Source organism: Phenylobacterium sp., assembly GCF_030693625.1.
Taxonomy (GTDB): Bacteria; Pseudomonadota; Alphaproteobacteria; order Caulobacterales; family Caulobacteraceae; genus Phenylobacterium; species Phenylobacterium ferrooxidans.
The window spans coordinates 1-54,470 of sequence record NZ_JAUYAF010000076.1 but is presented as its reverse complement, the minus strand read 5'-3'; the positions used below and the strand labels follow the sequence as shown (position 1 = coordinate 54,470).

54 protein-coding genes are annotated in these 54,470 nt (G+C 68.7%); 28 read left to right on the top strand and 26 right to left on the bottom strand.

What is annotated here, in order from left to right:
* The first annotated feature begins 143 nt into the window (after positions 1 to 143).
* The 5 genes from Q8N10_RS18005 to Q8N10_RS17985 all read left to right on the top strand — a co-directional run bounded on the left by Q8N10_RS18005 (position 144) and on the right by Q8N10_RS17985 (position 3,982).
* Complete coding sequence (locus tag Q8N10_RS18005; RefSeq protein WP_304774609.1) at positions 144 to 1,076, top strand: RodZ domain-containing protein; 933 nt, start codon at positions 144 to 146, stop codon at positions 1,074 to 1,076.
* A 156-nt stretch (positions 1,077 to 1,232) separates the two neighbouring features.
* Positions 1,233 to 2,369 carry a flavodoxin-dependent (E)-4-hydroxy-3-methylbut-2-enyl-diphosphate synthase gene (gene ispG, locus Q8N10_RS18000; RefSeq protein WP_304774607.1) on the top strand — a complete coding sequence of 379 codons (1,137 nt, stop codon included), beginning with the start codon at positions 1,233 to 1,235 and terminating at the stop codon, positions 2,367 to 2,369.
* A gap of 83 nt (positions 2,370 to 2,452) precedes the next feature.
* Complete coding sequence (locus tag Q8N10_RS17995; RefSeq protein ID WP_304774606.1) at positions 2,453 to 2,917, top strand: hypothetical protein; 465 nt, start codon at positions 2,453 to 2,455, stop codon at positions 2,915 to 2,917.
* Positions 2,918 to 3,017: 100 nt separating this feature from the next.
* Complete coding sequence (locus tag Q8N10_RS17990; RefSeq protein ID WP_304774604.1) at positions 3,018 to 3,311, top strand: hypothetical protein; 294 nt, start codon at positions 3,018 to 3,020, stop codon at positions 3,309 to 3,311.
* A 158-nt stretch (positions 3,312 to 3,469) separates the two neighbouring features.
* Positions 3,470 to 3,982 (top strand): hypothetical protein, encoded by a 513-nt coding sequence (locus Q8N10_RS17985; protein ID WP_304774602.1) that lies wholly within the window; start codon positions 3,470 to 3,472, stop codon positions 3,980 to 3,982.
* Here the strand turns inward: Q8N10_RS17985 and Q8N10_RS17980 are convergent.
* Together Q8N10_RS17980 and Q8N10_RS17975 are read right to left on the bottom strand one after the other, a co-directional pair.
* Positions 3,979 to 4,305: a hypothetical protein gene (locus Q8N10_RS17980; RefSeq protein ID WP_304774600.1), complete on the bottom strand. Its 327-nt coding sequence runs from the start codon at positions 4,303 to 4,305 to the stop codon at positions 3,979 to 3,981. The two genes, Q8N10_RS17985 and Q8N10_RS17980, sit on opposite strands and share 4 nt — an antisense overlap.
* 142 nt (positions 4,306 to 4,447) lie before the next feature.
* Complete coding sequence (locus tag Q8N10_RS17975) at positions 4,448 to 5,062, bottom strand: hypothetical protein (RefSeq protein ID WP_304774598.1); 615 nt, start codon at positions 5,060 to 5,062, stop codon at positions 4,448 to 4,450.
* Between the two features lie 198 nt (positions 5,063 to 5,260).
* On the opposite strand from Q8N10_RS17975, the gene prfA reads away from it, so the two are divergent.
* Positions 5,261 to 6,337: a peptide chain release factor 1 gene (gene prfA / locus Q8N10_RS17970; RefSeq protein ID WP_304774596.1), complete on the top strand. Its 1,077-nt coding sequence runs from the start codon at positions 5,261 to 5,263 to the stop codon at positions 6,335 to 6,337.
* Here the strand turns inward: prfA and Q8N10_RS17965 are convergent.
* Entirely contained in the window at positions 6,295 to 7,545 is a 1,251-nt protein-coding gene (locus Q8N10_RS17965) for a YihY/virulence factor BrkB family protein (protein ID WP_304774594.1), read from the bottom strand. The genes prfA and Q8N10_RS17965 overlap by 43 nt on opposite strands.
* A gap of 161 nt (positions 7,546 to 7,706) precedes the next feature.
* On the opposite strand from Q8N10_RS17965, the gene Q8N10_RS17960 reads away from it, so the two are divergent.
* The 4 genes from Q8N10_RS17960 to Q8N10_RS17945 all read left to right on the top strand — a co-directional run bounded on the left by Q8N10_RS17960 (position 7,707) and on the right by Q8N10_RS17945 (position 11,265).
* Positions 7,707 to 8,483: an MOSC domain-containing protein gene (locus Q8N10_RS17960; protein WP_304774592.1), complete on the top strand. Its 777-nt coding sequence runs from the start codon at positions 7,707 to 7,709 to the stop codon at positions 8,481 to 8,483.
* Positions 8,480 to 9,349: a peptide chain release factor N(5)-glutamine methyltransferase gene (gene prmC, locus Q8N10_RS17955; protein WP_304774590.1), complete on the top strand. Its 870-nt coding sequence runs from the start codon at positions 8,480 to 8,482 to the stop codon at positions 9,347 to 9,349. The genes Q8N10_RS17960 and prmC overlap by 4 nt, the downstream gene beginning before the upstream one ends.
* Positions 9,350 to 9,620: 271 nt before the next feature.
* Positions 9,621 to 10,682 carry a DUF4167 domain-containing protein gene (locus Q8N10_RS17950; protein ID WP_370690157.1) on the top strand — a complete coding sequence of 354 codons (1,062 nt, stop codon included), beginning with the start codon at positions 9,621 to 9,623 and terminating at the stop codon, positions 10,680 to 10,682.
* Positions 10,683 to 10,788: 106 nt separating this feature from the next.
* Positions 10,789 to 11,265 carry a Fur family transcriptional regulator gene (locus Q8N10_RS17945; protein ID WP_304774586.1) on the top strand — a complete coding sequence of 159 codons (477 nt, stop codon included), beginning with the start codon at positions 10,789 to 10,791 and terminating at the stop codon, positions 11,263 to 11,265.
* A gap of 1 nt (position 11,266) precedes the next feature.
* On the opposite strand, the gene Q8N10_RS17940 is transcribed toward Q8N10_RS17945, so the two are convergent.
* Positions 11,267 to 11,758: a GNAT family N-acetyltransferase gene (locus tag Q8N10_RS17940; RefSeq protein WP_304774584.1), complete on the bottom strand. Its 492-nt coding sequence runs from the start codon at positions 11,756 to 11,758 to the stop codon at positions 11,267 to 11,269.
* 199 nt (positions 11,759 to 11,957) lie between these two features.
* Here Q8N10_RS17940 and arfB point away from each other — a divergent pair, with 199 nt between their 5' ends.
* Both arfB and Q8N10_RS17930 read left to right on the top strand, forming a co-directional pair.
* Positions 11,958 to 12,383 carry an alternative ribosome rescue aminoacyl-tRNA hydrolase ArfB gene (arfB, locus tag Q8N10_RS17935; protein ID WP_304774582.1) on the top strand — a complete coding sequence of 142 codons (426 nt, stop codon included), beginning with the start codon at positions 11,958 to 11,960 and terminating at the stop codon, positions 12,381 to 12,383.
* Positions 12,384 to 12,444: 61 nt separating this feature from the next.
* Positions 12,445 to 12,990 carry a hypothetical protein gene (locus Q8N10_RS17930; protein WP_304774580.1) on the top strand — a complete coding sequence of 182 codons (546 nt, stop codon included), beginning with the start codon at positions 12,445 to 12,447 and terminating at the stop codon, positions 12,988 to 12,990.
* A gap of 113 nt (positions 12,991 to 13,103) precedes the next feature.
* Here the strand turns inward: Q8N10_RS17930 and Q8N10_RS17925 are convergent, their stop codons facing one another.
* A complete protein-coding gene (locus tag Q8N10_RS17925) occupies positions 13,104 to 13,442 on the bottom strand; it encodes a hypothetical protein (RefSeq protein ID WP_304774578.1) in 339 nt (112 codons plus the stop codon).
* A gap of 167 nt (positions 13,443 to 13,609) precedes the next feature.
* Between Q8N10_RS17925 and Q8N10_RS17920 the strand changes: the two genes are divergently transcribed.
* A complete protein-coding gene (locus tag Q8N10_RS17920; protein ID WP_304774576.1) occupies positions 13,610 to 14,044 on the top strand; it encodes a BA14K family protein in 435 nt (144 codons plus the stop codon).
* A gap of 59 nt (positions 14,045 to 14,103) precedes the next feature.
* Here Q8N10_RS17920 and clpB read toward each other — a convergent pair whose 3' ends face one another.
* The 3 genes from clpB to Q8N10_RS17905 all read right to left on the bottom strand — a co-directional run bounded on the left by clpB (position 14,104) and on the right by Q8N10_RS17905 (position 18,454).
* Positions 14,104 to 16,686, bottom strand: a complete 2,583-nt coding sequence (gene clpB, locus Q8N10_RS17915) for an ATP-dependent chaperone ClpB (protein ID WP_304774574.1) — start codon at positions 16,684 to 16,686, stop codon at positions 14,104 to 14,106.
* A gap of 109 nt (positions 16,687 to 16,795) precedes the next feature.
* The gene (locus Q8N10_RS17910; RefSeq protein ID WP_304774572.1) at positions 16,796 to 17,419 is read right to left on the bottom strand and encodes a pyridoxamine 5'-phosphate oxidase family protein; all 624 of its coding nucleotides are present in this window, start codon (positions 17,417 to 17,419) and stop codon (positions 16,796 to 16,798) included.
* A 63-nt stretch (positions 17,420 to 17,482) separates the two neighbouring features.
* Entirely contained in the window at positions 17,483 to 18,454 is a 972-nt protein-coding gene (locus Q8N10_RS17905; protein ID WP_304774570.1) for a class I SAM-dependent methyltransferase, read from the bottom strand.
* Between the two features lie 153 nt (positions 18,455 to 18,607).
* On the opposite strand from Q8N10_RS17905, the gene Q8N10_RS17900 reads away from it, so the two are divergent.
* On the top strand, positions 18,608 to 19,132 hold the full coding sequence (locus Q8N10_RS17900; protein ID WP_304774568.1) for a TetR/AcrR family transcriptional regulator: 525 nt from the start codon (positions 18,608 to 18,610) through the stop codon (positions 19,130 to 19,132).
* A 2-nt stretch (positions 19,133 to 19,134) separates the two neighbouring features.
* Here Q8N10_RS17900 and Q8N10_RS17895 read toward each other — a convergent pair whose 3' ends face one another.
* A complete protein-coding gene (locus Q8N10_RS17895) occupies positions 19,135 to 21,366 on the bottom strand; it encodes an arylsulfatase (RefSeq protein ID WP_304774566.1) in 2,232 nt (743 codons plus the stop codon).
* 72 nt (positions 21,367 to 21,438) lie between these two features.
* Positions 21,439 to 22,848, bottom strand: coding sequence for a M20/M25/M40 family metallo-hydrolase (locus Q8N10_RS17890; protein ID WP_304774564.1), 1,410 nt, complete (start codon positions 22,846 to 22,848; stop codon positions 21,439 to 21,441).
* A 115-nt stretch (positions 22,849 to 22,963) separates the two neighbouring features.
* On the opposite strand from Q8N10_RS17890, the gene Q8N10_RS17885 reads away from it, so the two are divergent.
* Positions 22,964 to 23,320: a DUF5655 domain-containing protein gene (locus Q8N10_RS17885; RefSeq protein ID WP_304774562.1), complete on the top strand. Its 357-nt coding sequence runs from the start codon at positions 22,964 to 22,966 to the stop codon at positions 23,318 to 23,320.
* 1 nt (position 23,321) lies between these two features.
* Here the strand turns inward: Q8N10_RS17885 and Q8N10_RS17880 are convergent, their stop codons facing one another.
* From Q8N10_RS17880 to Q8N10_RS21090, 5 genes are read right to left on the bottom strand one after another with little or no spacing between them, the layout of a single operon-like run.
* Entirely contained in the window at positions 23,322 to 23,750 is a 429-nt protein-coding gene (locus tag Q8N10_RS17880; protein ID WP_304774561.1) for a DUF1178 family protein, read from the bottom strand.
* The gene (locus Q8N10_RS17875) at positions 23,747 to 24,580 is read right to left on the bottom strand and encodes a carbon-nitrogen hydrolase family protein (RefSeq protein WP_304774559.1); all 834 of its coding nucleotides are present in this window, start codon (positions 24,578 to 24,580) and stop codon (positions 23,747 to 23,749) included. Before Q8N10_RS17875 ends, Q8N10_RS17880 begins: the two co-directional genes overlap by 4 nt.
* Positions 24,581 to 24,619: 39 nt before the next feature.
* The gene (grxC, locus tag Q8N10_RS17870; protein ID WP_304774557.1) at positions 24,620 to 24,877 is read right to left on the bottom strand and encodes a glutaredoxin 3; all 258 of its coding nucleotides are present in this window, start codon (positions 24,875 to 24,877) and stop codon (positions 24,620 to 24,622) included.
* A gap of 33 nt (positions 24,878 to 24,910) precedes the next feature.
* Positions 24,911 to 25,273, bottom strand: coding sequence for a ComF family protein (locus tag Q8N10_RS21095; RefSeq protein WP_370690156.1), 363 nt, complete (start codon positions 25,271 to 25,273; stop codon positions 24,911 to 24,913).
* On the bottom strand, positions 25,233 to 25,697 hold the full coding sequence (locus tag Q8N10_RS21090; protein WP_370690155.1) for a hypothetical protein: 465 nt from the start codon (positions 25,695 to 25,697) through the stop codon (positions 25,233 to 25,235). Before Q8N10_RS21090 ends, Q8N10_RS21095 begins: the two co-directional genes overlap by 41 nt.
* On the opposite strand from Q8N10_RS21090, the gene Q8N10_RS17860 reads away from it, so the two are divergent.
* Positions 25,696 to 26,607 (top strand): methyltransferase domain-containing protein, encoded by a 912-nt coding sequence (locus tag Q8N10_RS17860; RefSeq protein WP_304774555.1) that lies wholly within the window; start codon positions 25,696 to 25,698, stop codon positions 26,605 to 26,607. The two genes, Q8N10_RS21090 and Q8N10_RS17860, sit on opposite strands and share 2 nt — an antisense overlap.
* 160 nt (positions 26,608 to 26,767) lie before the next feature.
* On the top strand, positions 26,768 to 27,505 hold the full coding sequence (locus Q8N10_RS17855; protein ID WP_304774553.1) for a YafY family protein: 738 nt from the start codon (positions 26,768 to 26,770) through the stop codon (positions 27,503 to 27,505).
* On the opposite strand, the gene Q8N10_RS17850 is transcribed toward Q8N10_RS17855, so the two are convergent.
* The 3 genes from Q8N10_RS17850 to mutT form a co-directional block, all read right to left on the bottom strand.
* Entirely contained in the window at positions 27,471 to 28,352 is an 882-nt protein-coding gene (locus tag Q8N10_RS17850; protein WP_304774551.1) for a kinase, read from the bottom strand. The two genes, Q8N10_RS17855 and Q8N10_RS17850, sit on opposite strands and share 35 nt — an antisense overlap.
* 154 nt (positions 28,353 to 28,506) lie before the next feature.
* Positions 28,507 to 28,752, bottom strand: a complete 246-nt coding sequence (locus tag Q8N10_RS17845) for a Flp family type IVb pilin (protein WP_304774550.1) — start codon at positions 28,750 to 28,752, stop codon at positions 28,507 to 28,509.
* On the bottom strand, positions 28,668 to 29,078 hold the full coding sequence (mutT, locus tag Q8N10_RS17840; RefSeq protein WP_304774548.1) for an 8-oxo-dGTP diphosphatase MutT: 411 nt from the start codon (positions 29,076 to 29,078) through the stop codon (positions 28,668 to 28,670). The genes Q8N10_RS17845 and mutT overlap by 85 nt, the downstream gene beginning before the upstream one ends.
* A 128-nt stretch (positions 29,079 to 29,206) precedes the next feature.
* On the opposite strand from mutT, the gene Q8N10_RS17835 reads away from it, so the two are divergent.
* From Q8N10_RS17835 to Q8N10_RS17815, 5 genes are all read left to right on the top strand, one after another.
* Positions 29,207 to 29,896, top strand: a complete 690-nt coding sequence (locus Q8N10_RS17835; protein ID WP_304774547.1) for a glutathione binding-like protein — start codon at positions 29,207 to 29,209, stop codon at positions 29,894 to 29,896.
* Positions 29,893 to 30,507, top strand: a complete 615-nt coding sequence (locus tag Q8N10_RS17830; RefSeq protein ID WP_304774545.1) for a 2-hydroxychromene-2-carboxylate isomerase — start codon at positions 29,893 to 29,895, stop codon at positions 30,505 to 30,507. Before Q8N10_RS17835 ends, Q8N10_RS17830 begins: the two co-directional genes overlap by 4 nt.
* Positions 30,504 to 31,544 carry an amidohydrolase gene (locus tag Q8N10_RS17825; RefSeq protein ID WP_304774543.1) on the top strand — a complete coding sequence of 347 codons (1,041 nt, stop codon included), beginning with the start codon at positions 30,504 to 30,506 and terminating at the stop codon, positions 31,542 to 31,544. The genes Q8N10_RS17830 and Q8N10_RS17825 overlap by 4 nt, the downstream gene beginning before the upstream one ends.
* A gap of 23 nt (positions 31,545 to 31,567) precedes the next feature.
* Positions 31,568 to 34,714, top strand: a complete 3,147-nt coding sequence (locus tag Q8N10_RS17820; protein WP_304774541.1) for a glycoside hydrolase family 2 TIM barrel-domain containing protein — start codon at positions 31,568 to 31,570, stop codon at positions 34,712 to 34,714.
* 277 nt (positions 34,715 to 34,991) lie between these two features.
* The gene (locus Q8N10_RS17815) at positions 34,992 to 36,452 is read left to right on the top strand and encodes a DEAD/DEAH box helicase (protein ID WP_304774539.1); all 1,461 of its coding nucleotides are present in this window, start codon (positions 34,992 to 34,994) and stop codon (positions 36,450 to 36,452) included.
* A gap of 102 nt (positions 36,453 to 36,554) precedes the next feature.
* On the opposite strand, the gene Q8N10_RS17810 is transcribed toward Q8N10_RS17815, so the two are convergent.
* Entirely contained in the window at positions 36,555 to 38,132 is a 1,578-nt protein-coding gene (locus tag Q8N10_RS17810; RefSeq protein ID WP_304774537.1) for a ShlB/FhaC/HecB family hemolysin secretion/activation protein, read from the bottom strand.
* Between the two features lie 190 nt (positions 38,133 to 38,322).
* On the opposite strand from Q8N10_RS17810, the gene Q8N10_RS17805 reads away from it, so the two are divergent.
* On the top strand, positions 38,323 to 39,546 hold the full coding sequence (locus Q8N10_RS17805) for a FecR domain-containing protein (protein ID WP_304774535.1): 1,224 nt from the start codon (positions 38,323 to 38,325) through the stop codon (positions 39,544 to 39,546).
* Entirely contained in the window at positions 39,543 to 41,933 is a 2,391-nt protein-coding gene (locus Q8N10_RS17800) for a bifunctional diguanylate cyclase/phosphodiesterase (RefSeq protein WP_304774533.1), read from the top strand. Before Q8N10_RS17805 ends, Q8N10_RS17800 begins: the two co-directional genes overlap by 4 nt.
* On the opposite strand, the gene argJ is transcribed toward Q8N10_RS17800, so the two are convergent.
* Positions 41,930 to 43,393 carry a bifunctional glutamate N-acetyltransferase/amino-acid acetyltransferase ArgJ gene (gene argJ, locus Q8N10_RS17795; protein WP_370690154.1) on the bottom strand — a complete coding sequence of 488 codons (1,464 nt, stop codon included), beginning with the start codon at positions 43,391 to 43,393 and terminating at the stop codon, positions 41,930 to 41,932. The genes Q8N10_RS17800 and argJ overlap by 4 nt on opposite strands.
* A complete protein-coding gene (locus Q8N10_RS17790; protein ID WP_304774532.1) occupies positions 43,390 to 44,415 on the bottom strand; it encodes a peptidylprolyl isomerase in 1,026 nt (341 codons plus the stop codon). Before Q8N10_RS17790 ends, argJ begins: the two co-directional genes overlap by 4 nt.
* 150 nt (positions 44,416 to 44,565) lie before the next feature.
* On the opposite strand from Q8N10_RS17790, the gene Q8N10_RS17785 reads away from it, so the two are divergent.
* Together Q8N10_RS17785 and secA are read left to right on the top strand one after the other, a co-directional pair.
* A complete protein-coding gene (locus Q8N10_RS17785; protein WP_304774530.1) occupies positions 44,566 to 45,741 on the top strand; it encodes an acetyl-CoA C-acyltransferase in 1,176 nt (391 codons plus the stop codon).
* Between the two features lie 231 nt (positions 45,742 to 45,972).
* Complete coding sequence (secA, locus tag Q8N10_RS17780; protein WP_304774528.1) at positions 45,973 to 48,735, top strand: preprotein translocase subunit SecA; 2,763 nt, start codon at positions 45,973 to 45,975, stop codon at positions 48,733 to 48,735.
* Between the two features lie 338 nt (positions 48,736 to 49,073).
* Here the strand turns inward: secA and Q8N10_RS17775 are convergent, their stop codons facing one another.
* From Q8N10_RS17775 to Q8N10_RS17755, 5 genes are all read right to left on the bottom strand, one after another.
* Positions 49,074 to 49,463, bottom strand: coding sequence for a nuclear transport factor 2 family protein (locus Q8N10_RS17775; RefSeq protein ID WP_304774526.1), 390 nt, complete (start codon positions 49,461 to 49,463; stop codon positions 49,074 to 49,076).
* Complete coding sequence (locus Q8N10_RS17770) at positions 49,460 to 50,440, bottom strand: NADPH:quinone reductase (protein WP_304774524.1); 981 nt, start codon at positions 50,438 to 50,440, stop codon at positions 49,460 to 49,462. The genes Q8N10_RS17775 and Q8N10_RS17770 overlap by 4 nt, the downstream gene beginning before the upstream one ends.
* A complete protein-coding gene (locus tag Q8N10_RS17765) occupies positions 50,437 to 50,871 on the bottom strand; it encodes a DoxX family protein (RefSeq protein ID WP_305663969.1) in 435 nt (144 codons plus the stop codon). The genes Q8N10_RS17770 and Q8N10_RS17765 overlap by 4 nt, the downstream gene beginning before the upstream one ends.
* Positions 50,872 to 51,019: 148 nt before the next feature.
* Positions 51,020 to 52,408, bottom strand: a complete 1,389-nt coding sequence (locus Q8N10_RS17760; RefSeq protein WP_304774520.1) for a carotenoid oxygenase family protein — start codon at positions 52,406 to 52,408, stop codon at positions 51,020 to 51,022.
* A 26-nt stretch (positions 52,409 to 52,434) separates the two neighbouring features.
* A complete protein-coding gene (locus Q8N10_RS17755; protein ID WP_304774518.1) occupies positions 52,435 to 53,484 on the bottom strand; it encodes a DUF2855 family protein in 1,050 nt (349 codons plus the stop codon).
* 87 nt (positions 53,485 to 53,571) lie between these two features.
* Between Q8N10_RS17755 and Q8N10_RS17750 the strand changes: the two genes are divergently transcribed.
* Both Q8N10_RS17750 and Q8N10_RS17745 read left to right on the top strand, forming a co-directional pair.
* On the top strand, positions 53,572 to 54,165 hold the full coding sequence (locus tag Q8N10_RS17750) for a TetR/AcrR family transcriptional regulator (protein WP_304774516.1): 594 nt from the start codon (positions 53,572 to 53,574) through the stop codon (positions 54,163 to 54,165).
* 59 nt (positions 54,166 to 54,224) lie between these two features.
* On the top strand, positions 54,225 to 54,470 hold a 246-nt coding region (locus Q8N10_RS17745), incomplete at its 3' end, for an epoxide hydrolase N-terminal domain-containing protein (protein WP_305663968.1).

Sequence of the window (54,470 nt, the reverse complement as noted above, 5' to 3'; positions counted from 1 at the left end):
AGGCGGAGCGGGGCGCAACCGCGAAGTTAAGCCGCGGTCAAACAGTGGGGTGTCAGGTAGCCATGCCTCTCGATACTGGCGGGGTTACAAATCTGAATTTGCGAGCGGACGGGGATCGCGATCCCGGTCTCGCGGACTCCTACATGCCCACCATGGACACCGGACCTGACATCGGCGCGGCATTGAAGTCGGCACGCGAGTTTCGCGGCCTGACGCTGCAGGACGTGGCCGACTCCACGCGTATCCGCCGCGCCTATCTGGCGGCGATCGAAGAGATGCGCCTGGACGAGCTGCCTTCGCGCCCCTTCACCATCGGCTATGTGCGGGCCTACGCCAACGCGCTGGGTATGGACGGCGAGGCCGCAGTCGAGCGCTTCAAGCTGGACGAGCCGGCCCCTGACGAACCCCTGCGCGCGCCGGTCGGCGTGCGGCGCGACGGTGACCCGCGGGTCATGGCGATCGTCATCGTCGGCCTGCTGATCGTCGGCGCCATCATCATGTGGAACATCGCCCAGCGGGCCATGAACGAGCAGGCGCCACCGGCGGCGAACGCGCCGGAAGCCTCCGCCGTCGGCCTGCCCGCTGCTGCGCCCCCCGGCGGTCCGGTGGCGCTCGGCGCGCCCCTGCCCGCGCCCGTGGAATCCACCACCCCCACGCCCTATGAAACCCCGGGCCTGGAAGCCGCCACCGCCGGCGATGGCTCCAGCAAGGCCGCCGACGACGCCGCCAAGCTGGCCAAGGCCAATCCCGAGACGGTGGTTCCCGCCGTTTCGGCGACGCCGCTCTCGGCCACCTTCGTTCCGGCGGGCCCGGTCTACGGCGCCCCGGCGGCGGGCTCTGTGGTCACCCTGCAGGTGCGCCGGCCCACCTCGGTGATCGTGCGTGGCGCCGACGGTTCGGTCTATTTCGCCCGCCAGCTCGCGGCCGGGGAAGCCTATCGCGCGCCCATGCTCAAGGGCCTGACCGTGGACGTCGCCGATCCGTCGGCGGTCCAGGTGTTCGTGGCCGGCCAAAGCAAGGGCCTGCTGCCCGCGCCCCAGACCCTGGTCTCCAAGCTGGCGGCCCCAGCGGAATAGTCCCTCAGGGGATCTCGACACGCTCCAGCAGGACGGCGCAGCCGGCGGCCAGCAGCGGTATTGTGGATCGTCGCCTCGCGGTCATGTCCGCATGATCGCCGAGGCGCCACGCAGGGCTTGGGATTTCGCGGCGAGGAGCCTATTTTCCCCGACATCATGACCGGTCACGATCACACCCACCTCCGTCCGTGGCGCGCCATCACGCGCCGGCCCTCTCGCAAGATCCGGGTGGGGAATGTGGAGGTCGGCGGCGACGCGCCGATCACCGTGCAGTCGATGACCAACACCCTGACGGCCGACGCCAACGCGACCATCGGCCAGATCCGCCAGCTGGAGGAGGCCGGGGCCGACATCGTGCGGGTCTCCTGCCCCGACGTGGAGTCCACGGCGGCGTTGTCCACCATCGTGAGGGCCTCGAAGGTCCCGATCGTGGCCGACATCCATTTCCACTACAAACGCGGCATCGAGGCGGCCAAGGCCGGCGCCGCCTGCCTGCGGATCAATCCCGGCAATATCGGCCGGCCCGACCGGGTGCGTGAAGTCATCCAGGCGGCCCGCGACCACGGCTGCTCCATGCGCATCGGCGTCAACGCCGGGAGCCTGGAGCCCCATCTGCTGGAAAAGTACGGCGAGCCCTGCCCCGAGGCGATGGTGGAGAGCGCGCTGGACCACGCCCGCATCCTGCAGGACCACGATTTCCACGAGTTCAAGATCAGCGTGAAGGCCTCGGACATCTTCATGACCGTGGCCGCCTACCAACTTCTCTCCGAACAGATCGACTGTCCGCTGCACGTCGGCGTCACCGAGGCGGGCGGCCTGCGTTCGGGCACCATCAAGTCCTCGATCGGCATGGGCAACCTGCTGTGGGCCGGGATCGGCGACACCATCCGGGTCAGCCTGGCCGCTGACCCGGTGGAGGAGATCAAGGTCGGCTTCGACATGCTGAAGTCGCTGGGCCTGCGCCACCGCGGCATCAACATCATCGCCTGCCCCTCCTGCGCGCGGCAGGGGTTCAACGTCATCAAGACGGTGGAGACCCTGGAGGCGCGGCTGGCGCACATCGCCACGCCCATGAGCCTGTCGATCATCGGCTGCGTGGTGAACGGCCCGGGCGAGGCCTTGATGACCGACATCGGCTTCACCGGCGGCGGCAAGGGCGCGGGCATGGTCTATGTGGCGGGCAAGCCCGACCACAAGATGGACAACGAGCAGATGGTCGAGCACATCGTCCAGCTCGTCGAGGCCAAGGCCGCCGAACTGGACGCCGCCAGTATCCTGAAGGCGGCCGAGTAAGGCTGGCGCCCTCAGCGCAATCGATGGCCGCCTTTCCCGCCCCGTGGTGAACCCCGGGCTCATTCGTTCATTGAACCTGTGGCATGATGACAGACGCTTCGCCCAGACGCGACAATCGCCGCGCGACGGCGCGGATCATGACCCACGAGGTGCTCAAAGGGCTGGCCGCCATGGCCCGCACCAGCGGCGGCGACATGATCCAGTTCCTGGTGTTCAGCGGCATCTGGAGCGCCAATACCCAGCACCTGATCGGCGGCAAGGGACGCTATGCCGAGCTGACCGACATCCCGCCCGACAGCCAGCGCCGGCCGATCTCGGAAGCGGTCCTGGCGGATATGCTGTGCATGCCGCAGGACATCGTCGCCCGCTATGTGGAGAAGCTGGTGGCCGAGGGCGCCGCCGAGCGGCTTGGCGACGGCCTGGTGATCCCATCGGCGGTGTTCACGCGGCCGGAGATGATGGACCGGAACAACGAGATCTATGCCCGCGTACTGAGCCTCGTAAGCGCCCTGCGCGGAGCCGGTTTCTCCTTCGGTGACGAAGACTAGCGAACAGGTTCGCGAATAATTCAAAGTTGACGCCGGGGTCACCACTTGCGCCCCGGCGATTGCCTTGGTTAGGTGCCGGCCACCATAAGGGAGGGACACCATGTCCGCTGACGGCAACTGGAAGATCACCATCAACTCGCCCATGGGCGCGCAGACGGTTACGGCCTCTATCAAGACGGACGGCGGCGCCTTCACCGGGACCACCCAAACCCCGGCCGGTGAGCAGGCCATCGAAGGCAAGGTCGACGGCGACAAGCTGACCTGGTCCACCTCCATCACCTCGCCCATGCCCATGACGCTGGAATTCGAAGCCACCGTTTCGGGCGACAGCATGTCGGGCAATGTGAAGCTCGGCGCCTTCGGCAATGCGCCGCTGACCGGCGTGCGCGCCTAAGGTCCAAATTCGCTCTCACGAGCGCTGCAATCGCGGAGGGCGGGTCGACCTGGGTCGGCCCGCCCTTTTCCGTGGCCGTTCCCATGGAATGTAAACCATTGTCAAAACCCCCCAATCTGGGGGTCGGGGCCATCGCGCTCCCGTCAAGCTTCACCATAATGGGGTTCGTCAGCGGCGCTCGCCGCCTGGAACGGGGCCTGATCGTGGACAGTGAACTGAGGGAACGCGTCGCGGTCCGCATGGCGATAGGGGCCATCCTCCGGGCCGTCGAGATGGTCAATCGCGAGTATGACGGCGACATCACCGCGGCCCTGGTCTTCGCCGCCGTTGTGGAGGCCAATGTCGGCCACCTGGCGACCAATCCCCAGTCCACGGCCCAGCTGGCGACCCTGGTGCGCCTGCCTCCGGACGAACTCCGGCGGCCGGTGACCGGCGTCGCCCTGGGCATTCCCAATGAGACGGTGCGGCGCAAGGTGAAGGGGCTGATCGAACAGGGCCTGTTGGTGCGCGTGGACGGCGGCCTGATCGTTCCCACCCAGGTCATGGCCAGCGAAAAGATGACCCGGCTGACCCGGGCGAGCTTCCTGAACCTGCGCCGGCTGTTCATCCAGCTCCGGCGAATCGGGGTCGATCTGAGCGACGGCGCGGACCTGGAGGCGGCGGTCGCCTAGAGGCTGGCCGAGGCCGCCACGTCACGGGCGGCGCCGCCGGCGCGCAGGAAGGCCTCGGCTTCGGCGGTCAGGGCCCAGCGGTGGGAGCCGGGACCGAAGGGCTTGCGGAACAGCGGGCGGACGCCCCGGCTGTCACGGTCGGAGCCCGAGTGGGCGTCAAAGGCCGCCACGGCGCGGGCCCGCAGGCTGAGCTGCACCTCGCCCTCCGACGCGCGATTCATGGCCAGGACTTCCAGCACGCGGTCGCGGTGGGCCGAGCCGCCGAGATGCAGCAGGGCCTCGGCGATCTCGCCGACCATGGGGTCCACGCCCTTACGGGACATGGTCCGGCGCGGCCTTCTTTTCTCGGGCTCTAGGATCGACGGCATGGGGTGACCATAGGCGCGGGCCCCGCGTCGGGAAACCCCGCAACCCTCAGTAGGCGAACCTTCGGCGGCCAGATTGGGTGTGAGGCGAACATCTCCCTCAATGGCCATCCTTTGCGACGGGGGCCACACGCAGGGGGGCTTCTCCGGTGCGACTCCAGCGGTCCTGTTCGAATCCCTGGTCGGCCACCTGCCAGATGAGATTCATGTAGTCCCGGGCCTGGGCCGGATCGCCCATGGGATAGAGGGCGTTGACCTCCGCGCCCGGCTCCAGTTGGGAAATCCGCCGGGCGAGATCGGCCACACCCTTCAGCAGGACGTGCCGAGCCACCAGCGAGTCGATCTTGGCCCTCATGCCGGCTTGGGGCGCGCCGCCGAACCAGCCGCGACTGGGCGCCGAAACCCCGGCGCGGCGTTCCAGTTCGGTGAGCAGGACGGCCAGCAGCATGCGACAGTCGGCGATCAGGCCCACCGGCGAGCGGCCCGCGGCGACCCCCGCCCAGATATCCTTGAACCCCTTGGTGAAGGCCTCGGGCACTTGGTCGCTGAAGGTCGGCGGCGGCGGCTTCTTGGGCGGCTCCGGCTTGGGTGGCGCGGGCGAATGAACCGGACAGGCGCAGATCACCATCGGCTGGGCGAAACCGCCAAGGCCGCAGCGGCAGATGGCCGGCTTCGGGTGCGCGCCAGCAGCGGGAGACGCGGGGTGATCACTCACCTTCGCCCTCCCCGCGCCCGCCAGCGCGACGCCTGAAACAACCTGAACGACATGCCCCCATGATCATGGTTAACGAACACCAAAGCGTCAGCTTGGCAAGGTCAGCTCGCGTCTCGCGCGAGCCGCCCGCCATCAGAAGTTTGGCAAGGCGGCGGCGGAGGGTTAGAGGAAACCTCCGTTTCTTCCGGTGATCCCTCCGTGCGCCTCCCCCAAGCCAGACTCGACCAGGTTCTCGACCGCTTCCGCGAGATCGAGGCCCGAATGGGCGCCGCCACTGACGGCCAGGAGATCGTGCGCCTGTCCAAGGAGCACGCCGAGCTCAAGCCCGTGGCCGACGCGGTCATGAAGCTCGCCCGCGTCCGCGCCGAGGGCCCCGAGCTGGAGGAAATGGCCGCGTCGGGCGATCCCGAGATGGCGGCCATGGCCCGGGACGAACTGCAGATCCTCAGCGACAAGCTGCCGGCCCTGGAGCACGAGGTGGCCCTGCTGCTGGCGCCCAAGGACAAGGATGAGAACGCTTCGGCGATTCTCGAGGTCCGGGCCGGCACCGGCGGGGATGAGGCGGCGCTGTTCGCCGGCGACCTGTTCCGCATGTACCAGCGCTACGCCACCCTGCACGGCTGGCGGGTGGAGATCGACAGCGTCTCGGAGGGCGAGGTCGGGGGCTACAAGGAAATCATCGCCTCGGTGACCGGCGACGGCGTGTTCGGCCGCATGAAGTTCGAGAGCGGCGTCCACCGCGTGCAACGGGTTCCCGACACCGAGGCCGGCGGCCGCATCCACACCTCGGCCGCCACCGTCGCCGTCCTGCCCGAGGTGGAGGACGTGGAGATCGACATCAACCCGTCCGACCTGCGGATCGACACCTACCGCTCGTCCGGGGCCGGCGGCCAGCACGTCAACAAGACCGACTCCGCGGTGCGCATCACCCACCTGCCCACCGGCATTGTGGTGACTTCGTCGGAGAAATCGCAGCACCAGAACCGCGCGCGGGCGATGAAGGTGCTGCAGGCCCGTCTCTACGATCAGCAGCGTGAGGCCCTCGACACCGCCCGCGCCGACGCCCGCAAGAGCCAGGTGGGGTCCGGCGACCGCTCCGAACGGATCCGCACCTATAATTTCCCGCAAGGCCGCGTCACCGACCACCGCATCAACCTGACGCTCTACAACCTGGCGCGGGTTATCAGCGGCGACGAGTTGGACGACGTGATCAATCCGCTGATCGCCGAGGATCAGGCCGCGCGGTTGTCGGCCTTGGAAGACGAGTTCGGCTGAGGCTTGCGCAGCCGGGCGGCGGTCAGCACCCGCTCGGCCTGATCAGTCCCGTCCACCCAGACCTTGGACAGCACCTTCCTGGCGTCAAAATGGAAGGCCAGGCCCACTGTGTCGGCCATGGCCGCGCCACGCACCCCCATGGGTTGGTCGGGGCCCGTGGTGGAGTCCAGCGCCGTCTGGTGCTCGATCTCGGCGTTCAGTTCTGCGCCGATCAGCACCACCATCACGGAGAACCAGATCCACAGCATGAAGCCGATGACGGCGCCCAGGGAGCCGTAGGTGACGTCGAAGTGGGCGATGTTATTGACGTACCAAGAGAAGCCCAGGGAGCCCACCAGCCACATGACGGCGGCGAACACGCCCCCCGTACTGACCCAACGCCAGCGCGCCCGGGCCCGGCAGGGACCATAGCGATAAACCATGGAGAAGGCGGTGGCGGCGAGGCCCAGGATCACCAGCCAGCGCAGCGGCAGCCAGATTACCGCGAACTCCGACAGGCCCGCGCCCTCAAGATACAGCGGCACGGCCACCAGAATGGCGCTGACCAGGGTGAGGAAGACCAGCAGACCCAGGGTGAAGACGTAGGTGAAGGCGGTCTTCACGACGTAGCTTCGCTTTTCGGCCTCGTCATAGGCGATGTTCAGGCCGTCGAAGAGGGCCTTCATCCCGGCGTTCGCGCTCCAGACCGAGAGCAGCAGGCTGATGAGGAAGGCCACGCTGAGGGAGGCGGTGGGACGGTTGGCCAGGCGCAACATCTGGTCGCCGACGATCTCGATGACCGAGCCCGGGAGCACGACCGCGAACTGGTTGAGTTGGGCCTGGACGGCGGTGACGTCGTTGAACAACCCGTAGAGCGAAACGAAGACGCCGATGGCCGGGAACAGGGCCAGGAGGGTGTAGAAGGTCACGCCGCCGGCCACGGCGGGCAGCCGGTCGCAGGTGATCTCGCGATAGGTGCGCCAGAGCACATCCTTCCAGCCGCGCAGGGGGATGTGGTGCGGGGCGGCGGCCAGACGGCCGCGGCCAGGCTCAGCGGCGTCGAAGGATTCGGGCTCGGCGTGAACCTGGACACTGAGCCCCGGCTTGGGGTCGCGGCGCCCACGCGGCCAGAAGGCGGCCAGGGCGGCGAGCGCCACCCAGGGCGCGGCCTGGAACGCCAAGGGCGCCAGCCGTTCCCTGGTCCACTTCTTCGAGAACGGCCTGCGCACGTCTCCCACCCTCCAGGCGCAAAGCCACCGCTTGAACACCTACCCGCGATAGCCGTTCCGTCCGGCGGAGGCTATCGGCCTGGCAGGCTGACCTCAAGCTGCGCCATGAATGTGGCGCGGCGGCGGTTGCGTGCGACGGAGGCTTGCGGCAACAGGGCGGGATGACCGGTCACGTCGCCGCCCTTTATCGCCACCCGATCAAGGGCTTCACCCCCGAGCGCCTGAACCAGGCGATGCTGAGCGTCGGCCAGCCCTTCCCCTGCGATCGCCTGTGGGCGGTGGAGAACGGGCCCTCGGGCTTCAATCCGCAGGCCCCGGCGTTCATTCCCAAGCAGAAATTCGCCGTCCTGATGGCCATCGCCCATGTCGCCAAGGCCCGCACGGCCTATGACGAGACGACCGGCGTCCTGCGGGCGGTTGCGCAGGGCCAGCCTGACTTCCAGGGCTCGATGGCCGATGAAGCCGGGCGCGCTGGCTTCGCCACCTGGCTCACCGCGCTGCTGGGGGACGAGGTGCGTGGGGAGCTGAGGGTGATCGAGGCGCCCGGCCACCGGTTCATGGACCACCCGCTGGGCCACGTCTCCATCATCAACCTGGCCAGCCTGCGCGACCTCGAACAGAAGATCGGCCGGCCGCTGGATCCCTTGAGGTTCCGCGCCAACCTCTACGTCGAGGGCTGGGAGCCCTGGGCGGAGATGGCGTGGGCGGGCCGCGAACTAATGCTGGGGTTCGCGCGCGCCAAGGTGTTCAAGCCGATCATTCGCTGCGCCGCCACCCACGTGGACCCGGAGACCGCCGAGCGCGACATGGATGTGGTGAAGGCCCTGTTCGACAACTACGGCCACATGTTCTGCGGCATCTACATGCACGTCACCGACGGCGGCCAGATCACCGTGGGCGACGCCTGCACCGCCCCCCAGATGGAGCCTGCCCGATGAGCCTGACCCTGTTGCAGGCCTGGCAGGGCGCCAAGCAGCGCCTGGAGGCCGCGGGCCTGGACGGCCCGGTGATCGAGGCCCGCCTGCTGGTGGAGGCCGCCGCCGACGCCACCCGCGCCGATATCGTCACCACCCCCTATCGCGAACTGACCCCCGAGCAGGAGGCGACGCTCGCCGACTACCTGCAGCGGCGCGAACGCCGCGAACCGGTGAGCCACATCCTGGGGCGCAAGGGGTTCTGGAAGATCATGCTGTCGGTGACGCCTGACGTGCTCACCCCGCGACCGGACACCGAGACCATCATGGACGCCGTCCTGCCGGCCTTCCCGGAGGAGATGGCCTTCTCGGTCCTGGACCTGGGGGTTGGGTCGGGCGCGATCATCCTGGCGATCCTCTCCGAGCGCCCGGCCGCCAAGGGACTGGGGATCGACGTCTCGGAAGAAGCCCTGGCGGTGGCGCGCGAGAACGCCGCCAACCTGGGCCTGGCCGACCGCCTGGCCCTGCTCCGGAGCGACTGGACCGCGGGGCTGGGGGACGCGAGCTTTGACCTCGTGGTCTCCAATCCACCCTATATCGCCACGCACGTGATCGAGACCTTGGAGCCGGAGGTCCGTGACCACGAACCCCGCCTCGCCCTGGACGGCGGAGCCGACGGCCTGGACCACTACCGCCTGCTGGCGCCGGAGATTCTGCGGGTGCTCAAGCCGGGCGGGATGTTCGCCGTGGAGATCGGCTACGACCAGAAACAGGCGGTCGAGGCGTTGTTCCGAGCGGCCGGCGCGCAGGGGGTGACGACCATCCCCGACCTGTCCACGCGCGATCGCGTTGTCATCGGCACGAAAAATCCCTTGGAAACTCGGGGCTGAATCGGTAGATCAGATACCTGTCTCCACCCAATTCGTCGGCGCCCGGGGTTCGGCCTCCTGAAAAGCAGGAATCGAGCACCACACCGACAGGCGCGGCTTTAAGTGGCGCTCGCCTCAAGTCAGGGCGGAAGACGGGGAAACACTTACGTCTTCAACACGAATTCTCGGGTCCTCAAGGACCTGAGCAAGACGAAAAGGCAAGCCCGCGCAATCCTGGCATGAGCTGGAGCGCCGGCGGAACGGTTAGCGAATAATGAGAGATTTCAAGGGTATGAAGCGTCAGCGCGGTCGCAATCGCGGCGGCGGTGGTGGCGGGGGCGGCGGCAAGCCCCAGCAGCAGAACGCCAACCGGGCGTTCGATTCCAACGGGCCGGAAGGCTCGAAGGTCCGCGGCAACGCCCAGCACGTCTTCGAAAAATACCAGCAGTTGGCGCGAGACGCCTCCACGGCCGGGGACCGGGTCCTCGCCGAGAACTACCTGCAGCACGCAGAACACTATTTCCGGGTCGTCCGCGCCATGCAGCCGACCCGTGCGGCCAGCGAGATTCTGGGCCGTGACCAGTTTTCCTCCGGCTTCGACATCGACTTCGAGGACGAGAGCGGCGCCCAGGCCGCGGCCCAGGCTGACGCCGACGCCGCCGAGAAGGCCGACAAGGAAGAGGCCAGCGGCGAGATCGGCGCCGAGCCGACCGAAGCCCGCAGCAACAACGGATGGCAGGACCGCCCCCAGAACGAGACTCGCAGCCGCGACGACCGGCCCCGGGACCAGGACCGCAATCGCGACGATCGCCCGCGCGGCGACCGCCAGGACCGCAACGACCGTCCGCGTGACGATCGCCCCCGGGACGACCGGCCCCGCGACGAGAACCGCAGCCGCGACGACCGTCCGCGCGACGACCGGCCCAGGGATGACCGCCCCCGGGACGACCGTCCCCGCGAGGATCGCCCTCAGGCCGAGAATCGCAATCGCGACGACCGGCCCCGTGACGACCGTCCGCGCCGCGACCGCTGGCGCGACCGTGATGACCGGCCGCCGCGCGAGGAGCGTCCGGAGCGCGACCCGCTGGCCGTGGTCGAACCCCAGGCCGCGCCGCTGGTGCCGCCCGAGACCCACAGCTCTCCGGTGCTGCGCGATGACGACGGCGGCGAGAGCCACGCCCCGGCCTTCCTGAAGGCCCCCACCACCCCGCGGGCGCCGCGCGCGCCCAAGGCGGAAACCCCGCCGGCCGCCGCGTCCACCGACGATGCGCCCGCCAAGCCCAAGCGTCGCCGCGCCCCGCGCAGCTTCGAGGGCGGCGAAGGCGGACCCCCGTCCGAGACTGAAGACGCATAGGACCAGGGCTTGGGCCGGGATCGATGATCCCGGCCTTCGCATTTGGGCCTCACCTCCCCATATTCCGCTGGTTGCGGGAAACCGCGCGGACGGGTAGCCAGAACGCATGGGAACCGAGTGCCACCACGAGGACGGCGCGCATCCGGGCATCAAGGGTGTGGACCTGCGCCATGCCCTGGTGGCGGCTGAGACCCGCTGCGCCGAGACCCAGGAGCGGCTGACCACCCCGCGACGCCGGGTCCTGGAGCTCCTGCTGGAAGCCAACGGCCCCCTGAAGGCCTATGATCTGATCGCCGCCTTCGGCGCGCATGGGGAACCGGCCAAGCCTCCCACCGTCTACCGCGCCCTGGAATTCCTCGAGCGCCTGGGCTTCGCCCACCGCATCGAGAGCCTGAACGCCTATGTCCCCTGCCGCCGCGACGACCAGGGACACCGGGCCGCCTTCCTGATCTGCGAATGCTGTGGGGCGGCCGAGGAGTTCGAACCTGACCTCGACGCCCAGATCGCCGCGGCCGCACCCGCGGGCTACGCCGTGCGGGTGGTGACGCTGGAGGCGCGCGGGCTTTGCCTGGCCTGCCAGTAGGTCACGGTCGCAACCGCGCCATCGCCACGGAGTCGGCATAGGCGCCGTCGCGCCAGGCGTAGTTCCGGAACACGCCTTCCCGCTCGAAGCCGAAGCGCTCGTAGAGCGCGATAGCGCGAGTGTTGTCGGACCAGACGTTCAGCTCCAGCCGCGCCAGGTTCAGCCAGTTATCGGCCTGGCCGACGATGGCCGCCATCATGGCCGAGCCCGCCCCGCGTCCGGCATAGGCGTCGTGCACGGCCATGCCGATGGACCCGGCGTGGACGCGCCGGTTCTCGAAGCGGTTGAGGCTGGCCGAGCCGATCGCCTTGCCGTCGATCACCGCCACCAGATGCAGGTCTCCAGGCGCACCTGAGGCGGCGCGCCTCTGGCGGGCGTCGAGGCTGACGAAGGGCATCTGCAGGGTGCCCCAGATGGCGCGGGGCTGGTTCAGCAGCTCGGTGATGTCGGCCATGTCCGCAGGCTCTCGAGCCCGGATCAGGATGTCGCTCATGTCTCTCTCCAAAAGGTCGGCGGAGAGGGCCATGAAAAAAGCCCCGTCCGTCGCCGGCGGGGCTGGTGATCTGCGGTGTGGTACGAAACCTAGCGCACAGCAGTTCTCGCCAGCCCGGACGGGGCGGTGCAAAGCTGCATATGGGCCGCTAGGTTGCGCATGGCCCAAGATTAGCGAGTCGCAGGCGCGGCTGGAACCCATGATCGAAGTCACCCCCGATATCACTCTGAACGACGACGAGGTCCAGGAGCGGTTCATCCGCGCCGCGGGTCCGGGCGGTCAGAACGTCAACAAGGTGTCGACGGCCGTGGAACTGCGCTTTGATGTGCGCGGCTCGCCGTCCCTGCCCAACGACGTGGCCATTCGCCTGATGAAGCTGGGGGGCCGCAAGGTGACCCTGGACGGGGTGCTAGTGCTGGTGGCCATGACCCACCGCACCCAGGAGCGGAACCGGGCCGACGCCCTGGCCCGCCTGCTGGACCTGATCCGCCAGGCGGCCGAACCACCGCCGCCGCCGCGCAAGAAGACCAAGGTCAGCAAGGCGGCCAAGGCGCGGCGCGTGGACTCCAAGGTCAAGCGCGGCGGGGTCAAGGCGACGCGGGGGAAGGTACGCGGCGACGACTAGGGTCATGGACCCACGAACCCCCTTGGCGCGGCCCCCTCCCCTTGCCTATGGTGCGCCGGTCATGACCCCCGCACGTCTTCTCCTGATCTCCGCCGCCCTCGTTGGGCTTTCGGCCTGCGCCACCACAGCTCCGCTGGGTCCGCCGCCGCCACCCCCGCCGGGGTCCGGCGGTCCGCCGTCGGCCGGCGTCTTCCGTCCGGGCGACTTCGCCTGGTCGGCGGTTCCGGGCCGAGGCCGGATCGATGGGCGCATGACCTTCCGCAGCGGCGTAGCGCGCTACACCTGCGCGGGCGCCGGCGTGGTGCTGACGCCGGAGACGCTGTGGACGCGCCGGCGGATGACCATTCTCTACAACTCGCCCGACCACTCGGCCTTGCCGGCCGAACAGGTGCGCGCGCGCACGCCGTCGGCCCCCAACGGCGACTATTCGGCCTTTGTCCGCCGCACCACCTGCGACGCGTCGGATCGCTTCAACTTCCAGGGCCTGGCGAACGGCGCCTGGTTCGTGATTACGGTCGCCAAGCCCGTCGGCGGCAGTGGTCCGGACATGGCGATCATGCGCCGCGTGGAGATCCGCGCGGGCCGGCCAGTGGCGATCGAACTGTAAAGACCCGCTCATCCCCGCGACCGATCTTCGGCGGCGCGAAGCAGCCAATGCGGGACCCAGGTCGTAGGTCACGACCTGGGCCAGCTATGCTGAAGATAAGCCGCAAGCGGCTTCTAGAAGCGCGCGGCGCCGCGCTTCTCGGGTTCGGCCATCTCGGAATCGAGCATGTCGGCCACGCGCAGCATGAATTCCTGACGACGCGCGGCGGCCGCGACCGGATCGGGCGTATTCTTCACCGCCTGGGAGGCGTCCTTGCGGGCTTCCGAGCGCAGGCGTTCGATGACCGCCGCCAAGTGGCCCTCGGCCTTACGGGCGTCCATCAGGGCGGCGTGCGAGCGGGTCTCCGTGATGCGCTTGTTCAGCTGGGCCTCGATGTCCGAGCCGGCCTCGACCCGCGACGCCATGGTGGCGAAATCGCGGACGTACATCTGGATGAATTGTTCCTCGGGCATAGCGCCGACTCCTTACTGGTCTGGGAAAACGCGCGAACGTTCGCAGACGCGAACAGCAGGGGCGCGATCAGTCATAAGCCCCTTTAGCACAGATTGGCGGCTTTTGCCGAACTAACCCATTACCGGGGCGTTAACTCCAGCGGGACGGTTACCCCAAGGGAGACTTGATGCGCAAACTCATCACTATCGGCCTGGCGGCCATATCCTTGGCCGCCGCCGCCGGCGTTAGCACGGCTTCGGCCCAACCCCGACCTTACGGCGACCTCGACCGCGACGGCGTTCCGAACCGGTACGACCGCGACCGCGACGGAGACGGCATCCGCAACCGCAATGACCGGGACCGCGACAACGACGGTATTCACAATCGCTACGACCGGGACCGCGACAACGACGGCATTCGCAATCGTAATGACCGCTATGACAACCGCTATGGCCGCTGGGACCACCGGTGGGGCCGCCAGCCGGCTCCGCCACCGCGCCACTGGCGTCATTCCAACAGCTGGTACGGGCATGTCCGCGCCTGCCAGATTCGCTACCGCAGCTACAACCCGGCCCGGGACATGTACTTCACGGGTCGCGTCTGGACCCGCTGCAGGCTCTAGGCTGGTCTGACCCGCAGTAAAATCAGGTCCCGCTCAGCAATGAGCGGGACCCTTTTACGTTAGTGCACTTTCGCCTTGCCGATCTGCAGGCCTTCGTCCGTGGCGCCGACCTCGATCACCGAGCCGTCCTGGAAGTCCCCGGCCAGGAGCTTCTTGGCGATGGGGTCGATCAGCTCCTTCTGGATCACCCGCTTGAGCGGCCGAGCCCCATAGACCGGGTCGTAGCCGCGATCGGCGATCCAGTGATTGGCCGCAGTGTCCAGGGTGATGGACATCCGGCGGGCGGCCAGCAGCTTCTCCACCCGCTGCATCTGGATACCAACGATGTTGTCCATCTCCGACCGGCCCAGCCGCTTGAAGAGGATGATCTCGTCAATCCGGTTCAGGAACTCAGGCCGGAAGTGGCGGCGCACGACGTCCATGACCATGGGCCGGACCTCCTCGACATCCTCGCCCTCCGACTGGCCGGCCAGGAATTCCGAGCCAAGGTTGGAGGTCATGATCAGGATGGTGTTGCGGAAGTCGACCGTGCGGCCCTGGCCGTCGGTCAAACGGCCGTCGTCCAGCACCTGCAGCAGGATATTGAAGACGTCGGGGTGGGCCTTCTCCACCTCGTCGAACAGCACGACCTGATAGGGCCTGCGGCGCACCGCCTCGGTGAGCGCCCCGCCCTCGTCGTAGCCAACATAGCCGGGGGGCGCGCCGATCATGCGGCTGACCGAGTGCTTCTCCATGTACTCGCTCATGTCCATCCGGGTGATGGCGGCCTCGTCGTCGAACATGAATTCGGCCAGAGCCTTGGTGAGCTCGGTCTTGCCCACGCCGGTCGGGCCGAGGAACAGGAACGAGCCGATGGGCCGGGCCGGATCCTGCAGCCCTGCGCGGGCGCGGCGGACGGCGTCGGAGACGGCGACCAGGGCCTCCTCCTGACCGACCACGCGGCCCCTCAGGGCGTCTTCCATCGCCAGCAGCTTCTCGCGTTCGCCCTCGAGCATCTTCTCGACGGGGACCCCGGTCCAGCGGCTGACCACGGCGGCGATCTGCTCGGCGTCCACCACCTCGGGACTGACGGCGTCGGTGGGCTCCTTGGCCTCCTCCTCGGCCAAGCGGCGTTCGAGGCCCGGGATTTCGCCATAGGCGATCTCCGAGGCGCGCTGCAGGTCGCCCCGGCGCTGGGCGGCGACAAGCTCGGCGCGCAGGCGGTCGACGGCCTCGCGGAGCTGGGCGGACTGGCCGACCTTCTCCTTCTCGGCGCGCCATTTGGCGGTCATCTCCTGGGACTCGGATTCAAGCTCGGAGAGTTCCTCCTCGAGCTTTTCCAGGCGGTGCTTGGAAGCCGCGTCGGTCTCCTTGGTCAGGGCCTCGCGCTCGATCTTCAGCTGCACGACGCGGCGGTCGATCTCGTCGAGTTCCTCGGGCTTGCTGTCGACCGCCATGCGCACGCGGCTGCCGGCCTCGTCAATCAGGTCGATGGCCTTGTCGGGCAGGAAGCGGTCGGTGATGTAGCGGTGCGACAGGGTGGCGGCGGCCACGATGGCGCTGTCGGAAATCCGCACCCCGTGGTGCAGCTCGTACTTCTCCTTGAGGCCGCGCAGGATGGAGACGGTATCCTCCACCGTGGGCTCGTCGACAAAGACTGGCTGGAAGCGGCGCGCGAGCGCCGGGTCCTTCTCCACGTGCTTACGGTATTCATCGAGGGTGGTGGCGCCGACGCAGTGCAGCTCGCCCCGCGCCAGGGCCGGCTTAAGCAGGTTGGAGGCGTCCATCGCCCCGTCGCTCTTCCCCGCGCCCACCAGGGTGTGCATCTCGTCGATGAACAGGATGATCGAGCCCTCGGCGGCGATCACCTCGTTGAGCACCGCCTTCAGGCGCTCCTCGAACTCGCCGCGGTACTTCGCCCCAGCGATCAGGGCGCCCATGTCGAGGGACAAGAGCTTCTTGTCCTTCAGGCCTTCGGGGACGTCGCCGTTGATGATGCGCAGGGCCAGGCCCTCGACGATGGCGGTCTTGCCCACGCCGGGTTCGCCGATCAGCACGGGGTTGTTCTTGGTGCGGCGCTGCAGCACCTGGATGGTGCGGCGGATCTCCTCGTCGCGGCCGATCACCGGGTCGAGCTTGCCGTCACGGGCCGCCTGGGTCAGGTCACGGGCGTAGCGCTTGAGGGCGTCATAGCCTTCCTCGGCCGAAGCGCTATCGGCCGTGCGGCCCTTGCGGACCGCCTTGGCGGCTTCCTCAAGGCCAGGCGCCGTGGCGCCGGCGGACGACAGGGCCTTGCCCGCCTCCCCGCCTTCCTTGGCGATGGCGATCAGCAGGCGTTCGGTGGTGACGAAGGCGTCGCCGGCCGCCTTGGCGCCGCTCTCGGCCTCGGCGAAGACTCGGGCCGTCTCAGGGGCCATGTAGATCTGGCCCGAGCCGCCCTCCACGCGGGGACGCTTGGAGAGCAGTGTGTCAGTCGCCGGTTCGACGACATCGGGCCGCCCGCCGGCGCTCTCGATGAGGGCGCGGGAGAGGCCGTCCTTCTCCTCAAGCAGAACCTTGAGCAGGTGTTCGGGCGCGAGCTGCTGGTGCCCCCTGGCCATGGCCAGGCTCTGGGCGGACTGGATCGCCTGTTTGGCGCGGTCGGAATAGAGGTCGATATTCATGAGGTCCCCTCGTAAGGCGGATTAGCGGGGCCGCCTTGATCAAGCGCAACCTCCACGGCCTCGATGTAGGTGTGGCCCTTTCGCCACACAAGCGTGGCGGCCGGAAAAGTTAGGGCCGGCCGGCGGCCTGGAGCCGGAGCGCCGCATTCTCGGCCTCCAGCGCCTCGAGCCGCTCGCGCATGGGTCCCAGCACCATCTCGATCTCCGGGCCGGTGAAGCGCCGGGTAATGTGTTGCGGACAGTTCCAGTCGAAGGCTTCCAGCTTCAGCACGAACGCCCGCTCCGGGCGTCCCTTGTAGCTGGGGTCGGTCAGGCGCGCGGCCAGCTCAGGATCGGCGGCCAGGTCGCGGACCTCCATGTGGGCCAGGATCTTGAGCCGCGCCTGGTTGGGATAGTCCATCAGGATCAGGGCGACCCGGTCGTCGGCGACGACATTGCCCAGGCTGATATACTGGCGGTTCCCGCGATAGTCGGCGAAGCCCAGGGTGGTCTCGTCCAGCACCCGCAGGAAACCCCGCGGGCCGCCGCGATGCTGCACATAGGGCCAGCCACTCTCCGACACGCTGGCAAGGTAGAAGCTGTCGCGCTCGCTAATGAAGGCCGCTTCATTTTCGGTGAACCGGTCGGAGGTCCGCTCGCCCTCGAACCGTTCCCAGATCTTGCGGGCGCCATTGGCCGCCTGGGCCGACTGCACGCTGGGGGTGGCGAGCCGGTCGAGGTAGTCGTAGGCCATGGCGTCAGCTCCGAAGCAGGCTTGCTAGATCATGCCGCCAACCTCCGATGACAACCCTGATGTCTAGGCCCGCGGTTTCTCCAGCAGAACAAACCAGGTGTGGTTGAACATGCCCTCGTCGATGACCTGGAACCCCGCGTTCGCGGCGAGGGCCCGCCACCGCGCCTTGCTGGTGAGGAACAGGGACAAGACGTTGCCAACGGCGAACATGGCGAGGCCTGGAACCCAGACCGCCATCAGGAACCGGCCGCCCGGCCTGAGCACACGCAGGGTTTCCGAAAGGGCGCCGGCCTTCCCACTCCCCAGGTGATCATAGACGTGGGTGCTGACGGCGGCGTCGAAGTGGTTGTCGGCGAAGGCCATGGCGGTCAGGTCGCCGCTCACGATGTCGACTCGCCCGGTGAGGTCGGCGACCTTCAGGTTGTTGTCCAGCAGGGCCCGACCGCCGCCGTCGATATAGCCGGCGTCGAAGCGGTCGAAGGCCACCACCCGCCCCGACTTCAGGGTGCGGGCGAGGGCGATGGTGGTCCGCCCGCTGCCGCAACCGGCGTCGAGCACGAGGTCATGGTCGCTCGACAACAGGTCCACCATGGGCAGGACCACGTGGTCGGTGCGGCGGAAGCCGCGCATCACCGCATTGCCCACCAGCAGGAGAGCCGAGAGACCCACGAGGGCGAAGGCCAGGGGCCAGGTTCCCGGCCGCGTCAGCTGCAGAAGGACGGCGGCGGCCAGTGTGATGAGGGCGGCGATGGCCAGCCCGTTCATCCAGCCCGGCCCCCAGCCGAAGTCGTAAGCCCGCGCCGAACGCGCCGCACCTGTCAGCCGAGGGAGCCGGTTGCTCAGACCCGAGACAAAGAGGGTGCTGAGTACGACCACCCCGCCGACGATGTGGAAGCCGGCGAACAGCAAGAGGGAATTCGACACCACCGCCAGCCTGGGGGCGAAGACCATCAAGGCCAGGCCGGCGGCGACGCCGACCACGGCCATCAGCCACATGTGTCCGTGAGGGTTTCGATTGGCGTGTTCAGCAGCCATGGGTGGGCTCCATCGGATTGGCGTGGGCCTTGCGCAGCCCCGCCCTGGCCCTAACCTCTAGCGTTAGTCCGGCCCGTCCGGGCCGGACACGGCCCAAGGATTGTCCAGTTTCCGGACATGGCGCGCGCGTTGTCCGGCGCGGAGGTGGTCTTGATGGATTTCGCAGACAGCCGGCCGATCCAGCGCACCAAGGCGGCGCTCTTCGACGCCTTCGTCGAGCTGGTCCTGGAGCGCCGCTACGACCAACTCAGGGTGGCCGACATCATCGCCCGCGCCGGGGTCGGCCGCTCAACCTTCTACGAGCACTATGAGGGCAAGGACGACCTGCTGAAGGCGGGGCTGTCGGGGCCCTTCGGGGTCCTGGCCGACATGCTCGGGCCGCAGCACGACGACGCGCGCCTGCTGGCGGTGGTGGAGCACTTCTGGGAGAACCGGCGGGTGGGCGCCGTCCTTTTCGCGGCGCCGACCCGGCCGCTGCTGGCCAAGACGCTGGCCGGTCTCATCGAGGCGCGGCTGCGGGCCCGGCCGGAGATCCGGAACCCAACTCTTCTCGCGGCCCAGCTGGCCGGGGGACAGTTGGGCCTGTTGAGCACCTGGCTCGCGGGCCACACGCCGGCCACCCCGGAGGCGGTCGTCGAAATGCTCTACGCCGCGGCTCAGGCCGTGCCGCCAGCCTAGGCTTACTGCCGCGCCATCTCCGCCTCGCCCAGCAGCTCGCCGTCCAGGTCCTGGTCGGCGTCCATGGTGACGACGACGCGCCGCAGCTTGCCGGTGAAGGTGAAGGGGGCGGCATAGGGGGCGACGGGGCTGCCCCGGTCGCGGCCGATATCCAGGCCCGACCAGGAGATGAAGGTGGCGAAGCCGATATGGGTCTTCACCTCGCCGGCCACGCGCCCGTCGATCGCCAGGGTGAAGGTGCGGCCGTCGGAGCCCTGGCGGCAGCGCAGGGCGAGCTTGCGCAGACCTGGCGCGATGGGCTCGGCGGAGCTGACCGTCGCCAAGGCGCCACCGACGTTCAGGGTGTGATGCAGCCGGCCGTCCTGGACATAGAAGGAGTACCCGCAGGTGGCGTCGCCGTGGGCCAGCAGCACCCCGTCCGCGCCGCCCGGCGGGATCACCGCCTCGGCCTCGATGACGTAGGAGCGGCTGCGCACGTCCGGCGCCACGTCGGCGGGCAGGTGGCCCATGCCGGGGTGGAAGACGAAGCGTTTGCGGGCGCCGTGATAACGCAGGGCGTTCTCGGCGAAGCGGGGGCCAAAGCGGTCATCGAGCGGCAGGACCTTGTAGGTCTCGGCGGCCTTCCACCACTCGGCCACCAGGGCGGCCAGCTTTTCCGGCTCGGCGGCGGCGAGGTCGCGGGTCTCCGAGAAGTCGGCGTCGAGGCGGTAGAGCTCCCAGACATCGGTGTCGAAGGGCGTGCCGGGCGGGTGGAAGGCCACGGCCTTCCAGCCGTCCTTCCAGAGGCCGCGGTGGCCGAACATCTCGAAGTGCTGGGACTTGGCCTTGCTGGGAACCGAGGGGTCCTTAAGGGAGGCGGCGAAGCTGACGCCCTCCAGCGGCATCTGTGGGACCCCGGCGATAACCTGCGGCGGCTCCAGGCCCAGGATGTCCAGCAGGGTGGGCGTGAAGTCGCTGACATGAGCGAACTGGGTCCGCAGCTCGCCGCGCGCGGCCAGGCCGTTCTTCCAGGAGATCACCAGGGGATCGCGGATACCGCCGCCGTGGGTGTTCTGCTTATAGCGGCGCAGGGGGGTGTTGGAGGCCATGGCCCAGCCCTGCGGGAAGTTGGAATGACTGTCGGGCCCGCCGATGTCGTCGATCCGGGCCAGCTTCTCGGCCATAGGCTCGAACTTCAGATTGTAGGAGCCCATGGCGTTGACCATGCCCAGGGGCCCACCCTCCTGGCTGGCGCCATTGTCGGACATGACCACGATCAGGGTGTCGTCCTTGATGCCGGCCTCCTCCAGGAAGGCCACCAGCCGGGCGAGATGCCGGTCGGCGTGGTCGAGCATGCCGGCAAACGCGCTCTGCAGGCGGGTGAAGACCCGCTTGTCGTCCGGCAGGCAGTCGTCCCAGGCGCGGATGCCGTCGTTGCGGTCGGGCATGACGGTGTCAGGCGGCACGATGCCCATCGCCGTCTGGCGGGCCAGGCGCTGCTCGCGCTCCACGTCCCAACCGTGCTCGAAGACCGGGTCGTACTGACGGATGATGTGCTGCGGCGCCTGGTGCGGGGCGTGGCAGGCGGCGGGCGCCAGCCACAGCAGCCAGGGCTTGTCCGGGGCATCGGCCTGGTGGTCGGCGATGAAGCGGATCGACTGGTCCACCAGGTCGGCGGTCAGGTGATAGCCCTCGGCATAGCTCGTGGGCTGCTCGATGGGGGTGTTGTCGCGCACCAGCTCGGGCGCGAACTGGTCGGTCTCGGCGTCCATGAAGCCGTAGAAGCGGTCGAAGCCGCGCCCAAGGGGCCAGCCGTCGAAAGGACCCGAAGGGCCGGTCTCGGTCAGGGGCGTCGCGTGCCACTTGCCCACCATGTAGGTGGAATAGCCGTGCGGTTTGAGCATCTCCGGCAGGGTCCCGGCCTCGCGGGCGATCTTGCCGCGATAGCCCGGGAAGCCTGAGTCGAAGTTCGAGAGGCAGCCCATTCCCACCGAGTGGTGGTTCCGGCCGGTCAGCAGCGCCGCCCGCGTGGTGGAGCACATGGCCGTGGTGTGGAAGCCGGTATAGCGCAGGCCGTCGGCGGCGAGCGCATCGATGGTGGGCGTCTTGATCGGCGAGCCGTAGCAGCCGAAGTCGGAGAACCCGACATCGTCGAATAGAACGACCAGGATGTTGGGCGCGCCTTTCGGCGGCGTAGGCTGCGGCGGCCAGTAGGGCGTGGAGTCCGCCAGGGTCGCCCCGATCTTCGCCGCCATCGCATCCTCCGGAAAACTATTGGCAGAAGAGATGCCAGTTTTTCCGGAGGACGGGAAGAGGCCCTGCTCGCCTTACTTCTGGGTCGCGTAGAGCTTCACCACCGAATGCAGGAAATCCCGGCCCTCATAGAGGGAGCGGACCCGGATGCGCTCGTTCAGACCGTGGGTCCCGCCGCCATCCGGATCGCCGAACATGCCTGAGAGACCGTAGCTGGGGATGCCGGCGGCGTTGGTGAAGCGGCTGTCCGTGGCCCCGGTGCTCATGGTCGGCACCAGGGGAACGCCCGGCCACATCTGGTTGGAGACCTGCTCGATGGGACCCAGGATCGCGCGGGTCAGCGGCGGCGGCGGCGAGACGGGGCTGGGGACGCCCACCATGGTGACGGCGATCTTGTCGTCGGCGAACACCTTCACCAGCTGGGCCTTCACCGATTCCAGGCTCTCACCCGGCAGGATGCGGCAGTTCACATTGGCCTGCGCCCGCTGCGGCAAGGCATTGGGGGCGTGGCCGGCGTCGACCATGGTGGCCACGCAGGTGGTGCGCATCATGGAATTGCGGCTGGCGTCCTTGATCACCTGCGCGATGGCCGCGGCGTTGGTGGGATCCTTGGCGACGGCCGCCATGGCCGCGCCCGAGGCGCCGCCCTCGATCATCGACATCTTCTCGAAGTGGTTCTTCGTGGCGTCGTTCAGCCGAATGGGGAAGTCATAGGCGGCCAGCCGGTCGATGGCGGCGGCCAGGTGGTAGATGGCGTTGTCCTTCGACGGCCGCGAGGAGTGGCCGCCGGGGTTGGTCGTGACCAGGGTGAAGTCCTGATAGACCTTCTCCCCGGCCTGGACGCCGAGGAACTGGCGATTGCCCTCCGCGTCGAGCCGCCCGCCCGCGCCCTCGTTCAGGGCGAACTGCGCCTCCATCAGCGGGCGATGGTGCTTCAGGAGCCACTCGACCCCGTCGAAGGTGTCCGACGTCTCCTCGCCGCAGGTCAGGACCAGGCGCAGGCCGCGCCGCGGCTTGAAGCCCTCGGCCTTGTAGCGGATCAGGCTGTCGGTGAAGACCGCCGCCATGGCCTTATCGTCGCTGGCGCCCCGGGCGTAGAAATAGCCGCCCTCCTCGATCAGGGTGAAGGGGTCCCGCTCCCAGTCGGCGCGGTTGGCCTCCACGACGTCGAGGTGGGCCAGCAGCATGATCGGCTTCAGCTTTGCATCCGTCCCGGCCAGGGTGGCGACGAGGTTGCCGTCCTTGGGACGCTCGGCGGGGACTAGGACCTGGACGTCCTTGTCGGCGTAACCGGCGGCCTTCAGGCGCGCGCCCATCTTCTCGGCGGCGGCGGTGCAGCTGCCTACTGAGAGCGTGGTGTTGGTCTCCACCAGCTCCTTGTAGAGCGCACGGAAGGCGACCTGGTCGGGCCGGGTCTGGGCCTGGGCCGCGGAGGCCGAAAGGGTCGCGGCGCCGAGCGCGGCGAGGAGGACGGTGCGGATCATGTGAAGGCCCCAATCGACTGTTGGGCGGGACCCTAGGCAGGGGCGTCACGGGGAGCAAGGATGTGACGGCGCCCAATGCTGCCGTATCGTGGGTTGCGCGCTGGAGAAGCGTCTCATGACCGTGGATGATTTCTTCGCGAGGCATCCCGAAGCTCGCGCCGTTCATGAGGCCGTCCAGGCCGCCGTGGAGGCCATCGGCCCGGCGCGGGTGCGGGTCGGGAAGAGTCAGGTGGGCTTTTCTCGCGCACATCCCTTCGCCGCGACCTGGCGGCCGGAACAGTACCTGAGGCGAGCAAGAGCGCCGCTCGTCCTGTCGGTCTATTTGCGGCGACGAGACGCCTCACTGCGCTGGAAGGAGGTCGTGGAGCCCAGGCCCGGCCGCTTCACGCACCATCTAGAACTCTCATCCGCGCAGGAGGTCGATGACTTCGTGCGGGCGCGTCTGGCGGAGGCCTGGAAGGAGGCCGGCTAGGTCAGTTCAGCGACGCCTTCTTCACCGGCGCAGACGGCAGGGGGGCGATGTTGACGCCTTCTTCCTTGAGGTCGCGGACCTCGGCGGGGGTGGCTTCGCCGTAGATGCCGCGGTTCTCGGACTTGCCGGCGTGGATGGCGCGGGCCTCGTCGGCGAAGGTGTCGCCGACATAGTCGAAGTTGTCCTCGACGTGCTGACGTACCTCGGCCATCGCCTGCATCATGACTTCGCGGGCGGCCGGCGTCATGTCTGGGGTGTTGCGCTTCGTGCCGGCCACCATGGGGGCCATGATCTGTTTGGTGACGGCGGTCGAGCCGCAGGTCGGGCAGCCGATCTGGCCGGCGTCGGCCTGGGCGTCATAGTCCTCCGACGAGCCGAACCAGCCCTCGAATTCGTGGGCGTGGTCGCAGGCGAGCGCATAGCGGATCATGCGAGGGCCGCCGGTGGGGCGAAGGCCCGAGCGTTGGCGAGCGCCGGGATCGCGGAACGCGCCTTGCCGACGGCGGCGAGGTCGAGGTCCACCACCAGGACGCCGGGCTCGTCATGGGCCAGTTCGCCGAGAATCTCGCCCCAGGGGGCGATGGCGAGGGTGTGGCCCCAGGTGCCGCGGCGGTCCTCGTGGAAGCCGCCCTGGGCCGGCGCCAGCACGAAGCTGCCGGTCTCGATGGCCCGGGCGCGCAACAGGATCTCCCAGTGCGCCTCGCCCGTCGGCCGGGTGAAGGCGGCCGGGACCATCATCACCTGGGCGCCGGCCAGGGCGAGGGCCCGATAGACCGCCGGGAAGCGCATGTCGTAGCAGATGGTCAGGCCGAGCGGCGTCTCGCCGGCGAGCGCCGTGACGGCGCGGTCGCCGGGCTCGTAGGTCTCGCTCTCGCGCGCGCTCTCGCCGGTGGGCAGGTCGACGTCGAACATGTGCAGCTTGTCGTAGGTGGCGGTGATCTCACCGTTGGGCGAGATGAGCGCCGCGCGGTTGGCGGCCTTGCCGTCCTCGCGCAGCACCAAAGCCGAGCCGATCAGCAGCCAGACGCCGAGCTCCTTGGCGAGCGCCTGCATGCCGAGGACGACGGGATCCTCGGCCAGCAGCTTGAGCTGCGGCAGCAGGGCCGCCTTGTCCTTCTGCAGGATGTTGCTGGCCTCGGGCGTGGCGATGAAGGTCGCGCCTTTGGCGGCGGCCTCCCGCACCAGCGGCGCGAGGTGGTCGAGCGCCGCGGCGTGGCTGGCGGGGGTCCGGGTCTGGATCAGTCCGACGCGCAAGGTCATGGGCTATCTACAAGCCCGCAACGCCCGGCTTGGCAAGGCTCAAGCGGCCAGCAGGGGGTCCAGCTTGCCGTCCCGCTCCAGGGCCATCATGTCGTCGCAACCGCCGATGTGCTCCTCGCCGATGAAGATCTGCGGGAAGGTGGCGCGGCCGTTGGACCGCTGCATCATTTCCTTTCGCTTCTCCGGGTCGAAGGCGGCCTCGATCTCGGTGAACTCGACGCCCTTCTTCTCCAGCAGGGAGACGGCGCGGACGCAGTAGGGGCAGAAGGGCTTGGTGTAGATGGTGACTTGGGTCATGGCTCCACTAACGCCGAAAGAGGTTGAAGGATCTCATATGGGGGTGTTCGCCGCTTCTTTCACCCTGACCACCACCGCCACGTCGATGCAGGCGGCCCCGGCCTTGAGCAGAGCGCGCGCGCAGCCTTCGAGGGTGGCGCCGGTGGTCATGACGTCATCAATCAGCAGGATTCGCCGGCCCGCCACCTGTTTCGCGCGGCTGGGCGGCACGGCGAAGGCCGCCGCCACATTCCTGCGCCGACCGGAGCCGGACTTGCCGCCCTGTGTCTCCGTGGCGCGCACCCGGGTCAGGGCATCGGGCAGATAGAGCACGCCGGACAGCCGGCTGAGCGGCCGGGCGATCTCGGCGGCCTGGTTATAGCGGCGTCCCAGCAGACGGGTGGGATGCAGCGGCACCGGGGCGATGGCGTGGGCCTCGGCGATCAGGTCGCGCGCCGAGCGGCTGATCCAGCGGGCGAAAAGGGGGGGCCAGATCGGTGCGGTCGGCGTGCTTGAGCTGCAGGATCGGGCCGCGCGAGGCGTCGTCATAGAGGCAGGCGGCCCGGGCCCGGGCGAAGGCGCGGGGCTTGGCCAGGCAGGCGGCGCATCGCACCCCCTCCCCCAGGGAATATTCGAACGGTGTCCCGCAGCCGTCGCAGACCGGGTCGGCGAGGAAGGTGATCTGGCTCCAGCCGGGTGCGGTAAGGCCGGTGGCCAGCGGCCGAGGTCCGTCGTCCAGGGACTGAGGCGGGAACAGGAGGTCCAAAGCGGTCCGCGCGGCGGATTTCATGCGCGGCCCTGGTTTCCACCAGGCCTCCGACACGTCATCTTGCAGGCTCATGTCCGCCCCGCCCCTGCTCTTCGACCGCGCCCAGCTGCGCGCCCGCCTGACCCGCGCCGCGCCCGGCTACGGAAACGCCGACTTCCTCAAGCGCCGCGCGGCGGAGGACGCCGTGGTGCGCCTGGAGGCGATCCTGCGGGAGTTTCCGCGCGCCGTCGACCTCGGGGCCCGCAACGGGGCCTTTCGTGAGGCGCTGAGGGCGAGTGATGCGGCGAGCCGGGTAGGCCTGCTGGTGGAGGCCGACCTCTCGCCGGCCATGCTGGCCGGCCGCGACGGTCCGCGCATCGTCGCCGACGAGGAGCGCCTGCCCTTCGCCTTCGGGTCGCTGGACCTGGTTGTCTCGACCCTGGCCCTGCACTGGACCAATGACGTGGTGGGCGCCCTGATCCAGATCCGGCGGGCCTTGAAGCCGGACGGCCTGTTCATCGGCTCGATGTTCGGCGGGGCGACCCTCACAGAGCTGCGGGCCTCCCTGCTGTCGGCGGAGATCGAGCTGACCGGCGGCGCGGCGAGCCGCATCTCGCCCTTCGCCGACGCCTATGACGCCGCGGGCCTGCTCCAGCGGTCAGGCTTTGCGCTGCCCGTCGTCGACGTGGACCGGGTGACCGTGCGCTATTCCCATCCCATCAAGCTGCTGGCCGACCTGCGGGCCATGGGTGAGACCAGCGTCCTGGCCGATCGCCACCCGCGCGCCCTGACCAAGACCCTGCTGGCGCGAGCGATGGAGATCTATGTCGAGCGATTCGCCGAGCCGGACGGCCGGGCGCCCGCGACCTTCGAGATCCTGACGCTCACCGGCTGGACCCCCGACGCCAGCCAGCAGCAGCCCCTGAAGCCCGGCAGCGCCAAGATGCGGCTGGCCGACGCCCTGGGGACGATCGAACAGCCGCTGCCGCGGGACGAGGACTGAACTTTAGGCGCCAGGTGAAGTTGTTCCGGCGACCCCCAAAACTGGTTCGGTTACCTAACGAGTTTCAGCTTGATCATGGCGTTTCTCCGGTTGCGTTGATCCGGGTTCTATTGCCATCCTGCTGCCACCGTAGTGGCGGCAACAGTGGAGCTTTGGCCCGATGAGACGCGCCGACCGCCTGTTCCAGATCATCCAGATTCTGCGCCGCTCGCGCCGTCCAGTGACCGCCGATGCATTGGCCGAGGAGCTGGAGACCTCCAAGCGCACGGTCTATCGCGATGTGGCCGACCTGATGGCCCAGCGGGTGCCGGTGCGCGGCGAGGCGGGCATCGGCTATGTGCTGGACCAGGGCTATGACCTGCCGCCCCTGATGCTGACGCCTGACGAGATCGAGGCCGCGGTGCTGGGCGCCCAGTGGGTGGCCAGCCGGGGGGACGCGGCGCTCGCCATGGCCGCCCAGGACCTGATCGCCAAGATCAGCGCCGCCATTCCCGAACGCCTGCGGCCCTATATCGACGCCCCGTCCCTGGGCGCCGCCAAGTCGTGGAAGCTCCAGCCCGACGCCATCGACATGGCCCAGGTCCGCGCCCAGATTCACGCCGGCCGCAAGATCGCCATCCACTACAAGGACGAGCAGGGCCGCGACAGCGAGCGCACCATCTGGCCGGTGACCATCGGCTATCACGACACTGTCCGGATGCTGATGGCCTGGTGCGAGATGCGCCAGGACTTCCGCTCCTTCCGCGCCGACCGGGTGACCGGCGCCGAGTTCCTGGAGGACCGCTATCCCGAACGCCCCGCGGTCCTGAGGGCCAAGTGGCGCAGGGTGATGGAGGAGCGGCGCTGCGAGGAGATCGAGAAGTTCAAGGCGCGGGACGCGGCGGCGGAGCGGCCGTAGCCTCCGGCCGCCTCTGCTGATCCAGCGCCACCACCATGTCTGCCCGGCCCGGCATCTCGGCCAGGATATGGCGGGTCAGGCGTTCGTAGTGGGCGATGAAGTCTGCGACCTGGGCGTCGGTCATGGCGCGCTTCAGGTCGCCGCCTTCGCGGGTCAGGCGGGCGCGCAGCTTGGCCTCCTGCTCCTGGCGCCAGGCCAGGACCACCTCGAAGCTGGGCGCCTTCAGCAGGACCAGCAGGTCGATGCGGGCGAAGAGGTCCTGATAGGGGCCGGCGAGGGCGTCATTGACGAAGGTCCGCCAGCGGCCGTCGGGGTCGCGGTCACGCTCCAGGGTGTTGATGGGCGCAGCGATATCAGCCTGCGGAACGGCGCCGACGCACCAACCCTCGAACAGGATGACGTCCACCGGCCCGGCGACAGGCGCGCCCTGGAGCCGTCGGTCGTCGGCCGCCTTGTCGAAGGCGGGCAGCAGGGTCTCGCCCGGGCCGGCCAGGCCATCAAGCACCGCCAGGCCCAGGGCCACATCATGGGTTCCCGGCACACCGCGCGTGGCCAGCAGCGGATGGACCTCGCGCGCCAGATCCTGGCGCTGAGCGCGGGTGAGGTAGAGGTCGTCCAGCGAGAGAGAGGCCACCTTGAGCCCCTTGTCCTCCAGCACGCGACGCAGGACGGCGGTCAGGGTCGACTTGCCGCTGGCCTGGCTCCCACAGACCCCCACGACGAAGCCCGGCGTTCGGGCGTCGGCGACGATCCGCGCGGCCAGGGGCGCGCAGATCGCCAGGGCGGTCTCGGCGAAGTCCGGAGGCAAGCCCTCGGCGGCGATGAAGTCGGAAAGCCAGGCGTCCATGGCGAAGGGTTTAGAGCAACCGCCGCGCAAATTCCCCATCTCCGCGCCTCCCGGCGAAGGCCGGGACCCAGGTCGGAGGTCACACCTCAGGGCCAAGCATTCTGAACGCGGTGGATGCATCTGGGCCCTGGCCTTCGCCGGGGTGAGCGGTTGATTAGCTGATGGCCGTCTCGATGGCGGTGGCGGCCTTGTTCATCAGGTCAAACAGCACGGTCTGGAAGGCGCCGATGGCGGCCACCACCGCCATGCCCAGGACGCCGGCCAGGATCGCGTACTCGATCATGGTGGCCCCGCGATCGTCCCGCAGGAAGGCGATCAGATGAGATCGCGCAGCCAGGCCACCAGCGGCGCATCGGCCGGCGGCATCGGATAGTCGCCGAGTCTTGAGGGTTTCACCCATGCCAGCGCCGCGTGCTCCCTGGCCGTGATCACGCCATCCCATCGACGGCACAGGTAGAGTGGCATCATGAGGTGAAAGGATTCGTAACTGTGGCTGGCGAAGACGAAGGGGGCCAGGCAGGCCTGGGTCACACCGATGCCCAGCTCCTCCTCCAGCTCGCGGATCAGGCACGCTTCCGGGGTCTCGCCGGGCTCGAGCTTGCCGCCGGGAAACTCCCAGAGGCCGGCGAGCGTCTTGCCCTCCGGCCGCTGGGCGATCAGCACGCGGCCGTCGCTATCGATCAGGGCGGCGGCGGCGACAAGCACCATGGGTTTGGGATCGGCCATGGCGCCTGCATCGCGGGCCGGAAGACGAAATGCAACAGCCGGGACGAATGACGCGGGGTGACGGTGGCGTCGCGCGACAGGGCAGGTAGTCTAGACCCAAGGCCCCCTGAGAGGCCCGGGAGACGCCGGTGATCGACCTCTACTATGCCGCCACGCCCAACGGCTGGAAGATCAGCATCATGCTGGAGGAGTGCGGCCTGCCCTATGCCGTGCATCCGGTGAACCTGGGCCGTGGCGAGCAGTTCGCGCCCGACTTTCTGAAGCTCAGCCCCAACAACCGCATCCCGGCCATCGTCGACCAGGACCCGGCCGACGGCGGGGCGCCGATCGGGGTCTTCGAGACCGGCGCCATCCTGGTCTATCTGGCCGAGAAGACCGGCCGCTTCCTGCCCGCCGATGTGAGGAGCCGCTCCAGCGTCATGCAGTGGCTGATGTGGCAGGTGGGTGGGCTGGGGCCGATGCTGGGCCAGAACGGCCACTTCAAGCTCTATGCGCCGGAGAAGATCGCCTACGCCATCGACCGCTACGAGCGGGAGGCCGCGCGCCTGTACGGCGTGCTGGATGGCCAGTTGGGGCGGACAGGCGCCTATGTGGGCGGCGACGACTATTCCATCGCCGACATGGCCTGCTTCCCCTGGCTGATCACCCACAAGGCGCAGGGCTTCACCCTGGACGACTATCCCCATATCAAGCGCTGGTTCGCCACGGTGCGGGCGCGGCCGGGCGTGGTGGCGGGGACCTCGGTGGGCCGGATGGCGCGGCCGGGCGAGATGGACGCCCAGACCAAGCAGAACCTCTTTGGGATCGCCGCCACATGATCGAGTGCTTCTTCGACTGCTCCAGCCCCTGGACCTATCTGGCCTTCCACAACCTGCAGCCGATGGCGGCGGAGCTGGGGGTGGAGATCGACTGGCGGCCGATCCTGGTGGGGGGCATCTTCAACACCGTGAACCCCTCGGTCTATGAGCAGCGGGCCACACCGGTACCGGCCAAGGCGCGCTACATGAAGAAGGACCTGGAGGACTGGGCGCGGCACTCCGGCGTCAGGATCGCCTTCCCGCCCAAGGTCTTCCCGGTGAACAGCGTGAAAGCCATGCGCGGCTGCATATGGCTCGCGCCGCAGGGCAAGCTCGTCGCCTTCGCCGACGCGGTGTTCAGGGCCTACTGGACTGACAACCGCGACATCTCACAGGACGAGGTGCTGGCGGAGATTTGCCACGCCGTCGGGATCGACCCGGCGGACTTCCTCGCAGGCATCGCCGAGCCCGCGGTCAAGGATCAGCTGCGGCTGAACACCGAGGAGGTGATCGCCCGGGGCGGCTTCGGCTCCCCGACCATCTTCGTGAACCGCACCGACATGTACTTCGGCAACGACCGCCTGCCCCTGATCGCCGACGCGGTCGCGGCGCTCAAGGACCACAAAGCATGAGCCGCGAGACCATCCTCGAGCCGGACCTGCCGATCGTCGATCCGCACCATCACCTGTGGGACCGGCCCGCGGCCCTGATGGCCGCCCTGCCACCGCCCAAGCACGGCTTCGAGCACGTGACCCGGCGCGTGCCGCGCTACCTGTTCCCGGAACTGCTGGCCGACATGACCTGCGGCCATAACGTCAAGGCCACCGTCTATATGGAGTGCGGCTCCATGTACCGGCGCAGCGCCACGCCGGCCATGCGGCCCGTCGGCGAGACCGAGTTCGTCAACGGCGTCGCGGCCATGTCAGCCAGCGGCCTCTACGGCGATGTCCTGGCCTGCGCCGGCATCGTCGGCCATGCCGACTGCAATCTCGGCGGGGCGGTGCGCGAGGTGCTGGAGGCCCATATCGCCGCCGGCGGCGGGCGGTTCCGGGGCATCCGCCAGAGCGCGTCGTCCGATCCCGACAAGGACGTGCTGGGGCCGCTGGCCCGGCAGGAGGGCGGCCTCTACATGTCGGCCAAGTTCCGCGAGGGCTTTGCGCAGCTGGCGCCGCTCGGCCTCTCCTTCGACGCCTGGATGCTGGAGCCGCAGCTTCCCGACCTGATCGACCTGGCCCGCGCCTTCCCCGACACCCAGATCATCCTCGACCACGTCGGCACCCCGCTGGGCATCGCCAGCTATGCCGGCAAGCGGGAGGAGCGCTTCCCGATCTGGAAGGCGAACATCCTGGCGCTCGCCGAACTCCCCAATGTGGCGGTGAAGCTGGGGGGCCTGGCGATGGTGTTCCCGGGCTTTTCCTCCTTCATGTCCGACCCGCCGACCTCGTCGGAGGCGCTGGCGGCGGAGTGGAAGCCCTATATCGAAACCTGCATCGAGGCTTTCGGACCTGATCGCGGCATGTTCGAGAGCAACTTCCCGGTCGATATCGGCACCTGCGACTACGACGTGCTGTGGAACGCCTTCAAGGTGCTGGCCAAGGGGGCCTCGGCGGCGGAGAAGACGGCGCTGTTCTCGGGCACGGCCACCAAGATCTACCGTCTCGACCTGTGAGGGAGCTGCTGTTTCAGGGTGCGGTGCGTACCTGGGTTCACCCGGAAACCGTGTCGGTGGGCCGCCTGCCGGCGCGCGCCAGCTTCACGCCCTATGGCGATATGCAGAGCGCCTTGGCGCGCAGGTCCTCCCCCTTTGTCCGCTCCCTGAACGGTGACTGGAAGTTCCAGCTGGTGGACCGGCCCGAGGCGATCCCGGCCGAGTTCGCCGCCCGCGACTTCGACGACGCGGGCTGGGGCGCCCTGCCCGTGCCGTCCAACTGGACGATGCACGGCCACGACAGGCCGCACTACACCAACGTCCAGATGCCCTTCGCCCTGGCCGCCCCCAATGTGCCCGACGAGAACCCGACGGGACTGTACCGCACCGCCTTCGAGGTCCCGGCCGACTGGGACGGGCGGCGCATCGTGCTGCGGATCGGGGCGGCCGAGAGCGTGCTCTATGTCTGGGTGAACGGCCAGGCGGTCGGCATGGGCAAGGACAGCCGCCTGCCGCAGGACTTCGACGTCACCGCTTTCGTGAAGCCCGGCGCGGACAACCTGCTGGCCTGCGCCGTGGTGAAGTGGTCGGACGCCTCCTATATCGAGGATCAGGACCAGTGGTGGATGGGGGGCATCCACCGCGACGTCGAACTGATCGCCTCGGCGCCCACCCACATCGCCGACGTCTTCGCCCGCGCGGGCCTCGAGGACGACCACGCCACCGGCGCGCTCAGCGTGACCGTCAAGCTGGGCTTCACGGCCGAGCCGGACAACGGCTGGGAGGTGGAGGCGCAGCTCTATGACGGCGACGTGCCCGTCCTGGACGCGCCGCTGCGCAAGAAGGTCTGGTCGGCGGTGAAGGGGCACAGTCCCTATCGTCCGGCCCTGGGCCAGGTGACCCTGGAGAGCGCCGTCCCCGCCCCACGCCTGTGGTCGAGCGAGACGCCGAACCTCTACACCCTGGTGATCTCGCTGCATCGGGGCGACGGGCCGGCGGTGGAGGCGACCAGCGTCCGCGTCGGCTTCCGCCGCGTGGAGCTGGGCGACCGCGAGCTGCTGATCAACGGCAAGCCGGTGATGATCGCAGGCATGAACCGCCACGAGCACCATCCGGTCCGGGGCAAGGCCATCACCCGCGAGGACATGCTGGCCGACGTGCTGTTGATGAAGCAATTCAACGTCAACGCGGTGCGCACCAGCCACTATCCGAACCACGCGGCCTGGTACGAGCTCTGCGACGAGTACGGCCTCTATCTGGTGGACGAGGCCGATATCGAGAGCCACGACTTCCTGCATGGGCTCTGCCGCGATCCCCGCTACGCCAGCCAGTTCCTGGAGCGGGGCCTGCGCATGGTGGAGCGGGACAAGAACCATCCCAGCATCATCCTCTGGTCGCTCGGCAACGAGAGCGGCTATGGCCCCAACCACGACGCCATGGCCGGCTGGATCCGGCAGTATGATCCCTCGCGGCCCCTGCACTACGAGGGCGCGATCTGGGGCTGGGACCCCAGCGCCGCCCTGCAGCACATCGCGGCCCTGGGCGGGATGCAGGCGGGCGGCGCGCCGGGGGCGATGGCCAGCGACATTGTCTGCCCCATGTATCCGCCCATCGACAACATCGTGGCCTGGGCCAAGGCCGATGACCCGGCCGACCGGCGGCCGATGATCCTGTGCGAATATTCCCACGCCATGGGCAATTCCAACGGATCGCTCAGCGACTATTGGGAGGCCTTCGAGACCCACCACGGCCTGCAGGGCGGCTTCATCTGGGAGTGGGTTGACCACGGCATCGCTCAGCAGACCGCCGACGGGCGACCGTTCATGGCCTATGGGGGCGACTTCGGGGATACGCCCAACGACCTCAACTTCTGCTGCGACGGCATCATCGGCGCCGACCGCGTTCCGCACCCGGCCCTGTGGGAGTTCAAGACCCTCGCCCAGCCGGTCAGCGTGGCCTGGGACGGCGAACGGCTGGCGGTGACCAACAAGCGCGACTTCGCGACGCTCGAGGACCTGACGGGATCGTGGGCCCTGCAGGTCGACGGGCGGGTGGTGGCCGAGGGCAAGCTGCCCAGGCTGCCGACCGCGCCGGGGGCGACGGAAAGCGTGGCGCTGAACCTGACGAGGCCCGAGATCGAGGCCGGCCAGGAAGCCTTCCTGGTGGTGCGGTTCGCGCTTGCCGAGCCGACCCGTTGGGCGCCAGCCGGGCACGAGGTCGCCTGGGCGCAACTCCCGGTCAGCCTGGCCGTGAAGGCCGGCCTGCCGCCGGAGCGCCTGACCGGGACCCTGGTGCTGATGCAGACCGAGGAGACGGTGCGGGTCGGGGGCGAGGGGTTCGAACTCATCTTCTCCAAGAGCTCCGGGAGCCTCGAGCGCTACCTGTGGCGCAACCATGCCCTGGTGCTGGCGGGGCCACGTCTGCAGGTCTGGCGCGGCGCCACCGACAATGACGGGATCAAGGGCTGGACCGACCAGGACGCCAAGCCGCTGGGCAAGTGGCTGGCGGCGGGGCTGGACGCCCTGGTTCCCGGGCCCGCGAGGATCGAGGTCGCCGAGACAACGGGCAGTGTCGTGGTGACCATCGTCCAGGCCTGGGCCAGCGCCCATCTGGCCGAGGCGATCCTCCACCGCCAGGACTACAGGATCACGCCGGACGGGCGGGTGGCGGTCAGCAACCGCTTCGAGGTGGCCGCCGAACTGCCCGACCTCCCCCGCCTGGGGATCACCCTGGCCCTGCCCGAGGGCTTCGAGCGTCTGACCTGGTTCGGGCGGGGGCCGGGAGACACCTATGTGGACCGCAAGGCCGCCGGCTGGATCGGGCGGTTCGAGGGGACGGTCAGCGAGCAGTACGTGCCCTATGTCCTGCCGCAGGAGCACGGCAACCGCACCGATCTGCGCTGGATGGCGGTGGAGGGTGAAGAGGTGGGCCTGGTCTTCGTGGCCGCCTGCGAGGGGTCGGCCAGCCACTTCGCGCCGCAGGACCTGTTCGCCGCCAAGCATACCACCGACCTGACGCCGCGGGCGGAGACCCTGGTCAATCTGGACATCCGCCAGCGGGGCCTGGGCACGGCGAGCTGCGGGCCCGACACCCTGGACCGCTACAGGATCGGGGCGGGCGTCCACGTCCTGAACTACGAGCTGCGGCCCTATGCGGCGGGGGACGACCCGGGCGTGGTGGCGCGCGAATAGGTATCACCGGCGCCGCACCTGCGAAGGAGCTTGGCCGTATTCGTTTGACTTTGAGGACTTCGCGGCGCATATGAGCCCCGCGCTGCAGCAATTCGCAGCGCTATGGCGCTCCAGCCGCGTGATGGGATTTACGAAGGTCCCAGCCTGTCGAGCGCCGAAAGAGATCGCATAGATCGCCCCGCCACGCGGGGGCTTTCCACAAATGACCCCGCGCTCAGCGACCCTGGCCCTCCGGCCAGCGGCCGCATTCGGCGCATATGTGAAAGATACTTACGTTTTGACCAAGTTCACCGACTTCGGCCTCGCCCAACCCCTGCTGAAGGCCCTGGCCGACGAAGGCTACACCACCCCCACCCCCATCCAGACCCAGGCCATTCCCGGCGTCATGACCGGCAAGGACCTGCTGGGCATCGCCCAGACGGGCACCGGCAAGACCGCCGCCTTCGCCCTGCCGATCCTGCATCGCCTGGCCGCCGACCGTAAGCCCGCGCCGCGCCGCGGCTGCCGCGTCCTGGTGCTCTCCCCCACCCGCGAACTCGCCACCCAGATCGGCGAGAGCTTCAAGGCCTATGGCAAGCACCTGGGCGTCTCCGTCGCCGTCGTCTTCGGCGGCGTGAAGTATGGCGGCCAGATGCGCGCCCTGGCCGGCGGCGTCGACGTGCTGGTGGCCACGCCTGGCCGCCTGATCGACCACCTGGGCGAGAAGACCATCACGCTTGGCGGCGTGGAGATCTTCGTCCTCGACGAGGCCGACCAGATGCTCGACATGGGCTTCATCCTGCCCATCCGCCGGATCGTGAAGTACCTGCCCAAGGAGCGGCAGAACCTGTTCTTCTCCGCCACCATGCCCACCGAGATCGGCAAGCTGGCCGGTGAACTGCTCAACCCCAATCCGCTGAAGGTCTCGGTCACCCCGCAGGCCACCACGGTGGAACGGGTCGACCAGAAGGTGATCTTCGTCGAGACGGCCCGCAAGCGCGCCCTGCTCTGCGAACTGTTCGCCGAGAAGAACTTCAAGCGCGTCATCGTCTTCACCCGCACCAAGCGCGGCGCCGACCGGGTGGCCAAGTCCCTGGAAGCCGCCGGCGTCGAAGCCGCGGCCATCCACGGCGACAAGAGCCAGGGCCAGCGGGAACGCGCCCTGGCCGCCTTCAAGGCCGGTGAAGTCCGCGCCCTGGTGGCCACCGACATCGCCGCCCGCGGCATCGACGTCGACGCCGTGACCCACGTCGTGCAGTACGAACTGCCCAACGTGCCGGAGAGCTACGTCCACCGCATCGGCCGTACGGCTCGCGCCGGGGCTGGCGGTTCGGCCGTGGCCTTCTGCGCCGACGACGAACGCAACCTGCTGCGCGACATCCAGAAGGTGACGCGCCAGAACATCCCCACCGAGGAACGCCGCGGCGACCGCGCCCTGATGGTCATGACGCAAGCCATGCCTGAAGTGGCCGCCGAGCGGGCCGAGGCCGGCCGCAAGAACCATGGCGGCGACCGCAACGGCGCCGGCGGCGCCCGCAAGCCGCAGAACCGCAGCGACCTGCCGGGCGGCCTGCGCGCGCAGCGCAACCGTCCCGCCAAGGGTCACGGCGGCGGGGCCGGCGGTGATCGCCACCCCCACGGCGCCCGCACCGGCGGCGAACGCGCCTCGACCACTCCCATCAGCCAGGCGGCCTTCAAGGGTCCCAAGCGCGAAGGGGCCGCCGCGGCCCCGGCCAAGCGCTGGAGCCCCATCGACTAGATGGCCTGACGGTCTGAGCTAGATCGAGCGCCTCGCCCCACCGGGCGGGGCGCTTTTTCATTGGGCGAAGGGCGGACGCGCCGTGGAGTGCGCGCGTGGACCTCAGAACCTTGTGGAGAGGGCGAAGAACGGCCGCCAGGTCTTCTTGACGCGGTCGTAGGGCGTGCGGGTCAGGGGGCGGGCCGCCTCGACCGTCAGGGTGGCGCGGTCGCCGACCCGGGCGCGCACGCCCAGGCCCGTGGAAACCAGGTCCGCATCGCCGCCTGAGCGCTCGAGGTTCCAGACCTTGCCCGCGTCGAGGAAGCCGTAGCCCTGGAGGAAGCTGAAGGACCCACGCTTGGGGCTGAAGCCGGCGCGCAGCTCGGCCGACGCCGCGACGCCCTGGTCGCCGCCGATTTCGGCGTAGTTGTAGCCCCGTCCATAGGGCGCGCCGCCGACCACGAACTCCTCCGACGACAGAAGGCGGTGCGGCGACCATTGGCCGTCCGCGGTAAGGAACAGCCCCGCCCAGGAGCCGAGGTCGCGATAGTGCGAGCCGTGGACGTTGAGCTTCACGAACTGGCGCGAGGCGTCGGCGCGTGAGAGGCCCTCCTCGGGCCCGGCGCCGGGTCGGCCCCGTTGGCCGGCCGAAACCTGGGCGAAGAGGTTGCTGGACTCTCCGGGAACGGTCACGTCGGCGTTGAAGGCCGCACGCAGCACGACCACGTTGTCGGCATAGCCGCCAGTGTCGGTCCAGTCCTGCTCGATGTGCCGCGCCTGGAGGGTGGTCTGGGTCCAGGCGTTGACCCGGCGGTCGCGCTTCAGCGGCGTCAGATAGCTGACGCTCGCCGACAGGCTCTCGCTGCCCACGTCGGTGGACAGGGTGTTGGCGCCGTCGCGGGCCTTGGCCATGCCGATCGTGCCGCGCACCCGCGCGCCGTCGCCCAGGGGGGCGGAATAGCTCACCTCGCCATAGGTGAAGGCCCTCGGGTCGTTGGGCACGGTGAGCACCGCCAGGGCCAGCTGATCGCCAGGGCGGACAGCGGAGTTCCTGGCCACGCGGCCATAGGCCTGCCAGGGCCCGCTGGTCTTCGGGCCGCGGTTGTCCACATAGGTGCTCACGGCCAGGGGCTTCAGGCTGGCGACGGCCACCAGGCGGTGGCGGGCCGGATCGTCCAGCACCGGTTCCAGCTGGGTCTTGATCTGCACGCCAGGCTCATCGCCGGCCAGGCTCAGGCGGCGTTCAAGCTCAGCGAGGCGCACGGGGCGTAGGTCTGGAAGGCCCTTAAGATAGGGGGAAGCGGCGGGCGCGCCGATCCCGGTCAAGGCCACCTCGCTGATGTAGCCCTCATAGATGCGGATGCGCGCGACGCCCGTGCCCGGGGCCTGCGGCGGCACGACGGCGCGAGACAGAAAGTAGCCGTCGGCGCGGTACCGGTCGGTGATCGCCGTGGCGATGTCGACCAGGTCGGCGGTGCTCACATCGCGGGTGAGATAGCCTTGGTAGAGCGCGGCCAGCTCGCCGGGCTTATAGACCGTGAGGCCTTCCAGGGTGACCGCGTTGAGCTGGAAGCAGCCGCTGTCAGGGCTGTCGCAGGCGGCGGCCGAGGGCGCTTCATCCTGCGCCCAGGCGAACACCGGCAGCGACAAGAACATGACCGCGGCGATAGGCATGGCGGCGAGGACGGGCCTGTCCGCCATGCGCCACGTCCCTGCTCCAGTCCACGTCACGCCTTGCGCTCCTTCGAACCACTATCTCCGTTGGTGAACGAACATCGTGAACGAGACCCTAACGTTTCGATTTTTTTTCTCGCTTTAGCAAAGGCTTAGCCACAGCGACGTTATTTGTGACGCGAGCGATAATTTTTCGGTCCACAGATTGGGGTCACCCATGCGCCGCACCGCCCTGTTTTTTGCCTGTTCGGTTCTCGCGTTCGCCGCCGGTTCGGCCCAAGCCGCCGCCTGGCGGCTGGTGGAAGTCAACGGCACCGTGCGGATCACCGTCCCCGGGGCGGAAGTCGCCCCGGCCCGGTTGAATCAGACGGTGCCCACGGGTTCCAGCATCACCACCACGCTCGGCGCCCGCGCGGCCCTGGACAACGGGTTGCAGCAGATTGTCGTCGGTCCCAACAGCCGCATGACCGTGGCGCCGGACGCCGGCGGCTTCACCCGGGTGATGCAGGACCTGGGCGCGGTGATGTTCAAGGTGGACAAGCAGAAGTCTCCGCACTTCCGCGTCGATACGCCCCTGTTGGCCGCCATTGTGAAGGGGACGACCTTCACCGTGGTTGTGGGGCCGATGTCGGACGCGGTGAATGTGGCCGAGGGCCTGGTGGAGGTTCGCTCCAACGGCTCGGATCTTGGCAGCGACGTCGGAGCGGGATCGAGCGGGGCGGTCTCCCGGGACGCGCCGCAGTCGGTGCAGGTCACCGGAACAGTGACCCCCACCGCGGGCGCGCCTGAGGCCGTGAAGATCGAACCCCTGGACTACAAGACGGTGTCCGGCGGCCTGGTGGACTCCGGCGGACCGACCATGATTGCAAATGAGGCGGGCGCGATCACCTCGGGCAATGGCGCCGCCAGCGCCGCAATGGGGGCGGAGACCGTCGGGCCGGCGGCCCTCCCAATCGAGGTCGCCCAGAACGATCGCCAACTCGAAGCCTCCGACGCCCGGGGCGGGAATGGTCCCGCGGACGGCGGCGGCGCGGCCCTGACCAACGGTGCGGGAAGCAACGGAAATGGCGGCGGGCCGCCCGAGAACCCAGGCACCAACGGCCCCGGCAATGGAAACAGCGGGAACGGCGGCGCGACCGCTGAGACCGGAAACACCGGCTCCAATGGCAATAGCGGCGGGAACAACGGCAATGGAAACGGGAACGGTGGCGTAGCAGCTGAGACCGGAAACACCGGCTCCAGCGGCAACGGCGGAGGCAACGGCAACGGCGGCGCGGCCACGGAGACCGGAAACGCCGGCTCTAATGGCAATGGCGGCGGAAACACCGGCAACGGAAACGGCAACGGCGGCACGGACGGCTTGGTCGCAGGCCTGATCAGCACCGTTGGCGGCGTGGCCGAAGATGTGACCGGTAACGGCAAGGGTCGCGGATCCAAGTGAGCCGACTGGGCCATCTGATCGGCCGCCTGCGGTCGCAGGTCGGCCTGGCCGCGGCGGCGCTCGGCGTGGCGTTGGCCATGCTGAGCGGCGCCCTCACCCCCATTGAGGATGCCCTGGCCGCCCTCCGCTTCCAGGCCCTGCAGCGCGCGCCCAGCCACCAGATCACCGTCGTCGAGATCGACGTCCCCAGCCTTCGGGCGGCCGGACGCTGGCCCTGGGGCCGCGACCGTTTCGCCACCGCGATCGGCAACCTGCAGGCGGCGGGCGCCAAGGTGGTGGCTTTCGATGTCGACTTTAGCGCCAACTCGACCGCCACCACCGACAAGGCCCTGGCCGACGCCATCGCCGCGCGGCCGGGCTCGGTCATCCTGCCGACCTTCGTCCAGCCCGTGCGGCGCGCGGACGGCCGCACCAGCCTGGTGGAGACTTCGCCGCTGCGCGGTCTCTCGACGGAAGCCCTGCTGGCCAGCGTGAACATCCCCATCGACCCCGATGGCCGCGTGCGCCGCTACACCTACGGCTTCGGCGCGGACGAGACCTATCGCCCCTCCATGGGTGCCTCCCTGGCGCAGACGCCTCAACAGCGGCGCGACAGTTTCCTGATCGACTATGCCGCGAGGGTCGGCGAGATCGACCACCTCAGCTTCGAGGACGTCTACAGCAACCGGTTCGATCCAAGGCTGGTGCGGGGACGGTCGATCCTGATCGGAGCCACGGCCCTGGAACTTGGCGACGAGTTCGCCACCCCGCAGGCCGGCACGGTGAATGGGGTTTATCTCCACGCCCTGGCGTTCGAGAACCTGACCAGCGGCAGGGCCATGACGACTCCGCCGGCCTGGATGACCTTCGCCCTGGCCTGCCTGCTGATATTCTTCCTGCGCGCCAACCACCAGGCCGCCCGGGGGTCGTTGTCACGCCGCCACGTGGCGGTCGGGGTCGGCTTGCTGACCCTGCCCATCCTGCTGCAGAATCTGGCCCCCGTGAGCCTGTCGGTGGCGCCGCTCGTGGCCGCCCAGCTGGCGTGCCTGCTGTGGGCGACGCAGGCCGAGCTCGCCCGCCGCGCCCGCTCGATCATCGAAGAGCGTGAGGCGGGCCTGCTGCACCAGGCGCTGCACGAGCCGGAGACCGGCCTGCCCAACCGCCGCGCCTTGCTGAGCGAAGTCACCTCGCGGATGCAGGGCGCCGAGGGGGGCGCCCTGGCGGTCGTGGCCATCGGCATCGACCGCTACCCCACCATGCGGGGCGCCGTGGGCTACAGCCTCTCCAACCTGATCGTTCGCGGCGTCGCCGCCCGGCTGCAGGCCGTGTGCGGCGACGGCCAGGTCGCCCACCTCTCCACCTCGGTGCTGGGACTCGTCCTGCACCGCGCCGACACCCACACCCTGCTGGCCGACCTCAAGAGGCTGGAGACCCTGGACCCCGGTCACGAAGTGGCCGGACACACGGTGGACGCCTTCATCAAGCTGGGGGTCTCGCACCGCACCTCAACCCAGGACGACCCTGAACGGCTGCTGGAAAACGCCGCCCTGGCCCTGGACGAAGCCCGGCGGCTGAACCGCCGCCTGGTGACCTTCGAGGCTGAGACCTACGTGGACCCCTCGCTCAACCTCGCCTTGATGACCGAGATGCGTCGCGGCCTGCACGCCGGCGAAATCAGCCTGCACTACCAGCCGAAACTCACCCTTACCGATAGCGCGGTGCACAGCGTCGAGGCCCTCGTGCGCTGGAGGCACCCGGTGCGGGGCCCGATCGCGCCCGACAGCTTCATCGGCATCGCCGAGGAGACGGGCGCCATCCGCGAGCTGACCGAGTGGACCCTGGAGCGCGCCCTGCGGGACCGGGCCGCCCTGAAGGCTTCGGGCCATGACGTCGTGGTCTCTGTGAACCTCTCCGGGCGGCTGCTGGCCGACCGCGGCTTTTGCGACAACGTCCAGGCCATGATGGCGGGCCGCGACCACGGCATCTGCCTGGAGATCACCGAGACCGCCGTGATCGAAAACCCCACCGCTGCGACGGCTTCCATCGCCGCGTTCCGCGCGGCGGGCCTCAAGGTCTCCATCGACGACTACGGCGTCGGCCTGTCGTCATTGTCCTATTTGAAGATGCTCGACGCCGATGAGCTCAAGATCGACAAGTCGCTGGTGGTGGCGGTGGCGCAGAGCCAGCGCGACCGTCTGATCCTGAAGTCCACCATCGACCTGGCCCACAGCCTGGGCATGAGCGTCGTCGCCGAGGGGGTGGAGACCGCCGACGTCCAGGCCGCCCTCGCCCTGATGGGTTGCGACGCCATCCAGGGCTACCTGATTTCTCGCCCCGTCCCGCTGGCCGACCTCACTGAGTTCCTGACGGGCTGGGGGGAGACGCCCCGGCTCGCGGCGGTGGGCTAGCTTCGGTAGTCGCCGTTGATGGCGACGTACTGCTTGGTGAGGTCGCAGGTCCAGACGCTGGCGGCGTGCTTGCCGACGCCGACGTCGACGCTGACCTCCAGCTCCTGGTTCTTCATGTAGGCGCTCATCTTGTCCTCGTCATAGGTGGGCGAGACGAGGCCGTCCTGGGCGGCGATGAGGGGGCCGAACTGGATTTTCACGCGGTCACGGTCGATGGGCTCGTCGGCGCGGCCGACGGCCATGGCGATGCGGCCCCAGTTGGCGTCCTCGCCGGCGAAGGCGGTCTTCACCAGCGGGCTCTCGGCGATGGTGCGGGCGATCTTGCGGGCCGAGGCCGGGCTCTCGGCGCCGGTGACGTTGATCTTCACGAACTTGCTGGCGCCCTCGCCATCGCGGACCAGCTGAAGGGCCAGGTCCAGCAGCACAGCCTCCAGCTTCACGCGGAAATCGGCCAGGCGTTTGTCGCCGGCGCGGCTGATATTTGGCGCGGCGGACTGGCCGGTGGCGAACAGCAGCAGGGTGTCGTTGGTGGAACGGTCGCCGTCCACGGTGACGCAGTTGAAGGTGGTGCGCGTGTAGAGGCTGGCGAGCGTCTGCAAGGCGGCGGGCGAAATGGCGGCGTCGGTGGCCACGAAGGCCAGCATGGTGGCCATGTCCGGCGCGATCATGCCCGAGCCCTTGCAGACGCCGGCGATCTTGACCTTCTCGCCGTCGATCATCGCCTCGGCATAGGCGCCCTTGGCGAAGGTGTCGGTGGTCATGATGGCCCGCGCGGCCCCGGCCCAGTTGTCGTCGGCGAGCTTGGCCTCGATGTCGGGCAGGCGCTGGGTGATCTTGGCGTCGTCCAGCAGCACGCCAATCACCCCGGTGGAGGCCACCATCACGTCGCGCTGGCGGCAGTCGAAGCGCTTGGCCACGGCCGAGGCCACCCGGCGCACGGCGTCGGCGCCCGGCTTGCCGGTGAAGGCGTTGGCGCAGCCGGCGTTGACCACCAGGGCCCGCGCATCGGCGCCCTTGGACATCTCCAGATGCTTCTTGCACCAGTCCACCGGCGCCGAGCCGATGCCGTGACGGGTGAAGACGCCCGCCACGGACGTGCCCTTGGAGAACCGCATCACCAGCAGGTCCTCGCGGTCGTGCTTGTAGAAGCCGGCGCGGCTGGTGGCGATCTGCACGCCGGGGATGGCCGGGATCTTCGGGAACGGCACGGCCAGGGGCGAGACCGGCAGGGCGCCCTTGGCGGGCGCCGGGGTGGCCGGGGGAGCGTCGGCCTGGGGCTGCTTGTCAGCGCGCTTGAGGGCGGCGCGGGCGCGTTCGATGGTCTGGCCCATCACCTCCACCGGCTTGGAGGCGACCTCCAGGGCGATGGCGGCGGGGGTCTTGCCCGCAGCCTTGGGAGTGGCCGCCGGCTTGGGGGGCGAAGACTTGCCGGCAGGCTTCTCGGCGGGCGGACGGGTCATGGCTTGGCCGCCTTGGCTTCGGGTTGGGCGGGGCTCTTTGCAGTGGGGGCGGCGGCGGCAGGCTTGGCGCTCGCCGCGGGCGCTGAGACCGCCGCCGCGCCGGGCGCCACGGGCGGGGCGTTGGCCGGCTCCTTGGGCTGCCCGGGCACATCCTGGGGCGGCCGGATCAGGGTTTGAATCTTGGAGCGGGCGCGCAGTTTCTCCAGCAGGTCGCGAACCTGATCATAGGTCAGGAAGCGCACGATCTGCGGCCGGGCGGCTTCCAGGGTGATGGGCTGCTCCAGGCGGCGGTCCTCGACCTTCACCAGGGCCCAGCCGCCGTCCACCTCGAAGGGTCCGACGATCTGGCCGGCCTTGGCCACCTTGAGGTTGGCGTCATAGGCCTCGGGCATGACGTCGGTGGTGAAGTAGCCGAGATCGCCGCCGTTGAAGCGGGTGGCGGCGTCGGTGGAGCGCTCCATGGCCAGGGCTTCGAAGGAGGCGCCGGTGGCCAGGAGCTTCTTGACCGCGTCGGCCTCGGCCAGACTGCCCAGGACGATCTGGCGGGCCTTCAACTCCTCGGACTGCTTGGCGAGCTTGAGCTGCTCCTGATAGAGGCCGCGGATGGCGTTCTCGTTGACGGCGTCGGAGACGGTGCTCTCCACCAGCATGTCGCCCAGGATACGCTCGCGGGCGGCGGCCAGGCGGCGCTGGGCGGCGGGGTCCTTGTCCAGCTTGCGCTTGAGCGCCTCGCTGGCCAGCAGCTTCTGGTCCACCACCTCGTCCATCACCCGGCGGAACAGGTCGGATGAAACGTCCAGGGGCTCACCCTCGCCGATCAGGCCCTGGGCCACCGCCTCGCGCTTGACGTCGGAAGCCCAGACCGTGCGGCCGTCCACCTTGGCCACCGCAGCGTCACCGGGTTCGGGCGGATGTTCCGCGCCGGGGCCCTTCCCGCAGGAAGCGAGCATCAGGGTCGCCGCCAACACGACAATCATCGTGCGGACCGGGTGCGAAATGCGGGTGAAACTTCCCAGCGCCATGGGCCATACCTCGAGGTCGAAAATGCCGGGGGTCCAGCCGTCCCGCTCTAGCCATTTACGCCACGGGATGCAAAGGTCGCCGCCGATCTAAACCTGCGCGGCCCCAAACATTCAGGCCGACGTGGTCCATTTTTCGGGAGGATATATTTCATGACGCGTGAAGCCGTAATCGTTTCCTATGCCCGCACGGGTCTGGCCAAGTCGGGTCGCGGGGGCTTCAACATGACCCCGACCATGACCATGGGCGCCCACGCCGTGAAGCACGCGGTGGCCAAGTCCGGCCTCGACGCCTCGGCGATCGAAGACTGCGTGATCGGCAACGTGGCCCACGGCGCCGGCAACCTCGGCCGCCAGGTGGCCCTGCTGGCCGGCATGCCCATCACCACCTCGGGCGTGACCGTCAACCGCTTCTGCTCCTCGGGGCTCAACACCATCGCGACGGCCGCCAACTACGTGCGCAATGACGGCGCCGACGCGGTCGTGGCCGGCGGCGTGGAAAGCCTCTCCTTCCCCGGCGGCGGCGGTTCGCGTGAAAACAACGACCCGGCCCTGTTCCAACAGTATCCCGGCGTCTTCATGCCGATGATCGACACCGCCGACATCGTGGCCGAGCGCTACAAGGTCAGCCGCGAGTCCCAGGACGAGTACAGCCTGGAATCGCAGCTCCGCATGGCCGCCGCCCAACAGGCCGGCAAGTTCAAGGACGAGATCGTCCCCCTGAAGACCAAGATGAAGGTCGTCAACAAGGAGACGAAGGAAGAGTCGATCGTCGACTTCGTGGTCGACAAGGACGAGTGCAACCGTCCCGACACCACCCTGGAAGGCCTGGCCAAGCTGAAGCCGGTTCGTGAAGGCGACAACAAGTTCATCACCGCCGGCAACGCCAGCCAGCTTTCGGACGGCGCCGCCGCCGTGGTGATCATGGACTCAAAGGCCGCCGAAAAGGCCGGCCTGTCGCCGATGGGCGCCTTCAAGGGCTGGGCCGTCGCCGGCTGCGAGCCTGACGAAATGGGCATCGGCCCGGTCTTCGCGATCCCGCGCCTGCTGGAACGCCACGGCCTGAAGATCGACGACATCGACCTGTGGGAACTGAATGAGGCCTTCGCCTCCCAGTGCCTCTATTCCCGCGACAAGCTCGGCATCGATCCCGAGAAGTTCAACGTCAACGGCGGCTCCATCGCCATCGGCCACCCCTACGGCATGACCGGCGCCCGTCTCGCCGGCCACGTGCTGCAGGAAGGCAAGCGCCGGAACGCCAAGTGGGCCGTCGTGTCCATGTGCATCGGCGGCGGCATGGGCGCCGCGGGCCTGTTCGAAGTTTACTAGACCTCGAAAGCCGAATTGAACGACGAGATCGGGCCCTCCCCTCACCGGGAGGGCCTTTTCTTTGGGCGAATCCCGAGCTTGAGCGTTAGGCTTGCTCACCCCAGCCGCGTTGACACTTGGTGGAGCGCTGCTTAAGTCTCGCGCGCCCTGAAAAGAGCGGAATTTCCGGGCAGGCGAAGGGTCCCGTGTGGCCGCCGCCGCCGCCCCGCATCATCCGGACGTTCCCCTCGCATGCTCTTCCAACGGTTCTTCGGCTCTTCCAACGACCGCAAGGTCAAGGCCATGACGGCCCGCGTCGCGAAGATCAACGCGCTCGAACCCCAGATGCAGGCCCTGTCGGACGAGGCGCTGCGCGCCAAGACCGCGGAGTTCAAGGAGCGCCTGGCCAAGGGCCAGACCCTGGACCAGCTGCTGGAGGAAGCCTTCGCCGTCGTGCGCGAAGCCGCCCGGCGGGTGCTGGGTCAACGCCATTTCGACGTGCAGCTGGTGGGGGGCATGGTCCTGCACCAGGGCGGCATCGCCGAGATGCGGACCGGTGAGGGCAAGACCCTGGTGGCCACCGCCCCGGTCTATCTGAACGCCCTGCTGGGCAAGGGCGTCCACGTCATCACCGTCAACGACTACCTCGCCCAGCTGCACGGCGACTGGATGGGTCAGGTCTACAGCTTCCTGGGCCTGACCAGCGGCAACATCGTGCACGGCCTGTCCCAGGGCCAGCGCCAGGCGGCCTACAACGCCGACATCACCTACGGCACCAACAACGAGTTCGGCTTCGACTACCTGCGCGACAACCTGGTCTATGACGCCAGCGAGATGGTCCAGCGCGGCCACCATTTCGTGATCGTCGACGAGGTCGACTCCATCCTGATCGACGAGGCGCGCACGCCGCTGATCATCTCGGGGCCCACCGAGGACCGCAGCGAGCTCTACAAGACCATCGACCTGCTGGTGAAGGAGCTGATCAAGGACCCCACCACCTTCGACCACGACGAAAAGCAGAAGCAGGTCATCCTCACCGAGGACGGCGCCGAGAAGATCGAGGACATCCTGATGTCCGGCGGTCACCTGGCCGAGGACTCGGCGGGCCTCTATGACGCGGCCAACGTCTCGATCGTCCACCACGTGAACCAGGCCCTGCGCGCCAACGTGCTCTACACCCGCGAGAAGGACTACATCGTCCGCTCCGGCGAAGTGATCCTGATCGACGAGTTCACTGGCCGCATGATGCAGGGCCGCCGCCTGTCGGAGGGCCTGCACCAGGCCATCGAGGCCAAGGAAGGCGCTCACGTCCAGCCCGAGAACCAGACCCTGGCCTCGGTCACCATCCAGAACTACTTCCGCCTCTACGGGAAGCTGTCGGGCATGACCGGCACGGCGACCACCGAGGCCCAGGAATTCGGCGACATCTACAAGATGGACGTCATGGAGATCCCCACCAACCGCCCGGTGGCGCGGATCGACGACGACGACGAGGTCTATCGCACCGAGGCCGAGAAGAATCTGGCCATCCTCAAACAGATCGAGGAATGCCACCTGCGGGGCCAGCCGATCCTGGTGGGCACCGTCTCCATCGAGAAGTCGGAGACCCTGTCGGAGCTGCTGAAGGAGCACACCTTCACCGACGCCAGCGGCAAGACCGTCAAGGGCGTGCCGCACAACGTGCTGAACGCCCGCTATCACGAGCAGGAAGCCCTGATCGTGGCCGACGCCGGCATCCCCGGCGCGGTGACCATCGCCACCAACATGGCCGGTCGCGGCACCGACATCCAGCTGGGCGGCAACGTCGACATGCGGGTGCTGAAGTGGCGTGACGAGCAGCTCGGCCTGGGCATCGAGGTCACGCCCGAGATGGCCATCAAGCGCAAGGCTGAGATCGAGACCGAGATCGCCGACCTGAAGGTCCAGGCCCTGGCCGCCGGCGGCCTGTTCGTGCTGGGCACCGAACGCCACGAGAGCCGCCGGATCGACAACCAGCTGCGCGGCCGCACCGGCCGTCAAGGCGACCCCGGCCATTCGAAATTCTTCCTGTCCTGCGAGGACGACCTGCTGCGCATCTTCGCCGGCGAGCGCCTCGACGGGATCATGCGCACCTTCGGCGTCCAGGAAGGCGAGGCGATCACCCACAAGTGGCTGAACGGCGCCATCGCCACGGCCCAGAAGCGCGTCGAGCAACGCAACTACGAGATCCGCAAGAACCTGCTGAAGTACGACGACGTCGTGAACGACCAGCGCAAGGCGGTGTTCGAGCAGCGCGCCGAATTCATGGACGCCGCCGATCTCTCCGAAGTGGTCACGGAGATGCGCCAGGACACCATCGAGGACCTGGTGACCCGCCATCTGCCGCCCAAGGCCTATGCTGAGCAGTGGGATGTCGTGGGCCTCCACGAGCATGTGGTGAGCATGCTGGGCATGGACCTGCCGATCGCCCAGTGGGCGGCTGAGGACGGCATCGCCAACGAAGAAATCCAGGAGCGCCTCCAGAAGGCGGCCGACGCGCGCGCCGTCGAGCGGGAGGCCGCCGTCGGCCCCGACCAGATGCGCAATATCGAGAAGAGCTTCCTGCTGCAGATGGTCGATCTGCAGTGGCGCGAGCACCTGATGCACCTGGACCACCTGCGCAACGTCATCGGCCTGCGCGGCTACGCCCAGCGCGACCCGCTGAACGAGTACAAGACCGAGGCCTTCTCCCTGTTCGAGAAGCTGCTGGTGGACCTGCGCCAGAACGTGACGCGCTGGCTGATGACGGTGGAGTTCAGCTACGCCGAGCCGGAGGAGCCCGCGCCGCTGAGCAACTACACCGAGGTCCACATGGATCCGCTGACCGGCGAGAACGCCGCCGAGATGGGCGCCCTGCCCGAAGGCCTGTCGGTCGCCCAGCGCGAGGCCCTGCCCGTCGCGGCCCTGCCGGACGGCTGGCAGCAGACCGGCCGCAACTCGGCCTGCCCTTGCGGCTCAGGCAAGAAGTTCAAGCACTGCCACGGGACCCTGGTCTAGGGGAGCGACGACCTGCTCGGGGTCGGAGGCGTCTGACCGGTCTGCGAGCGGGCCCGGAGAATACAAGAAGATCGCCGGCTTCCACCGCGAGGCGCACAACAGCCGCGCCTCGCTCGTCGTGGGAAGGTCAGGGTCTAGCCGAAGGCGTGACCTGACCAGGTCGTCATCGCCATGCTGATCGTCACGCCCAGCGTGAGCAGCGGCCACAGGATTTTCACGGGTCGTCTCCAAGTGCGGTAGGCGTCGCCGGGGGAGCGGCGACAGCCCGTATATGGGGTGAGCTTGGCCACAGCGGGAGGGGTCAGTTTCGCAGACCCGCTCTGCAGGACTGCATGGGGTCAGGCGGGCGTTTCGGTGAGGGTCACGTAGAGCTCGGACTCGATCACCCACTGGCCCGTGACCTTCCTCCAGACCGCCAGATAGGTCCCGGTCAGGGTCGGCGAGCCGCGCCAGGTGGCGACCCAGGTCCCCGTCTCCGCCGCGCGGGCCTCGTCCTGGTCAGGGCGAACGGCCTCGGTGGTGCGCAGATAGGTGACGAAGCTGGGATCGCGGAACTGGCTGTCGAAGGCGGCGAGCACCGACTCGACCCCCACCATCAGGCTTCCGTCCCCGGCGATGAGGTTGATGTCCGAGGCGAGGAAGGGCCGCAGGCGGGCGGCCTCGTGGGCGGCGATCAGCTTGTTGGTCAGCTTGCGCCGAGCGCGGATGGCGGTCTCGGCTGGAGTCACGGCTCGACGACCACCGTACCCACCTTGGAGCCCGCCTCCACAAGCTCATGGGCGCCGGCGCAATCCTCCAGCGGAAAACGGCCGGCGACCGAGAGGATGCGCTCGCCGGTCCCGATCCAGCGGGTGATGTCCTGCTGGGCGCGCTTGCGGGCCTCGGGCGGAGAGATCGGCAGATAGACCCCATGGACGCCGAGGTTCAGCCCCATCAGGGCGCCGGCCGGGACCACCGGCTCGCGGGCCCCCTTGGTGGCGTAGAAGGCCACCGATCCGTTGACTCGAACCACCTGCAGCGTGGTGGCGATATTGCCGCCGAAGTCGACGTCGACGACGTGGTGGACGCCCTCCCCGCCGGTCAGTTCGCGGACCCGCCTGGCGACCTTTTCCTGGCGGTAGTCGATGACATGGTCGGCGCCGCCGGCCCGCGCGCGGTCGGCCTTCTCTTCCGAACTGACCGTGGCGATCACCGTGGCGCCGGCCCACTTGGCCAACTGGACGGCGTAATTGCCCACCGCGCCCGCGCCGCCGGTCACCAGCACCGTGCGACCCTGGACGGGGCCCGCGACGAACAGGCTGCGGTGGGCGGTCATGCAGGGAATGCCCAGGGTCGCGCCTTCCGCGAACGACACGCTGTCGGGCAGCTCCATCAAGAGGTCGGTGTCGAGTTCGATGTACTCGGCGGCGGACCCGAAGGCGCGGCCGTTGCGCTGGCCGTTGTAGAACCAGACACGCTTGCCAACCCAGGTCGCCGCCACGCCCGGCCCCACCGCCTCGACCACGCCCGCGCCGTCGCTGTTGGGGGTGATGCGGGGATAGGCCATGGCGGCCGGACCCGCGCGCATGCCGGCGTCGGAGGGGTTCACCCCAGACGCCTTCACCCGGATCAGGGCCTGGCCGTGTCCGGGCTCCGGGGTCGGGCGGTCGCCATGTTCCAGCACCTCGCGGGCGGGACCCGTGCGGTCGTACCAGATGGCTTTCATGCGGGTGTCCTCCGAAGTGGCCAGTCGATCACGCCGCCGGCGAACAGGGCCCACCAGACGAACACCGGCTGAAAGGCCAGGCGCGGTCCGTGATACCACCAGCTCGACGGCAGGCTGCCCACCTCCACCTGGCCGAAGGCGTGATGCAGGTTGGCCGGATAGACGCAGATCGCGTAGAGCGCCAGCATGACGCCGGAGATCCACCGCAGGCGCGGGATCAGCAGGCCCAGGCCGCCGAGGATTTCGCAGACCCCGGTGATCAGCACCACCTCCAGCGGATAAGGAACCCAGGCCGGCATGATGGCCAGGAAGCCCGGCGCGCTACGCAGGTGTACGACCCCAAAGGCGATGTAGATGACCGCCAGCGACCACCGCAAGGCGGCGCGCAGGCGGGGATGGGGAAGCGGCTCGGGTCGCACCAGGAAGGTCATGGCGCGATGGTGGGAGCGTGTGCGCGCCGGAGCAAGCTCCTATCGACGTCATCCCGGCCGCAGCAAAGCGGAGAGCCGGGACCCAGGGGTGGTGCGCACGCCCCTGGGTCCCGCATCGCCTATCGGCGTCCGGGATGACGGGGTTTGTCTAGTCAGCCACCCAGTTGCCGTGGAAGCCGAAGGGCACGCGGCGGGGCATGTGGGCCATGCCGATGGGGCCCTTGGCGACGTCGAGGGCGTCGAACACCACGAAGTCGCTGCGGTCCTCTGCGGCGCGATAGACCACCGCAGTCAGCCAGCCGTCGCCCTCGGCTGCGTCGGCCGAGCGCGGCGTGAAGACCGGCTCCGACGTCAGATCGCCGCCGGTGAAGGCGTGGACCTGGCGCTTGCCGGTGGCGAGGTCCAGGTGGGCGATGGCGTTCAGCTTCACCGACTTCGAATTGGTGGTGTCGCCGGCATAGAAGCCGTGGCGATAGGCGCCGCCCGCCAGCCGCTCGTCGAAGCGCGGGAACTCGCAGTCGAGGTCGTCGATGGCCTCCTCCTTGATGGCGTCGCTGCTTCCGGCCAGGTCGAAGGTCCAGCGGGTCAGGCGCGCGGCGGTGCGCAGACCGGGCGATCCATCGGCCATGGGGAACAGCGGGGCGGCGTCGTAGCGGGCCACCTCGGCGATGATCTTGCCGTCCGCCTCATGGGCGTTCATCGGATGGAAGACGTAGCAGGCGGGCACGTTGAACCAGCGGATGGTGGAGACATCGGCGTCGCGGCGCATGACCCCGACATAGCCGGCCTTCTCCGGCTCCCAGGCATAGGCCGGCAGGCCCTTCATGGCCCGTTCGAGACTGCCGGTGAGCGGCAGAACCGGGAACAGCACGTAGTTCTCGGTGACCAGGAAGTCGTGGATCATCGCCGAATAGGGCGCCTGGAAGTCCGAGCGCCGGCTGACCACGCCACTGGCGTCGGTGACCCCGTAGCTCATCCCGGCCGACAGCGGCGCCTCGCCGACCCCATAGCCGAACCAGACCATCTCGCCGGTCTTGGGATCGATCTTCGGGTGGGCGGTGACCCGGCCCTTGTACTGCTCCGCATAACCCTTGGGGGCCATGGTTCCAGGGGCGACCTCGAAGGGCATGTGGCCCTCTTCCAGGGCCAGCAGGTGACCAGCGTGCCAGAGGATGTTGGTGTTGGCCACGCCACTGTCCTTGCCGGCGGCGACAGGGTCGGTGAGCATCGGGTTGAAGCCGCCGAACAGCGAGCGGCCGTGCTCGTGCTCCAGCTCCCACTTCGGCGTGCGGACATAGCGGTTGCGGTAGCTGACCTTGCCGTCCTCCACCCGGAAGGCGTGGAGCATGCCGTCCCCGGTGAACCAGTGATAGTTGGGGTCTCGCGGTTCGAACTGCGGGTTGGGTCCGGTGCGGTAAAGCGTGCCGCGCAGGCCGGCCGGGATCTCACCGGTGACCTGCAGATCGAAGTCGTCCTCGGACCGCACGGGGGCGAAGTTGCCGCCGAGATAGGGATTGATGCGAACCTCGCCGTCCATGGCGTGTCTCCCTCTAAGTGACCGGTTCAGGCCGGCGTGATGATGTGTCCGTCCTGGGGCCGCACGCGACCTTCCAGGACCATGTGATAGGCCTCGGTCAGGCCCTGCTGGCCCTGGTGCTGCACCAGGTTCAGCCAGGAGCTGTCGGCGACGAAGGCGCGCAGGGCCGCGTCGAAGCGGCTCTCGACCTCGCCGGGGCCCCAGTCGGCCATGCGCTTGCGGATCTGGTCGGGCGCGAAGAACAGGGTCGGCGTCGGGCCTGCGATCTCCACCTGCCCGCCGCCGCCCGCCTCCCAGTGGGTGGCGCCCACGATGATGCTGCGGATGAGACCGCCGCCGAGGGCGGCGTGAACCTTGGCGGTCCCGCTGCGATCGCCGGCGAAGTCGACAAAGGCGGTGGGGCCTCGGGTCTTCAGCGCGGCGACCTCGTCATAGGTCAGGACCTTGTCGTAGAGGCCCAGGCCCTCGATCAGCTTGGCGTTGGCGGGCGAGGTCAGTCCGATCACCTCGCGGCCGCGCGCCTTGGCGAACCAGGCCAGGCCGAGGGCGGTCTTGCTGGACGCGCTGGAGAGCACCAGCGAGGTCAGGCCTTCGTCTTCCCCCAGGAAATCGTCCAGCAGGAAGCTGGTCATCAGCAGGGGCCGCAGCAGGGCGCGGTGGTCGTCCAGGGGATCGGCCGGCGCTTCGTTGTAGGCGTTGTAGGTGGGCGGCAGCTCGGCCCGGTGCGGCGCGCGGTCGACGAACCCGCTGCGGGCCTTGACCAGCTGCATGACGAAGCGGGTGGACATCGGCAGATAGCCGAACAGGCGCAGACCGACGGGCACGTCGGCGGCCCTGGATTCCGTCACCGTGGCGAAGCCCCAGACCGGAATGCGGCCCAGGCCGTCGGGCGCCGGGAAGAACTTCCAGTAGCCGAAGGCGTCGCCGATGATCCCATAGGTGATGTTGTTGGCGGTGAGCGAGAAACGCTCGACCTCGAGGCGGACCTCGCCGTCGGCCAGGGCCGGCGCCTCGGCGGAAATGATCTGCGCCTTGCGCAGGTCCTTGCGGTCCACCAACAGGTCCCAACCGGCCATCGTTTCCCCCGTTTTGTTTCTTACGTTGTAAATTTATTGCGTAAGAGGTAACGCCTTGCAAGCAGTTTGTTTGCTAGAGTTTCCGGTATGCCCCGCGTCCTGTCCGAAAGCGATGTCGCCGACTTCCGTGAACGCCTGTGCGAGGCGGCCGAGAAGCTGTTCGCCGAGCGCGGCCCTGACGCGGTGACCATGCGCCAGCTGGCCTCTGAGCTGGGGGTCAGCCCCATGACCCCCTACCGCTACTTCGCCGACAAGGAGGACATCCTGGCGGCGGTGCGGACCAACGGCTTCAACCGTTTCGCCCAGGCCCTGGAAGACGCCTACGCAAGTACGCAAGGCGCGCGAGCCAAGGGGGCGGCCGTGGGCGAGGCCTATCTAAACTTCGCCTTCGAACATCCCCAGACCTACAAGCTGATGTTCGACCTGGATCAGCCCCACGCCGAGAACTATCCCGACCTGGTGGCGGCCGGCCACCGCGCCCACGAGACCCAGACCCAGTACGTGAAAACCCTGGTGGCCGAGGGCGTGCTGCAGGGCGATCCAGAGGAGATCGGAAAGATGTTCTGGGCCGCCGCTCACGGCGCGGTGGGGCTGGAACTGGCCGGCAAGATCCCCCCGGGCGCCGCGCGGGAGCTACACCGTCACCTGAACGGCGCCCTCGCACGAGGGCTGCGCCCGTAAGGCTTGACCGCCCCTGCGTCACTGGCCGAGGTTCCCCGCAACAGTCTGGGGAAACGCACGTGGCCAATATCCAACCCTTCGAAGTCACCTGGCCCGAGGCCGACGTCCAGGTCGTGCTGGATCAGGTGCGAGCCTATCCCTGGCCGCCGATCCCCGAGGTCGCCGACGGCTGGGCCTATGGCTGCGACGCCACCTATCTGAAGGGCCTCTGTGAACACTGGACCGAGCGCTACGACTGGCGCTCGGCCATGGCCGAGCTCAACCGCTTTCCGCAGTTCACGGCCCGGGTCGAGGACTATGACCTC

What these genes read in the sequence shown, in the direction of transcription:
- Q8N10_RS18005 (WP_304774609.1), top strand. Translation starts at nt 144, where the DNA reads ATGCCCACCATGGACACCGGACCTGACATCGGCGCGGCATTGAAGTCG.
- ispG (WP_304774607.1), top strand. Translation starts at nt 1,233, where the DNA reads ATGACCGGTCACGATCACACCCACCTCCGTCCGTGGCGCGCCATCACG.
- Q8N10_RS17995 (WP_304774606.1), top strand. Translation starts at nt 2,453, where the DNA reads ATGATGACAGACGCTTCGCCCAGACGCGACAATCGCCGCGCGACGGCG.
- Q8N10_RS17990 (WP_304774604.1), top strand. Translation starts at nt 3,018, where the DNA reads ATGTCCGCTGACGGCAACTGGAAGATCACCATCAACTCGCCCATGGGC.
- Q8N10_RS17985 (WP_304774602.1), top strand. Translation starts at nt 3,470, where the DNA reads ATGGGGTTCGTCAGCGGCGCTCGCCGCCTGGAACGGGGCCTGATCGTG.
- Q8N10_RS17980 (WP_304774600.1), bottom strand. Translation starts at nt 4,305, where the DNA reads ATGTCCCGTAAGGGCGTGGACCCCATGGTCGGCGAGATCGCCGAGGCC.
- Q8N10_RS17960 (WP_304774592.1), top strand. Translation starts at nt 7,707, where the DNA reads ATGACCGGTCACGTCGCCGCCCTTTATCGCCACCCGATCAAGGGCTTC.
- prmC (WP_304774590.1), top strand. Translation starts at nt 8,480, where the DNA reads ATGAGCCTGACCCTGTTGCAGGCCTGGCAGGGCGCCAAGCAGCGCCTG.
- Q8N10_RS17950 (WP_370690157.1), top strand. Translation starts at nt 9,621, where the DNA reads ATGAAGCGTCAGCGCGGTCGCAATCGCGGCGGCGGTGGTGGCGGGGGC.
- Q8N10_RS17945 (WP_304774586.1), top strand. Translation starts at nt 10,789, where the DNA reads ATGGGAACCGAGTGCCACCACGAGGACGGCGCGCATCCGGGCATCAAG.
- Q8N10_RS17940 (WP_304774584.1), bottom strand. Translation starts at nt 11,758, where the DNA reads ATGAGCGACATCCTGATCCGGGCTCGAGAGCCTGCGGACATGGCCGAC.
- arfB (WP_304774582.1), top strand. Translation starts at nt 11,958, where the DNA reads ATGATCGAAGTCACCCCCGATATCACTCTGAACGACGACGAGGTCCAG.
- Q8N10_RS17930 (WP_304774580.1), top strand. Translation starts at nt 12,445, where the DNA reads ATGACCCCCGCACGTCTTCTCCTGATCTCCGCCGCCCTCGTTGGGCTT.
- Q8N10_RS17925 (WP_304774578.1), bottom strand. Translation starts at nt 13,442, where the DNA reads ATGCCCGAGGAACAATTCATCCAGATGTACGTCCGCGATTTCGCCACC.
- Q8N10_RS17920 (WP_304774576.1), top strand. Translation starts at nt 13,610, where the DNA reads ATGCGCAAACTCATCACTATCGGCCTGGCGGCCATATCCTTGGCCGCC.
- clpB (WP_304774574.1), bottom strand. Translation starts at nt 16,686, where the DNA reads ATGAATATCGACCTCTATTCCGACCGCGCCAAACAGGCGATCCAGTCC.
- Q8N10_RS17910 (WP_304774572.1), bottom strand. Translation starts at nt 17,419, where the DNA reads ATGGCCTACGACTACCTCGACCGGCTCGCCACCCCCAGCGTGCAGTCG.
- Q8N10_RS17905 (WP_304774570.1), bottom strand. Translation starts at nt 18,454, where the DNA reads ATGGCTGCTGAACACGCCAATCGAAACCCTCACGGACACATGTGGCTG.
- Q8N10_RS17900 (WP_304774568.1), top strand. Translation starts at nt 18,608, where the DNA reads ATGGATTTCGCAGACAGCCGGCCGATCCAGCGCACCAAGGCGGCGCTC.
- Q8N10_RS17895 (WP_304774566.1), bottom strand. Translation starts at nt 21,366, where the DNA reads ATGGCGGCGAAGATCGGGGCGACCCTGGCGGACTCCACGCCCTACTGG.
- Q8N10_RS17890 (WP_304774564.1), bottom strand. Translation starts at nt 22,848, where the DNA reads ATGATCCGCACCGTCCTCCTCGCCGCGCTCGGCGCCGCGACCCTTTCG.
- Q8N10_RS17885 (WP_304774562.1), top strand. Translation starts at nt 22,964, where the DNA reads ATGACCGTGGATGATTTCTTCGCGAGGCATCCCGAAGCTCGCGCCGTT.
- Q8N10_RS17880 (WP_304774561.1), bottom strand. Translation starts at nt 23,750, where the DNA reads ATGATCCGCTATGCGCTCGCCTGCGACCACGCCCACGAATTCGAGGGC.
- Q8N10_RS17875 (WP_304774559.1), bottom strand. Translation starts at nt 24,580, where the DNA reads ATGACCTTGCGCGTCGGACTGATCCAGACCCGGACCCCCGCCAGCCAC.
- grxC (WP_304774557.1), bottom strand. Translation starts at nt 24,877, where the DNA reads ATGACCCAAGTCACCATCTACACCAAGCCCTTCTGCCCCTACTGCGTC.
- Q8N10_RS17860 (WP_304774555.1), top strand. Translation starts at nt 25,696, where the DNA reads ATGTCCGCCCCGCCCCTGCTCTTCGACCGCGCCCAGCTGCGCGCCCGC.
- Q8N10_RS21090 (WP_370690155.1), bottom strand. Translation starts at nt 25,697, where the DNA reads ATGAGCCTGCAAGATGACGTGTCGGAGGCCTGGTGGAAACCAGGGCCG.
- Q8N10_RS17855 (WP_304774553.1), top strand. Translation starts at nt 26,768, where the DNA reads ATGAGACGCGCCGACCGCCTGTTCCAGATCATCCAGATTCTGCGCCGC.
- Q8N10_RS17850 (WP_304774551.1), bottom strand. Translation starts at nt 28,352, where the DNA reads ATGGACGCCTGGCTTTCCGACTTCATCGCCGCCGAGGGCTTGCCTCCG.
- Q8N10_RS17845 (WP_304774550.1), bottom strand. Translation starts at nt 28,752, where the DNA reads ATGGGTGAAACCCTCAAGACTCGGCGACTATCCGATGCCGCCGGCCGA.
- mutT (WP_304774548.1), bottom strand. Translation starts at nt 29,078, where the DNA reads ATGGCCGATCCCAAACCCATGGTGCTTGTCGCCGCCGCCGCCCTGATC.
- Q8N10_RS17830 (WP_304774545.1), top strand. Translation starts at nt 29,893, where the DNA reads ATGATCGAGTGCTTCTTCGACTGCTCCAGCCCCTGGACCTATCTGGCC.
- Q8N10_RS17825 (WP_304774543.1), top strand. Translation starts at nt 30,504, where the DNA reads ATGAGCCGCGAGACCATCCTCGAGCCGGACCTGCCGATCGTCGATCCG.
- Q8N10_RS17810 (WP_304774537.1), bottom strand. Translation starts at nt 38,132, where the DNA reads ATGGCGGACAGGCCCGTCCTCGCCGCCATGCCTATCGCCGCGGTCATG.
- Q8N10_RS17805 (WP_304774535.1), top strand. Translation starts at nt 38,323, where the DNA reads ATGCGCCGCACCGCCCTGTTTTTTGCCTGTTCGGTTCTCGCGTTCGCC.
- argJ (WP_370690154.1), bottom strand. Translation starts at nt 43,393, where the DNA reads ATGACCCGTCCGCCCGCCGAGAAGCCTGCCGGCAAGTCTTCGCCCCCC.
- Q8N10_RS17790 (WP_304774532.1), bottom strand. Translation starts at nt 44,415, where the DNA reads ATGGCGCTGGGAAGTTTCACCCGCATTTCGCACCCGGTCCGCACGATG.
- Q8N10_RS17785 (WP_304774530.1), top strand. Translation starts at nt 44,566, where the DNA reads ATGACGCGTGAAGCCGTAATCGTTTCCTATGCCCGCACGGGTCTGGCC.
- secA (WP_304774528.1), top strand. Translation starts at nt 45,973, where the DNA reads ATGCTCTTCCAACGGTTCTTCGGCTCTTCCAACGACCGCAAGGTCAAG.
- Q8N10_RS17770 (WP_304774524.1), bottom strand. Translation starts at nt 50,440, where the DNA reads ATGAAAGCCATCTGGTACGACCGCACGGGTCCCGCCCGCGAGGTGCTG.
- Q8N10_RS17765 (WP_305663969.1), bottom strand. Translation starts at nt 50,871, where the DNA reads ATGACCTTCCTGGTGCGACCCGAGCCGCTTCCCCATCCCCGCCTGCGC.
- Q8N10_RS17760 (WP_304774520.1), bottom strand. Translation starts at nt 52,408, where the DNA reads ATGGACGGCGAGGTTCGCATCAATCCCTATCTCGGCGGCAACTTCGCC.
- Q8N10_RS17755 (WP_304774518.1), bottom strand. Translation starts at nt 53,484, where the DNA reads ATGGCCGGTTGGGACCTGTTGGTGGACCGCAAGGACCTGCGCAAGGCG.
- Q8N10_RS17750 (WP_304774516.1), top strand. Translation starts at nt 53,572, where the DNA reads ATGCCCCGCGTCCTGTCCGAAAGCGATGTCGCCGACTTCCGTGAACGC.